At 62.9% G+C, this 53,725-nt stretch carries 55 protein-coding genes and 1 pseudogene (2 of these 56 only partly in view); 23 read left to right on the top strand and 33 right to left on the bottom strand.

Annotated elements, in window-relative coordinates; translation table 11 throughout:
- Window positions 1-448, bottom strand: partial view of a DMT family transporter gene (locus ACW4TB_RS05615; protein ID WP_012314932.1) — the 5' portion only. 422 nt of this gene lie to the left of the window's left edge; only the first 448 of its 870 coding nucleotides appear in the window; the start codon lies at window positions 446-448; its stop codon lies beyond the left edge, outside the window.
- 121 nt (window positions 449-569) lie between these two features.
- Here ACW4TB_RS05615 and ACW4TB_RS05610 point away from each other — a divergent pair, with 121 nt between their 5' ends.
- The 3 genes from ACW4TB_RS05610 (at window position 570) to ACW4TB_RS05600 (ending at window position 2,623) form a co-directional block, all read left to right on the top strand.
- The gene (locus ACW4TB_RS05610) at window positions 570-1,697 is read left to right on the top strand and encodes an aminotransferase-like domain-containing protein (protein WP_455842906.1); all 1,128 of its coding nucleotides are present in this window, start codon (window positions 570-572) and stop codon (window positions 1,695-1,697) included.
- A 38-nt stretch (window positions 1,698-1,735) separates the two neighbouring features.
- Window positions 1,736-1,951, top strand: a complete 216-nt coding sequence (locus ACW4TB_RS05605) for an aminotransferase class I/II-fold pyridoxal phosphate-dependent enzyme (RefSeq protein WP_455842905.1) — start codon at window positions 1,736-1,738, stop codon at window positions 1,949-1,951.
- A 237-nt stretch (window positions 1,952-2,188) separates the two neighbouring features.
- The gene (locus ACW4TB_RS05600; protein WP_455842904.1) at window positions 2,189-2,623 is read left to right on the top strand and encodes a ProQ/FinO family protein; all 435 of its coding nucleotides are present in this window, start codon (window positions 2,189-2,191) and stop codon (window positions 2,621-2,623) included.
- Window positions 2,624-2,728: 105 nt separating this feature from the next.
- Here ACW4TB_RS05600 and ACW4TB_RS05595 read toward each other — a convergent pair whose 3' ends face one another.
- Together ACW4TB_RS05595 and ACW4TB_RS05590 are read right to left on the bottom strand one after the other, a co-directional pair.
- On the bottom strand, window positions 2,729-3,169 hold the full coding sequence (locus tag ACW4TB_RS05595; protein WP_279932164.1) for a LysR substrate-binding domain-containing protein: 441 nt from the start codon (window positions 3,167-3,169) through the stop codon (window positions 2,729-2,731).
- Window positions 3,153-3,443 (bottom strand): pyrroline-5-carboxylate reductase dimerization domain-containing protein, encoded by a 291-nt coding sequence (locus ACW4TB_RS05590; protein WP_012314928.1) that lies wholly within the window; start codon window positions 3,441-3,443, stop codon window positions 3,153-3,155. The genes ACW4TB_RS05595 and ACW4TB_RS05590 overlap by 17 nt, the downstream gene beginning before the upstream one ends.
- Window positions 3,444-3,463: 20 nt before the next feature.
- On the opposite strand from ACW4TB_RS05590, the gene ACW4TB_RS05585 reads away from it, so the two are divergent.
- Window positions 3,464-3,661 carry a methyl-accepting chemotaxis domain-containing protein gene (locus ACW4TB_RS05585; protein WP_012314927.1) on the top strand — a complete coding sequence of 66 codons (198 nt, stop codon included), beginning with the start codon at window positions 3,464-3,466 and terminating at the stop codon, window positions 3,659-3,661.
- A gap of 119 nt (window positions 3,662-3,780) precedes the next feature.
- Here the strand turns inward: ACW4TB_RS05585 and ACW4TB_RS05580 are convergent, their stop codons facing one another.
- The 4 genes from ACW4TB_RS05580 to lpxO form a co-directional block, all read right to left on the bottom strand.
- On the bottom strand, window positions 3,781-5,484 hold the full coding sequence (locus ACW4TB_RS05580; RefSeq protein WP_012314926.1) for an amidase: 1,704 nt from the start codon (window positions 5,482-5,484) through the stop codon (window positions 3,781-3,783).
- 168 nt (window positions 5,485-5,652) lie between these two features.
- Window positions 5,653-6,492 carry a glutathione-dependent disulfide-bond oxidoreductase gene (yghU, locus tag ACW4TB_RS05575; RefSeq protein ID WP_279932169.1) on the bottom strand — a complete coding sequence of 280 codons (840 nt, stop codon included), beginning with the start codon at window positions 6,490-6,492 and terminating at the stop codon, window positions 5,653-5,655.
- A gap of 113 nt (window positions 6,493-6,605) precedes the next feature.
- Window positions 6,606-7,175, bottom strand: coding sequence for a GNAT family N-acetyltransferase (locus ACW4TB_RS05570; protein WP_012314924.1), 570 nt, complete (start codon window positions 7,173-7,175; stop codon window positions 6,606-6,608).
- Window positions 7,176-7,198: 23 nt separating this feature from the next.
- Entirely contained in the window at window positions 7,199-8,098 is a 900-nt protein-coding gene (lpxO, locus tag ACW4TB_RS05565) for a lipid A hydroxylase LpxO (RefSeq protein ID WP_012314923.1), read from the bottom strand.
- A gap of 169 nt (window positions 8,099-8,267) precedes the next feature.
- On the opposite strand from lpxO, the gene thpR reads away from it, so the two are divergent.
- The gene (thpR, locus tag ACW4TB_RS05560; RefSeq protein WP_012314922.1) at window positions 8,268-8,813 is read left to right on the top strand and encodes an RNA 2',3'-cyclic phosphodiesterase; all 546 of its coding nucleotides are present in this window, start codon (window positions 8,268-8,270) and stop codon (window positions 8,811-8,813) included.
- A gap of 7 nt (window positions 8,814-8,820) precedes the next feature.
- On the opposite strand, the gene ACW4TB_RS05555 is transcribed toward thpR, so the two are convergent.
- Window positions 8,821-9,414 carry an NAD(P)H-dependent oxidoreductase gene (locus ACW4TB_RS05555; protein WP_012314921.1) on the bottom strand — a complete coding sequence of 198 codons (594 nt, stop codon included), beginning with the start codon at window positions 9,412-9,414 and terminating at the stop codon, window positions 8,821-8,823.
- A 93-nt stretch (window positions 9,415-9,507) separates the two neighbouring features.
- Between ACW4TB_RS05555 and ACW4TB_RS05550 the strand changes: the two genes are divergently transcribed.
- The gene (locus tag ACW4TB_RS05550) at window positions 9,508-10,104 is read left to right on the top strand and encodes a TetR/AcrR family transcriptional regulator (protein ID WP_012314920.1); all 597 of its coding nucleotides are present in this window, start codon (window positions 9,508-9,510) and stop codon (window positions 10,102-10,104) included.
- Between the two features lie 35 nt (window positions 10,105-10,139).
- Here the strand turns inward: ACW4TB_RS05550 and ACW4TB_RS05545 are convergent, their stop codons facing one another.
- Complete coding sequence (locus ACW4TB_RS05545; protein ID WP_012314919.1) at window positions 10,140-11,045, bottom strand: AraC family transcriptional regulator; 906 nt, start codon at window positions 11,043-11,045, stop codon at window positions 10,140-10,142.
- A 181-nt stretch (window positions 11,046-11,226) separates the two neighbouring features.
- Here ACW4TB_RS05545 and calA point away from each other — a divergent pair, with 181 nt between their 5' ends.
- Both calA and ACW4TB_RS05535 read left to right on the top strand, forming a co-directional pair.
- On the top strand, window positions 11,227-12,279 hold the full coding sequence (gene calA / locus ACW4TB_RS05540) for a vanillin reductase (RefSeq protein ID WP_012314918.1): 1,053 nt from the start codon (window positions 11,227-11,229) through the stop codon (window positions 12,277-12,279).
- A gap of 221 nt (window positions 12,280-12,500) precedes the next feature.
- Window positions 12,501-13,700 carry a sugar transporter gene (locus tag ACW4TB_RS05535; protein WP_254465993.1) on the top strand — a complete coding sequence of 400 codons (1,200 nt, stop codon included), beginning with the start codon at window positions 12,501-12,503 and terminating at the stop codon, window positions 13,698-13,700.
- 61 nt (window positions 13,701-13,761) lie between these two features.
- On the opposite strand, the gene ACW4TB_RS05530 is transcribed toward ACW4TB_RS05535, so the two are convergent.
- The 3 genes from ACW4TB_RS05530 to ACW4TB_RS05520 form a co-directional block, all read right to left on the bottom strand.
- Window positions 13,762-14,346 carry a LysE family translocator gene (locus tag ACW4TB_RS05530; RefSeq protein ID WP_254465992.1) on the bottom strand — a complete coding sequence of 195 codons (585 nt, stop codon included), beginning with the start codon at window positions 14,344-14,346 and terminating at the stop codon, window positions 13,762-13,764.
- Window positions 14,347-14,396: 50 nt separating this feature from the next.
- Complete coding sequence (locus ACW4TB_RS05525; RefSeq protein ID WP_279932177.1) at window positions 14,397-15,227, bottom strand: AraC family transcriptional regulator; 831 nt, start codon at window positions 15,225-15,227, stop codon at window positions 14,397-14,399.
- An 82-nt stretch (window positions 15,228-15,309) separates the two neighbouring features.
- A complete protein-coding gene (locus ACW4TB_RS05520; protein ID WP_012314914.1) occupies window positions 15,310-16,200 on the bottom strand; it encodes a LysR family transcriptional regulator in 891 nt (296 codons plus the stop codon).
- Window positions 16,201-16,302: 102 nt separating this feature from the next.
- Here ACW4TB_RS05520 and ACW4TB_RS05515 point away from each other — a divergent pair, with 102 nt between their 5' ends.
- The gene (locus ACW4TB_RS05515; protein WP_012314913.1) at window positions 16,303-16,956 is read left to right on the top strand and encodes an oxygen-insensitive NAD(P)H-dependent nitroreductase NfsB; all 654 of its coding nucleotides are present in this window, start codon (window positions 16,303-16,305) and stop codon (window positions 16,954-16,956) included.
- Between the two features lie 77 nt (window positions 16,957-17,033).
- On the opposite strand, the gene ACW4TB_RS05510 is transcribed toward ACW4TB_RS05515, so the two are convergent.
- On the bottom strand, window positions 17,034-18,188 hold the full coding sequence (locus ACW4TB_RS05510) for a cysteine desulfurase family protein (protein WP_279932180.1): 1,155 nt from the start codon (window positions 18,186-18,188) through the stop codon (window positions 17,034-17,036).
- A 166-nt stretch (window positions 18,189-18,354) separates the two neighbouring features.
- Complete coding sequence (locus ACW4TB_RS05505; protein ID WP_012314911.1) at window positions 18,355-19,281, bottom strand: LysR family transcriptional regulator; 927 nt, start codon at window positions 19,279-19,281, stop codon at window positions 18,355-18,357.
- Between the two features lie 139 nt (window positions 19,282-19,420).
- Here ACW4TB_RS05505 and ACW4TB_RS05500 point away from each other — a divergent pair, with 139 nt between their 5' ends.
- Entirely contained in the window at window positions 19,421-20,650 is a 1,230-nt protein-coding gene (locus tag ACW4TB_RS05500) for an acyl-CoA dehydrogenase (RefSeq protein ID WP_012314910.1), read from the top strand.
- Window positions 20,651-20,711: 61 nt separating this feature from the next.
- Here ACW4TB_RS05500 and ACW4TB_RS05495 read toward each other — a convergent pair whose 3' ends face one another.
- The 3 genes from ACW4TB_RS05495 to mrdA all read right to left on the bottom strand — a co-directional run bounded on the left by ACW4TB_RS05495 (window position 20,712) and on the right by mrdA (window position 25,247).
- On the bottom strand, window positions 20,712-21,776 hold the full coding sequence (locus ACW4TB_RS05495) for a TerC family protein (RefSeq protein ID WP_279932184.1): 1,065 nt from the start codon (window positions 21,774-21,776) through the stop codon (window positions 20,712-20,714).
- Between the two features lie 172 nt (window positions 21,777-21,948).
- Window positions 21,949-23,256, bottom strand: a complete 1,308-nt coding sequence (locus tag ACW4TB_RS05490; protein ID WP_279932186.1) for a phosphate ABC transporter substrate-binding/OmpA family protein — start codon at window positions 23,254-23,256, stop codon at window positions 21,949-21,951.
- Between the two features lie 98 nt (window positions 23,257-23,354).
- The gene (mrdA, locus tag ACW4TB_RS05485; protein ID WP_279932188.1) at window positions 23,355-25,247 is read right to left on the bottom strand and encodes a penicillin-binding protein 2; all 1,893 of its coding nucleotides are present in this window, start codon (window positions 25,245-25,247) and stop codon (window positions 23,355-23,357) included.
- Between the two features lie 400 nt (window positions 25,248-25,647).
- On the opposite strand from mrdA, the gene nhaA reads away from it, so the two are divergent.
- The 4 genes from nhaA (at window position 25,648) to ACW4TB_RS05465 (ending at window position 29,038) form a co-directional block, all read left to right on the top strand.
- A complete protein-coding gene (gene nhaA, locus ACW4TB_RS05480; RefSeq protein WP_012314906.1) occupies window positions 25,648-27,006 on the top strand; it encodes a Na+/H+ antiporter NhaA in 1,359 nt (452 codons plus the stop codon).
- A gap of 128 nt (window positions 27,007-27,134) precedes the next feature.
- Entirely contained in the window at window positions 27,135-27,668 is a 534-nt protein-coding gene (locus ACW4TB_RS05475; protein ID WP_046785801.1) for a DUF3455 domain-containing protein, read from the top strand.
- Window positions 27,669-27,773: 105 nt separating this feature from the next.
- Window positions 27,774-28,322, top strand: coding sequence for a sigma-70 family RNA polymerase sigma factor (locus ACW4TB_RS05470; protein WP_254465979.1), 549 nt, complete (start codon window positions 27,774-27,776; stop codon window positions 28,320-28,322).
- Window positions 28,319-29,038 (top strand): anti-sigma factor, encoded by a 720-nt coding sequence (locus tag ACW4TB_RS05465; RefSeq protein ID WP_279932192.1) that lies wholly within the window; start codon window positions 28,319-28,321, stop codon window positions 29,036-29,038. Before ACW4TB_RS05470 ends, ACW4TB_RS05465 begins: the two co-directional genes overlap by 4 nt.
- A 67-nt stretch (window positions 29,039-29,105) precedes the next feature.
- Here the strand turns inward: ACW4TB_RS05465 and ACW4TB_RS05460 are convergent, their stop codons facing one another.
- A complete protein-coding gene (locus ACW4TB_RS05460) occupies window positions 29,106-30,464 on the bottom strand; it encodes an 8-oxoguanine deaminase (RefSeq protein WP_012314902.1) in 1,359 nt (452 codons plus the stop codon).
- Between the two features lie 450 nt (window positions 30,465-30,914).
- Here ACW4TB_RS05460 and ggt point away from each other — a divergent pair, with 450 nt between their 5' ends.
- Both ggt and ACW4TB_RS05450 read left to right on the top strand, forming a co-directional pair.
- Window positions 30,915-32,705 carry a gamma-glutamyltransferase gene (gene ggt, locus ACW4TB_RS05455; protein ID WP_279932194.1) on the top strand — a complete coding sequence of 597 codons (1,791 nt, stop codon included), beginning with the start codon at window positions 30,915-30,917 and terminating at the stop codon, window positions 32,703-32,705.
- A gap of 44 nt (window positions 32,706-32,749) precedes the next feature.
- Entirely contained in the window at window positions 32,750-33,631 is an 882-nt protein-coding gene (locus tag ACW4TB_RS05450; RefSeq protein ID WP_042112037.1) for a LysR substrate-binding domain-containing protein, read from the top strand.
- A gap of 49 nt (window positions 33,632-33,680) precedes the next feature.
- On the opposite strand, the gene dctM is transcribed toward ACW4TB_RS05450, so the two are convergent.
- The 8 genes from dctM to ACW4TB_RS05410 all read right to left on the bottom strand — a co-directional run bounded on the left by dctM (window position 33,681) and on the right by ACW4TB_RS05410 (window position 42,201).
- On the bottom strand, window positions 33,681-34,964 hold the full coding sequence (gene dctM / locus ACW4TB_RS05445) for a C4-dicarboxylate TRAP transporter large permease protein DctM (protein WP_012314899.1): 1,284 nt from the start codon (window positions 34,962-34,964) through the stop codon (window positions 33,681-33,683).
- Window positions 34,964-35,596: a TRAP transporter small permease gene (locus ACW4TB_RS05440; protein ID WP_012314898.1), complete on the bottom strand. Its 633-nt coding sequence runs from the start codon at window positions 35,594-35,596 to the stop codon at window positions 34,964-34,966. Before ACW4TB_RS05440 ends, dctM begins: the two co-directional genes overlap by 1 nt.
- A 68-nt stretch (window positions 35,597-35,664) precedes the next feature.
- The gene (locus ACW4TB_RS05435; RefSeq protein WP_012314897.1) at window positions 35,665-36,663 is read right to left on the bottom strand and encodes a TRAP transporter substrate-binding protein; all 999 of its coding nucleotides are present in this window, start codon (window positions 36,661-36,663) and stop codon (window positions 35,665-35,667) included.
- Between the two features lie 120 nt (window positions 36,664-36,783).
- The gene (locus ACW4TB_RS05430) at window positions 36,784-37,602 is read right to left on the bottom strand and encodes an HpcH/HpaI aldolase/citrate lyase family protein (RefSeq protein ID WP_012314896.1); all 819 of its coding nucleotides are present in this window, start codon (window positions 37,600-37,602) and stop codon (window positions 36,784-36,786) included.
- Entirely contained in the window at window positions 37,599-38,798 is a 1,200-nt protein-coding gene (locus tag ACW4TB_RS05425; RefSeq protein ID WP_279932200.1) for a CaiB/BaiF CoA transferase family protein, read from the bottom strand. Before ACW4TB_RS05425 ends, ACW4TB_RS05430 begins: the two co-directional genes overlap by 4 nt.
- A gap of 18 nt (window positions 38,799-38,816) precedes the next feature.
- Window positions 38,817-40,166, bottom strand: a complete 1,350-nt coding sequence (locus ACW4TB_RS05420) for an MmgE/PrpD family protein (protein WP_279932202.1) — start codon at window positions 40,164-40,166, stop codon at window positions 38,817-38,819.
- A 10-nt stretch (window positions 40,167-40,176) separates the two neighbouring features.
- Complete coding sequence (locus ACW4TB_RS05415) at window positions 40,177-41,340, bottom strand: acyl-CoA dehydrogenase family protein (protein WP_279932204.1); 1,164 nt, start codon at window positions 41,338-41,340, stop codon at window positions 40,177-40,179.
- Between the two features lie 21 nt (window positions 41,341-41,361).
- Window positions 41,362-42,201 carry an FAS1-like dehydratase domain-containing protein gene (locus tag ACW4TB_RS05410; protein ID WP_279932206.1) on the bottom strand — a complete coding sequence of 280 codons (840 nt, stop codon included), beginning with the start codon at window positions 42,199-42,201 and terminating at the stop codon, window positions 41,362-41,364.
- A 126-nt stretch (window positions 42,202-42,327) separates the two neighbouring features.
- Here ACW4TB_RS05410 and ACW4TB_RS05405 point away from each other — a divergent pair, with 126 nt between their 5' ends.
- On the top strand, window positions 42,328-43,248 hold the full coding sequence (locus ACW4TB_RS05405; protein ID WP_012314891.1) for a LysR family transcriptional regulator: 921 nt from the start codon (window positions 42,328-42,330) through the stop codon (window positions 43,246-43,248).
- Here ACW4TB_RS05405 and ACW4TB_RS05400 read toward each other — a convergent pair.
- Window positions 43,245-43,964, bottom strand: a complete 720-nt coding sequence (locus ACW4TB_RS05400; protein ID WP_012314890.1) for a TorF family putative porin — start codon at window positions 43,962-43,964, stop codon at window positions 43,245-43,247. The genes ACW4TB_RS05405 and ACW4TB_RS05400 overlap by 4 nt on opposite strands.
- Before the next feature lie 138 nt (window positions 43,965-44,102).
- Entirely contained in the window at window positions 44,103-44,354 is a 252-nt protein-coding gene (locus tag ACW4TB_RS05395; RefSeq protein WP_254465971.1) for a hypothetical protein, read from the bottom strand.
- Between the two features lie 177 nt (window positions 44,355-44,531).
- On the opposite strand from ACW4TB_RS05395, the pseudogene ACW4TB_RS05390 reads away from it, so the two are divergent.
- Together ACW4TB_RS05390 and ACW4TB_RS05385 are read left to right on the top strand one after the other, a co-directional pair.
- Window positions 44,532-45,865, top strand: a pseudogene (locus ACW4TB_RS05390) (DUF3300 domain-containing protein).
- Entirely contained in the window at window positions 45,862-46,767 is a 906-nt protein-coding gene (locus ACW4TB_RS05385) for a DUF2950 domain-containing protein (protein WP_279932210.1), read from the top strand. The pseudogene ACW4TB_RS05390 and the gene ACW4TB_RS05385 overlap by 4 nt, the downstream one beginning before the upstream one ends.
- 73 nt (window positions 46,768-46,840) lie before the next feature.
- Here ACW4TB_RS05385 and ACW4TB_RS05380 read toward each other — a convergent pair whose 3' ends face one another.
- Window positions 46,841-47,710, bottom strand: coding sequence for a LysR family transcriptional regulator (locus tag ACW4TB_RS05380; protein WP_279932212.1), 870 nt, complete (start codon window positions 47,708-47,710; stop codon window positions 46,841-46,843).
- 93 nt (window positions 47,711-47,803) lie between these two features.
- Here ACW4TB_RS05380 and ACW4TB_RS05375 point away from each other — a divergent pair, with 93 nt between their 5' ends.
- Window positions 47,804-48,235 carry a multidrug/biocide efflux PACE transporter gene (locus ACW4TB_RS05375; RefSeq protein WP_039604070.1) on the top strand — a complete coding sequence of 144 codons (432 nt, stop codon included), beginning with the start codon at window positions 47,804-47,806 and terminating at the stop codon, window positions 48,233-48,235.
- Window positions 48,236-48,323: 88 nt separating this feature from the next.
- Entirely contained in the window at window positions 48,324-49,217 is an 894-nt protein-coding gene (locus tag ACW4TB_RS05370; RefSeq protein ID WP_119687209.1) for a PA4780 family RIO1-like protein kinase, read from the top strand.
- Window positions 49,218-49,299: 82 nt separating this feature from the next.
- Here the strand turns inward: ACW4TB_RS05370 and ACW4TB_RS05365 are convergent, their stop codons facing one another.
- The 3 genes from ACW4TB_RS05365 to ACW4TB_RS05355 are packed head-to-tail and all read right to left on the bottom strand — an operon-like array spanning window position 49,300 to window position 51,193.
- Window positions 49,300-50,136 carry a universal stress protein gene (locus tag ACW4TB_RS05365; protein ID WP_012314884.1) on the bottom strand — a complete coding sequence of 279 codons (837 nt, stop codon included), beginning with the start codon at window positions 50,134-50,136 and terminating at the stop codon, window positions 49,300-49,302.
- Between the two features lie 57 nt (window positions 50,137-50,193).
- A complete protein-coding gene (locus tag ACW4TB_RS05360) occupies window positions 50,194-51,003 on the bottom strand; it encodes a helix-turn-helix domain-containing protein (protein WP_279932217.1) in 810 nt (269 codons plus the stop codon).
- A gap of 1 nt (window position 51,004) precedes the next feature.
- Window positions 51,005-51,193: a hypothetical protein gene (locus tag ACW4TB_RS05355; protein WP_119687206.1), complete on the bottom strand. Its 189-nt coding sequence runs from the start codon at window positions 51,191-51,193 to the stop codon at window positions 51,005-51,007.
- Window positions 51,194-51,436: 243 nt separating this feature from the next.
- On the opposite strand from ACW4TB_RS05355, the gene ACW4TB_RS05350 reads away from it, so the two are divergent.
- Window positions 51,437-52,363: a universal stress protein gene (locus tag ACW4TB_RS05350; protein ID WP_279932220.1), complete on the top strand. Its 927-nt coding sequence runs from the start codon at window positions 51,437-51,439 to the stop codon at window positions 52,361-52,363.
- Between the two features lie 27 nt (window positions 52,364-52,390).
- On the opposite strand, the gene ACW4TB_RS05345 is transcribed toward ACW4TB_RS05350, so the two are convergent.
- Window positions 52,391-52,939 carry a GNAT family N-acetyltransferase gene (locus tag ACW4TB_RS05345; RefSeq protein ID WP_254465965.1) on the bottom strand — a complete coding sequence of 183 codons (549 nt, stop codon included), beginning with the start codon at window positions 52,937-52,939 and terminating at the stop codon, window positions 52,391-52,393.
- Window positions 52,940-53,123: 184 nt separating this feature from the next.
- Between ACW4TB_RS05345 and ACW4TB_RS05340 the strand changes: the two genes are divergently transcribed.
- Window positions 53,124-53,725 carry the 5' portion of a universal stress protein gene (locus ACW4TB_RS05340; RefSeq protein WP_279932222.1) on the top strand. It continues 325 nt past the right edge of the window, so only the first 602 of its 927 coding nucleotides appear in the window; it begins with the start codon at window positions 53,124-53,126; its stop codon lies off the right edge, out of view.

The raw sequence follows: 53,725 nt of genomic DNA, 5'->3' as shown, positions 1-53,725 counted from the left end.
CTCCTATCGCCGACGCATCTCCGCCATTCATCAACGCATAACCAGCGACCAGCCCAGCACCGATCAACGAGAACAACCAGAACAGTGGCCCAGGTCGCTCGCCGCCGCGCAGAACGGCGAACCCTGCGGTACACAGTGGCAGCAGCCCGACAAAAACGATGGAATGAGCAGAAGTGACGTGCTGGAGCGCCAGTGCCGTCAGCAGCGGAAAACCGATAACGACGCCAAGCGCTGTTACAGCCAATGACGACAGGTCACCGCGCTTGGGTCGCGGCTGGCGTAGCACGATCAAGAACAGCGCACCCAACAGGGCGGCAATGGTTGCCCTGGCACATGTCAGAAACGTAGGCTCGAAGGCCGTCACTGCCACGCGGGTTGCCGGCAACGAGCCGGCAAAGATGGCGACGCCTATGAAGCCGTTTATCCATCCGCTTGTTGTTTTTTCCATCGGTGCGTCCTCGACAAGTCAGGGCTCAGTACATCACTGACGGGCTCACCAAGGCCATGTACACTCCACTACAATTCAACCGAACTGTTATGCATATGAATCCAGCACAGTTGAGGGTGCGATGAAACGGGACGGAACGCGAATCCGAGCTGTGATGGGGGAGGTCCAGGCCAGGATAGCCTCTCGAAGCTACACACCAGGTGCGAGAATTCCTTCAGTTCGCGCAATGGCTCAGAGCATGCAGGTATCGGTTTCTACCGTCCTGGAGGCCTATGAACGGTTAACCGCAGAAGGTGTACTTAGTGCTCGCCCTGGCTCCGGTTTTTACGTGGCTGGCCCAGTTGCGCCATTGGCACTGACCGAGCTCGGCCCCAAACTTGATCGTGATGTCGACCCGCTGTGGATCTCGCGCCAGTCTCTGGAAACTTCCAGTGATGCGTTGAAACCAGGATGCGGGTGGCTGCCCGCATCCTGGCTGTACGAAGCAGGCTTGCGTAAAGCTCTTCGAATGGTTGCGCGTTCTGACACGTCGAAATTGACTGAGTACGCTTCGCCGCTTGGGCATCCGCCTCTCAGGCAGTTCTTGTCGCGACGACTGGCAGGCGTCGGTATCGAAGCCCCTCTGGAACAGATCATGCTCACTGAGTCCGGCACTCACGCCATCGACCTGATCTGCCGTTTTCTGCTGCAACCGGGTGACACTGTCCTGGTCGACGATCCCTGTTATTTCAATTTTCACGCATTACTCAAAGCACATAGGGTGAACATCGTCGGAGTTCCCTACACCGCAACTGGCCCAGACATCGAGGCGTTCGGCGCTGCCCTGCGCGAGCACGCGCCGCGGTTGTACATAACGAATTCCGGGATCCACAACCCGACCGGGGCCACCTTGTCACCAGTCACAGCACACAGGCTGCTAAAGCTGGCCGACACCTCCAGCCTGGTAATTGTCGAGGACGACATCTTCGGCGATTTCGAGAATACCCCCGCGCCACGACTGTCTGCCTTCGATGGCCTCGCTCGTGTGATCCAGATAGGCAGTTTTTCCAAGACTATCTCCGCTTCGATCAGATGCGGCTACATCGCTTCGCGCAGGGAGTGGATCGAGAGCCTGGTCGACCTCAAGATTGCGACCACATTCGGGGGTGGGCGCATGGCTGCGGACATCGTTCATCAAGCCATTACCGATAGCGGGTACCGAAAGCACATGGAAGGTGTCCGCTTCAGGTTAGCCGAGGAAATGGGCTAACAGTAGCGAGGCTTCAGGCGATTGGTATCAAGCCCTGGATGGTTCCCCAGGCAGGCATGTACGTATGGTGTCAACTCCCTCAGGGTAAGGATGCAGCGACGCTGGCCAGAGCTTGCTTGAAGGAAGGAGTGGTGCTCGCGCCCGGAAATGCCTTCAGCCAGTCCATGACTGCGGGAGATTTCCTGCGTTTCAACGTCGCTCAATCGGGTGACAGCAAGATCTACGAAGTGTTGAAACGGGCTTTGAATGCTTAGTCGCGGGACCGATCCAGCGGCGGCTCATCCTGTTCTAGCTGCTTTCAAGGCGTGCATGGCATATCCTTACGCCACGCAATCAACTTCGAAGCAGTGAATTGAACGATGGGTTTTGAACAACTAGCAGAGCTACGTGACCGCCTCAGGTCGGAAAAAGAGCAGGTAAAGGCTGAAGGTGGGAAACACCCCAAGCGCAAGTCTTCCCCGCAGGCGAAGCCTCGTGACCTGGATCCGGCAGTGCAAGCGATCTGGCCCTTGCAGAAGCATTTTCCATTGGCCTTCCCCGTCAATCCGGCGCCCAAGGTGCCGCTCAAGGAGGGCATTTTCAAGGATGCCGAGCAGCACCTCGAACTGCTCGGCTTGACCCGCGAACAGCTCAAGCTGGGCATTTCTACCTGGTGCAAGGGAGCTCGATACTGGGCAGCCATGGTGGAGAATGCACCGCGCCTGGACTTGAATGGGCAACCGTCTGGCATTGTGACCGCCGCTCAGGCGCTGCATGCCAAGCAACAAGCTTCGCGGCAACGCAGCCAGGGCCGACGCAAGCGTGTGAAGTCAGAAGCGAGTGCCCCGGCCTCTACCGCCGATAACACAGCGGAGCAGATTACCGACAGAGACCGGTCGGGCTCTGCCCTGTGCTTTCCCGGCAAACTACGCTGGGGGAGGATCTAGTGTCACTTCGTGGGTATGCGCTGTAGCTGTGGGAGCTGGCTTGCCGGCGATGGGCCGCAAAGCGGCCCCAATCGCTTGACTGCCCGGCATCAAGGCATACCCCCGTCAACAGTAATCATCGTTGTACTTAGGTGCCCGAGGGTTGATGAACACATACTCGAGCTCATCAGCAAGCAGCCTGGCTTCTCGCGTGAGCAGTTCCTGGTTTCGATAAACCAGTGAGATATTGAGCGCGGGCACTTGCTCCTCAAGGTTCAGTATCTCCAACCCCTCGTCGGTGCGGTTGACGTAGTCGAGCATGCGAAGCGGCCAGTAGCTGATCACATCAGTGGCGCGCGCCAGTTCGCAGAAGATGATCCCGGCGGAGCACTCAAGGATGTTTTCAGGTGGCGCAAGCCGATACTGCTCGAACATCATGCCGATCTGAGAACTTTCCAGCGGCTCCTGCAACAGCCAGCGTTGTTCGCGTAGGCTTCCTGAAAGTTGCCGCTCTCGCAGATGGTGACCAACACTTTCAGTTGATGGAGCTTCATAGGCTATGCACATCGGTTAGGTGGAGCAGCTTTGGTGTCCTGCCGGCCGCCCGCTGCCCAGGGCTTTCAGGGCTCGCGTGAGAGTGCTTGTGAACGGGAATGTGCGGCCTGGCCAGGGTCCTTGCCAGTTCCGGGCTCAGGCCCAACGCTACACCTGCGGCGGAGAGGGCTTCGCTGAACAGTTGGTAGTAGGCAGGGCCGCTGCCAGACAACGCCGTCACGGTATCCAGCAGGCCCTCGTGCTCCACCCAACTGGTGCTGCCGACGGCTTCGAACAGCCGAGTCACCCGCTCGCGCAGGTTTTGACATGAACCAGTCCGTTGCTGCCGCCACGGATCAGCAACGTGCGGTGGTCGAGTCAATCAGTCGGGAAGTGGGCGAAATCGTCACGCTCAATCAGCATGTGCAGGCGGGCCAACAGCAGACGTTGGGAGTGTGCGAAAAGCTGGATGGGCGTTCGGGGGAGCTGCGTCGATTAGTGGCGAGCTTCTGTATCGAGAAATAGTCCAGAGGCTTGTGTGGTCGTAGGCGGGCTGACCCGCGGCTTGCGGTGCTGCGCAAATCGAGCGCCGGTGCGGCGCTCGATTTCAAGGGTGCGCAAGACAACAGCCTTTCAGCCGACCATCACCCCAGCGCCGGTGTACGCGGCGGGATCATGCGGCGTGAGCCGGTCGCTTCAAAGGCTGCCGCAAAGCTCAACAGTGCATTGTCGCTGTAGGCACGCCCGGCGAACGTCAGCCCCACCGGCATGCCGATGTCAGCCATCACGCCCATTGGCACGGTGACGGTCGGTACGCCCAGGTGGCGGATGGCGAGGTTGCCGTTGGCTACCCAGATACCGTTGCTCCATGCGATGTCCGCCGAGGCCGGGTTCACGTCGGCATCGGCCGGGCCAACGTCGGCCACGGTCGGGAACAGCACCGCATCAAGGCCTTGGGCGTCCATCCAGTCTTCCAGGTCCAGCTTGCGGGTTTTTTCCAGCCCGCGCAGGCCGTCGGGCAGGGTTTCGATCTGGTCCCAGCGCTTCAGGCCGCGTTTGGCCATGTTGACGTACTCATCCATGCCGGCAGCCAGATCGTCCTCACGGTTGGGCAGGGTGCCTGGGTCGTGGGGGAAGATCTGCGGGCCGTCGACATCGGCCAGGCGGTTGAGCTTGGGGTCGTTGTTGGCGCGCAGGAAATCGTCGAAGCCCCAGCCTGACAGTTCCCACAGCTCGTCATGCAGGAACTCCTTGCTGACAATACCGCGGTTGTAAACGGTCGGTGCGCCGGGGCGATCGCCTTCGCAGTTGGAGACCAGTGGGAAGTCCACTTCAACCACTTCAGCGCCCGCTGCTTCCAAGGCCTGGCGTGCCTGTTGCCACAGGTCGATGACCGTGGCACGGGTGTTGATGCGCTGGCCGGTCGGGCCACCGATGCCAGGTTTTTCGGACGTACCGGCTTCGGGGTCGGCGTTGATGTACATGCGCGGTACGCCGAAACGCTTGCCCTTGAGCGCGCTGGCGTCAACCGCCAGGTCCAGGTAGGACGCCGGGCGTACCGAAGAGGCGGCCGGGATTGGCACCCAAGGTTGCAGGCGCCAGAGGTCGCCACGCTTGTCGGCATCGTCGGCAACTACCACATCCAGCACTTCCAGCAGGTCGGCCATGGTGCGGGCGTAGGGCACTACCACGTCCATGGTCGGTGTCAGCGGCCAGTTGCCGCGTACCGAAATGACCCCGCGCGAAGGGGTGTAGGCGCACAGGCCGTTGTTAGAGGCCGGGCCACGGCCACTGGACCAGGTTTCCTCGGCCAGGCCGAAGGCGCTGAAGCTGGCAGCGGTGGCGGTGCCGGCACCGTTGGATGAGCCGGAGGCGAACGGTGCGGTCAGGTAGTTGGCGTTGTACGGGCTTTCGGCACGGCCGTAGACGCCGCGCTGCATGCCACCGTTGGCCATGGGCGGCATGTTGGTCTTGCCCAGGCAGATGGCGCCGCCGGCGCGCAGGCGCTCGACGGTGAACGCGTCGCGCTGGGCTACCAGGTCTTTGAATGCCGGGCTGCCGGATGCCGCGGTCAGGCCCTTGACCAGGTAGCTGTCCTTGGCGGTGTAAGGGATGCCATCCAGCGGGCCGAGCAGTTCGCCACGGGCGCGGCGTGCGTCTGAGGCCTCGGCCTCCTTGAGCGCCTCTGGATTGCGCACTACCACGGCGTTCAGCGCGGTGGGGGTATCGGCTCCATCGTAGGCATCGATGCGCGCCAGGTAGGCCTTGACCAGCTCGACCGCCGTCGTGCGGCCCTTTTCGAGCGCGTCGCGCAGCTCGGCAATGGAAACCTCGGTTACCTCGATCATGCTTTCACCAAAATTTTGTGCAGGTGGGGGCTTTTGCGAGGAGTGTACAAGAAGGGCTGGGCGGAAGCAGGTTTGCGCGGGGGCAAATGGATTTTTGCAGCGGGGCATTGTCTGGCCCTGCGGCTGCCGGCTTGCTGGGCAAAGGGCCGCCTGGCGGCCCATACGCGCTTAATCCAGATCCGCCGCCGAATGGCGCTCGGGCACCTGGCTGGCTTCATCTCCCCAGGTGCGGTTGACCCGGGTGCCCCGCTGCACGGCCGGCCGCTGCGCGATTTCTTCGGCCCAGCGCTGCACCTGCGGGTATTCATGCACGGCAAGGAACTCTGCTGCGTCATACAGGTTACCGCGCACCAATTGGCCATACCACGGCCATACGGCGATATCGGCAATGCTGTACTCATCGCCACCCAGGTAGCGGCTTTGCGCAAGGCGCCGCTCAAGCACATCCAGCTGGCGCTTGGCTTCCATGGTGAAACGGTTGATAGCGTATTCGAACTTTTCCGGGGCATACGCGTAAAAGTGGCCAAAGCCCCCACCCAGATAAGGCGCCGAACCCATCTGCCAGAACAGCCAGTTCAGGCTTTCGGTGCGCGCAGGCAGATCCTTGGGCAGGAATGCTGCGAATTTCTCGGCCAGGTACAGCAGGATCGAACCCGATTCGAACACCCGTACCGCTGGCTCAACGCTGCGGTCGAGCAGGGCGGGGATCTTCGAGTTGGGGTTGACTTCAACGAACCCGCTGGAGAACTGGTCGCCTTCCCCGATGCGGATCAACCAGGCGTCGTACTCGGCGCCGCTATGGCCCAGGGCCAGCAGTTCTTCAAGAAGGATGGTGACTTTCACGCCGTTGGGGGTTGCCAGCGAGTACAGCTGCAACGGGTGCTTGCCGACAGGCAGCACCTTGTCGTGGGTAGGGCCGGCGATCGGGCGGTTGATACTGGCAAACTGGCCACCAGAGGCTGACTCGTTACGCCAGACCTTGGGCGGGACGTAGGGGGACTTGCTCATGCAGGGGCTCCTTGAGTGGCGCAAACGGTCACATACAGGCGTTGACCCGCATCTATGCCATGGGTTCGCATAAAAGTGCAAATGCAGTGGCGCTGACCAAGGTAGCAACGCGCCTAGCGGCCACGCCGCCGCGACACGCGCGCCTCGATGTTCTTGCGGCCAATCAGCAGCGGCGGTTTTTCCACTACCGGCTCGTCGGCCAGCCATTTGTACATCACCAGGCAGTCCACCAAACCCAGGCGGGCGTGGCGGTAAGCCTTGGGCAAGCGGCCGACGGTCTCGAAGCCCAGTTTGTGCCATAGCGCCACGGCCGCTTCATTGCTGGCCACCACCGAATTGAACTGCAGCGCCAGGAAGCCTTCCTGGCGCGCCAGTTTCTGTGAGTGTTCGCACATCAGCCTGGCCACGCCACGACCACGGGCGGCTTCGTCGACCATGTAGCCGCAATTGCCCACATGGGCACCGGGGCCGGCGGCATTGGCCTTGAGGTAGTACGCCCCCAGCAACTCACCGTCCTGCTCGGCCACCAGCGTGTGCAAAGGCAACTCCAGCCATAGCTGGCGTGCCTGTTCTAAGCTCAGGGCTGGGTCGTAGGCGTAGGTTTCGCGGGCCTGGACAACGGCCTGGAAGGTGGGCCAGAAACGCTCGAAGTCCTCGGGGGTCATGGGGCGGATGTGGATCATGCGGCAAAAGGCTCCCGGCCTGCTCAGATATAGACGAACACCAGAACCAGGGCCGCCACCACCAGCCACTTCTCCAGGTAATAGCGCATGCGGTTGCGTTTTTTCAGTGCCTTGCCCCGTTCGCGGATCTTGTAGATCCGGGTGAACAGGCGGTTGATACCGCCAGTCTTGTCATTGGCATTATTCGGCGCTGCCGCGGCAGCCATGACATTGCGGCTGAACCAGCGGTTGAACGCAGTCGCCCAGCGGTATTTCAGCGGGCGCTCGATGTCGCAGAACAGAATGATCCGGTTGTGCTCGGTGGTATTGGCGGCGTAGTGGATGTAGGTCTCGTCGAACACCACGGCTTCGCCGTCACGCCAGGAATACTTCTCGCCATCCACGTCGATGTAGCAGCCATCGTCGTTCGGCGTATCCAGGCCCAGGTGGTAGCGATAGGAGCCGGCATACGGGTCGCGGTGGCGCACCAGCTTGGCGCCCGGCGGCAGGGTAGCGAACATGGCTGCCTTGACCGTGCCGATGCCCTGCAGCAACTCGGTGGTGCGCGGGCACAGGTTCATCGCAGACGGGTGGCTTTCGCCGTACCATTTCAGGTAAAAGCGCTTCCAGCCGGTCTTGAAGAAGGAGTTGAAGCCAACGTCGTCGTAATTATCGGACTTCTTGATCTCGCCCACATGCAGCAACTGTTGGGCCTCCTGGCGGATTTCCTGCCAGTGATCCTTAAGTGGCTGCAGCTCGGGGAACGCTTCTACCGGCAGGTAGGGTTTGGCCGGGTGCCTGGAGAACAGGTAAAGGAAGCTGTTGACCGGGGCCAGGAAACTGGAGTGGTCACCCAATTGGCGGGTGAGCTTGTGGCGTACCCGACCGCGCAGATGAACATAGGCGATCGAGAGGGCAAAGATCAGTACGAGTGCAATTTTCATGGACGATTACTTGTCGAAAAATGGCCATGCGCCATGGCATAAGCCCGCCAGCATAAACAATCATGGGGGGAGTTTGTACAGATAGTTTGTACCGAGGCTGGCGAGATTTGCGGCCGACCAAGGTGTAATGGCCCCGGTTTGCGCAAACGTTTAAGGTAAAGGAGCACGCATGGTTCAGGACTCGCGCCTCAGTGGCGCCCCCTTCAAACGGCTGTTTTTCGCCCTGCCGGTAACCGACGCCCAGCAGCGTGCGATAGCCCAGTGGCGGCGTGGCCTCCAGCTGCGTAGTGGCAAACCGGTGCCCAGTGCGAACTTCCACCTGACCCTGATGTTTCTAGGCGATGTGGATGCAGCGCAGGTACCGGCGATTTGCGCTGCGGTAGACAACCTGGCGCGCCCTGACGCCCCCCTGCGCCTGCTGCTCGATCAGCTCAAGGTCTGGCCGCGGGCAAACGTGCTGGTGCTCGAGCCGCAGCAGGCACCGGCTGCACTGCGCCAACTTGCTTATGGGCTGCAGCAGGCACTGCTGCCCATGGGCGTTGCCGAGCAGGCCCGTGAGTACCGGCCGCACCTGACCCTGTCACGGGACTTTCGCGGCCAGGCGCCCGAGGCCAGCGTGGCGCCCGACTTCTTTATCGCCGCCCGGTACTTCGCGCTTTACGAGTCGCGCAAAGGCCAGTACCTGCCGCTGGCGCAGTGGCCGTTGACGCCGTGAGCCCGGTTCACAGCGCCCGGGTACCTCCGAACAGTTGCTCACCCAAGTGTCGGGCACTGGCCAGAAGCAATGCCGCAGCCGGGCCCTCGCTGTCGTCCAGCAAAGTCGAACTGAGCACGTTGGCGCCGCAGTAATCGAAAATGCCATGCTCGATTTGTACGCGCATCGCGTCGCCATAGCCGTGACGCTCGAAAGTGCCGGCATCGGCCCCGGCAACACCGACCAGGTGCACGTTCATGCCGCGCAGTTTCTTGATGACCGTGCCGCCCTCGTATTCGAATGCCCAGCCATGGCTGAACACTCGCTCTACCCAGCCTTTGAGCAGGGCTGGCAGTGACCACCAGTAGATCGGGTACACCAGCACCAGCGCATCGGCGCGTTCGATGCGTGCCTGTTCGCGTAGCACATCGTCTGGTGCTGGGGCGAGCCGACGGTGCACGGCATGGTCGGCCATGCTGAAGCGTGGGTCGAAACCTTCACTGGCAAGGTCGGCGAATTCGCAGCGGTGCCCGGCGCTGGCCAAGCCTTCGGCGATTTGCCCGGCGAGGGCGTGGGTAAGGGAATGCGGGTCGTGATGGCCGATGACGATCAAGGCTTGCATGAAGCTTCTCCTGAACAAGATGTGCGCAGAGGCCTTGAGCGCTATATACTCAAGGTAAGTTACGATTGGTAAGTTACTTTTGGTAGGTATGCTATGTCAAGTGATGATCAGGAACGGCCGCGTAAGCGCCTGTCCCGCGACCAACGGCGCCGTCAACTGCTCGACAAGGCGTGGCAACTGGTGCGCGAAGAAGGGACCGAGGCGTTAAGCCTCGGCCGCCTGGCCGAGCAGGCCGGTGTGACCAAGCCGGTGGTGTATGACCATTTCGAGACGCGCACCGGGCTGCTGGCTGCGCTGTATCAGGATTACGATGCGCGCCAATCGATGATGCTCGATCAGGCTTTATCGCGTTGTGCTGCGACCTTGAGCGACCGGGCCGGGGTAATTGCCGAAGCTTACGTGGACTGTGTCATGAGCCAGGGGAGGGAGATGCCAGGGGTATCGGCTGCGCTCGCTGGGTCACCAGAACTGGAGGCGCTCAAGCGGGCTTACGAGCAGCCATTTCTCGACAAGTGTCGGGCTGCTCTGGGCGAATTTACGTCGCACGGTGATATCGGTGCTGCCGGGATGCGCTTGCTGGTGGGGGCGGCCGATGCATTGTCGCAGGCAGCGGCGGCGGGGGAGTTGCAGGTTGGGCAGGCAAAGGATGAGCTACAGGCAGCCATCGTTGCCATGGTCCAGCGTCAGTGACCGGGGCTGCGTTGCCGGGGAGCGGCTCCGGGTGATCAAGCAGGCAAACTCTGATAGGCCTGCTCATCCCCCGGGCTACGGGCAAACTGGCGTTTGTACTCGCGGCTGAACTGCGAGGTGCTCTGGTAGCCCACCCGGTGCGCCGCCTGAGCCACGCCAAGGCCTTCGCCGATCAGCATCTGTTGCGCCTTGAGCAGCCGCAGGCGCTTGAGGTACTGCATCGGCGCCATGTCGGTACAGCGTTTGAAGTGCTCGTGGAAGGTCGACACGCTCATATTAGCCCGCGCAGCCAATGCCTCGACGCTCAGCGGCTCAGTGTAATGTTCACGCAGGTGAGCAAGGGCGGCGCCGATTCGGGCGAAGTGCCCCTGCTGCTCTACCAGCGCCCGCAATACCCCGGCCTGCGGCCCACGCAGTGCGGTGTACAGAACCTCGCGCACCCGCGCCGGCCCCAGCACCTTGGCGTCTACCGGATCCTGCAGGCAGCGTAACAGCCGCTCGACGCAGTCGCGCATGGGCGCATCCAGCGCTGCCGAGGTCATCGACTGCGGTGTCTGCGCCTGCACTGCTGGGTCAGGCGCCAGCGCCATGCTCTGTACCAGTTCACCCAGCACGCCGCGGTCGATGTCCACCGCCACGCCCAGTAACGGCGCGTCGGCGGTGGCGAAGGTTTCGCACATGAACGGCACCGACAGCGCCTGCACGAGGTAATGCCCGGCGCCATACTCCAGGGTGCGTGGGCCAAGGCGCGCCAGCTTGCTGCCCTGGGCCAGGATCATCAGGCTAGGCTCGTAGATCTGCGGGCTGCTGGCCACGTAATGGTCCCAGCTCAAAACCTGGACCTGTGGCAGATGAGTGGGCACGAAGCCTGGGCGTGTGGCCAGGCTGCGTATCAGGGCGCACAGCGTGGCGTTGGCGTCGACGTGGCGGGTCAGTTGCATGATGGACCATGGGCAGAGAATCAGACACTTGCATCATCTCAGATTTGAGGCTCGGCGCCAGGTGGTTCAGGCCAGGTTCGGAGAATCAGGCATTCACCTCGGAGGATCTGCTGTGGCTGTGGAGGGCGAGGATGCGGAAAATGTATCGCCTGAATCGTTTCACTTGCATCTGAGGTCTTGTATGTACACTGCTATCGGTTACGCCGCCCAAACCCCGACCAGCCCCTTGGCACCCATGACCTTCGAGCGTCGCAGCCCGCGCCCGGACGATGTCGCCATCGAGATCCTCTACTGTGGCGTTTGCCACTCCGACATCCATCAGGCCCGTAATGAGTGGGGCATTGCCGTGTACCCGCTGATGCCCGGCCACGAGATCATCGGCCGCGTCACGGCGGTGGGCGAGAAGGTATCGGCGCACAAGGTCGGTGACCTGGTCGGCGTCGGTTGCATGGTCGATTCCTGCCGCCACTGCGAGGCCTGTGCCAAGGACCTGGAGCAATACTGCCTGGAAGGCCCGACCATGACCTACGCCACCCCGGACCGGGTCGATGGCAGTAACACCATGGGCGGTTACTCCAGCAGCATCGTGGTCAGCGAGCACTTTGTGGTGCGCATACCGGCCGGGATGGACCTGCCCAGCGCGGCGCCGATTCTCTGCGCCGGTATCACCACCTATTCGCCGCTCAAGCATCATGGCGTCGGCCCTGGCCACAAGGTCGGCATCCTCGGCATGGGCGGCCTGGGGCACATGGGTATCAAGCTGGCCAAGGCTTTGGGCGCTGAGGTAACCCTGTTCACCCGCTCGCAGGCCAAGGCCGAGGAAGCCCGTCGCCAGGGCGCCGACCATGTGATCGTGTCCACCGATGCCGAGCAGATGCGCGCCGCTGCCGGCCGCTTTGACTTCCTGCTCGACACCATTCCGGTGCAGCACGATCTGAACCCGTACCTGGAGACCCTGAAGTTCGATGGCGTGCATATCCTGGTGGGCCTGATCGAGCCGATCGACCCGGCGCTGCACGCGGCCAACCTGGTGATGAAGCGCCGCGTGCTGGCAGGCTCGCTGATTGGCGGTATCGCCCAGACCCAGGAAGTGCTGGATTTCTGTGCCGAGCACGATATCCGTTGCGATATCGAGATGCTGGATATCCGCAATATCAACCAGGCTTATGAGCGCATGATCGCCGGTGATGTGAAGTACCGTTTCGTGATCGACATGGCGACGCTGCAGGGCTGACCCTTCCCAGCCGGGCGTTGCCTCCAGACCATACGGGCGATCTGGTCTGGGGGGCGGCGCCCATTTCCCTGTGTGCGTCTGCGCGTCTGGTTGTGAGGCGCGCTGTTGACGCGTACCATGCCGGCATTCCCTCCAATAACAAACCCGTGCCTCAGCGCGGCCGATACTTGGCCCCTGACGCGCGTCCTTTCGCCTTGCCTGCGGAGAATAGAATTCGCCCCATGAACGGACCTGTCCCCACCAACCTTGCGCCAACCACCGGTGGCGGCAGCTGGCTGAGTGTGATCGCCCTGGCCCTCGCGGCCTTCATCTTCAACACCACTGAGTTCGTCCCGGTGGCGCTGCTCAGCGACATCGGCCGCAGTTTCGACATGAGCACCGCTCAGGTCGGCCTGATGCTGACCATCTATGCCTGGGTGGTTGCCTTGGCCTCGCTGCCGATGATGCTGCTCACGCGCAACATCGAGCGTCGGCGCCTGCTGTTGTTCGTGTTCCTGGTGTTCGTGGTCAGCCACCTGCTGTCGTGGCTGTCGCAAAGTTTTGCCATGCTGCTGCTGAGCCGCATCGGCATCGCCCTGGCGCATGCCGTGTTCTGGTCCATCACCGCCTCGCTGGCGGTGCGTGTGGCGCCGCCAGGCCAGCAGGCCAAGGCGTTGGGCTTGCTGGCTACCGGTACGACCCTGGCAATGGTCCTGGGCATCCCGCTGGGGCGCGTGGTGGGCGAGGCGCTGGGCTGGCGGGTCACCTTCCTCAGCATTGCCGGGGTGGCGCTGGCCACCATGCTTTGCCTGATGAAATCGCTGCCGCTGCTGCCCAGCCAGAACTCCGGTTCGCTGCGCAGCTTGCCGATCCTGTTCAAACGCCCTGCACTGGTGATCACGTATGTGCTGGTGACCCTGGTGATCACTGCGCAATTCACGGCGTACAGCTACATTGAGCCGTTTGCCCTGCAGGTGGCACAGATCAGTGGTGAGCGCATCACGTTGTTGCTGCTGCTGTTCGGCGGTGCAGGGGTGTTTGGCTCGGTGCTGTTCAGTCGCTACAGTGACCGCTTTCCGCATGGCCTGCTGGTAGGCTCGATCGGCTTGCTGGCGGCTTGCCTGCTGCTGCTGTTGCCGCTGGCGGGCAACTTCTATCTGTTTGCCGGGCTGAGCATGTTCTGGGGCATTGCGATCCTGAGCTTCAGCCTGTCGCTGCAGTCCAAGACCCTGAAGCTGGCGTCCGATGCCACGGACGTGGCGATGGCTCTGTTTTCTGGCATCTATAACATCGGCATTGGCGGTGGGGCGCTGCTGGGCAGTATCGTCAGCAGCCAGCTGGGGGTGGCCTCTATCGGATGGGCCGGCGGCAGTGTGGCGGTGGTCGGCTTGCTGCTGGCCATGGCCAGTACCCGGCGCTTTCGCGAGGCCCTGAGTCATTGATCGACGTTACCGGCCCCATCGTCGGCTAATGCCGACAGGGCCGGTACAGCCCACCTTCAACTCAGCCAAGCAGCGCAGCCCAGGCTGACACCAGCAACATGCCCGCCAACCCGCGGTTGAACCATAGCAACCGCCCCGGCGCCTGCAGCCAGCGCGCACTGCCTACCCCCAACAGTGCCCAGGCCGTCATGCACGGCAGGGCGATCAATAAAAACACCAGTGCCAATTGCCACACCGGCAACGACGGCGCGGCAAACACGCCGATCACCGCCACTGCCATCATCCACACTTTCGGGTTCACCACTTGCAGCGCCGCTGCGCTGAGGGCGTCGAAAGGCTTGGCTGCGCTGACATCCAAAGGCTGCCCCGCGCTTCGCAAAATGCGCCATGCCAGCCAGCTCAACCACAGCACTCCGGTCCAGCCCATCACCTGCTGGGCCAGCGGGTGACGCACCAGCAAGTCACCAAGCCCCAGCCCGACCAGCAACACGACCGCCGCCGCCGCACCGCAGCCCGCCAGGATCGGCGCCACGCTGGCGCGCAGGCCCTGCCGTGCGCCATGGGCGAGGATCAGCAGGTTGGTAGGCCCCGGACTGATGCTGGCGACCAGGGCGAATAGCATGAACGGCAATAACGAATGCGACATGGTGAACGGCTCCTGTTGAACAGGGCACCATGCTCGGCGATTGCTGCGTGTCAGTCTGGAAGGTTTGAGCAGCGGCGCCGGTAGTCCGCTGGGGTGAGCCGATAGGCACGGCGGAACCAGCGCCCCAGGTGGCTCTGGTCAGCAAAGCCGAGCGCCATGGCCACTTCGCTCGGTGTCTGACCTTGGGCAAGCAAACGCCGGGCACGGGCCAGGCGCAGCTGGATCAGATAGGCGTGCGGCGCCAGGCCGAAGGCGGCCTTGAACGCACGGGTCAGGCGGAAGCGGTCCACGCCGCAGGCCTGTGCCATGTCGTCGAGGCCGATGTCCTGGTCGAGGTGGGCATGCAGGTAGTCGCGCGCCCGCTGCGCAGTCAGCGGCAGGCGCGGATCGGGGTTCAGGCGTTTGCGCCAGTGTAGGTGGGCGGTGAGGCAACTGAGCAGGTCATCGGTGGCGGTTTGCCGCACGATGCGCATTTCCCGACCGTGCACCGCCTGAAAGGCGAGGGTGGTGGCGCGGGCAAGCTGGCGATCATCGCACAGCGTATCGGCGAAGCTTGGCAGGCTGTCATTGGGCGCTTGCTCGAACAGCACGCGCAGCTCGGCCTCCAGCCATGTCGGCTCCAGGTACAGGGTCGAATAGGTAAAGCCTTCCGCCGTTGGCGCATCGCCGTCGTGAATGTCGCCAGGCTCGAGCAGGAACACCTGCCCGGGTGTGCTGTGATGGCGTGTACGGCGGCAATTGAACTGCTGCACACCCTGCTCGGTGACCCCGACCAGAAAGCTCTCATGCCAGTGCGGGTCGTAGGCGTGGCCAACGAAATGCGCACGCACCGACTCGATGCCAGTGTCGGCGTCTTGCTTGAGGTCGATCCAGTCGGGCATGGCGGCGAGGCTGCAGAGGGTAGGGCAGTTCACCTTAACGCAGAACCCTGCCTGGGTTTAGAACAATTGTGCACAGCCGGCTTCAGTGCGGCTGCTGTGCCGCGAAACGCTCCCGCAGCCACAAGTGCAACTGCGATACCGCAGGAGACAGCTGTTTGCGGTGTGGGCATACCAAGGTTACCGGGCTCAGCTCGCCCGGGTGTTCCGGCAGCAGCACTTCCAGCTCGCCAGTCGCCACATTTGCGCTGACATCCAGCCACGACTTGTAGGCAATGCCCTCGCCGAGCACCGCCCAGCGCCGCACCACATCGGCATCGTCGCTGAACAGCGGGCCACTCACCTGCACGGTGCGGTTGCCCAGCCGCCACTTGTCGTAGGTGCGCCCCTGTTGCAGGTAAAGCAGGCATGCGTGCTGCTGCAAGTCATCCAGCGCCTGCGGCCGCCCATGACGCGCCAGGTAGGCCGGCGAGGCCACCAGCACGCGACGATTCCAGGGGGCCAGGGGCAGGGCGATGTAGTTGGCTTCTTCGTTCAGGCCATAGCGTATGGCCACGTCTACCGGGTCGCGGAACAGGTCGGCAACGTGGTCGGACAGGTGCAACCGCAGGGTCAACTCAGGATGTTCGCGGCGGAAATCACTCAACCACGGCAGCAGGATGTTGCGGCCAAGGTCAGAGGGCGCCGACACCTGCAGCACACCACGCAGGGTGCTGTGGGCGCCGTGCAGGTTATCGCGGCCCTGGCGCAGGCTCTGCAGCACGCTGAGCGCGGTGGGCAGGTACAGCTCACCCTCGGCGGTCAGGCGCAGGCTGCGGGTGGTACGTGCGAACAGACGCACGTCGAGGTCGCGCTCCAGGCGTTTGATGGCGGCTGCGACCTGGCCGGGCAGCAGGTCTGCCTCGTGGGCCGCGGCGGTGAAACTGCCCAGTGCGCTGCTGCGCACGAACAGTTCGAGGTCGGTGATGCGGAGCATTTTCACTCCTTGGGTGAAAGTGTTGCTGCATTTTGCTGCTTTCTCTGGTTTGCAGGAAAGATAATATGCGCCACACGTTTGTTCCGCTTAAGGAGTTGCAACATGGATACCGTTTCTCTGGCCAAGCGCCGCTACACCACCAAGGCGTATGATGCTGCCCGCAAGATCCCTCAGGCCACCATCGACGCCTTGCTCGAGCAGCTGCGCCACAGCCCATCCTCGGTCAATTCGCAGCCATGGCACTTCATCGTGGCCGACAGCGCAGAGGGCAAGGCACGTCTGGCCAAGAGCACGCTGGACGGTTTTGCCTACAACACGCCGAAGATCCTCGATGCTTCCCATGTGATCGTGTTCTGCACCCGCACCGACATGACTGAAGCACACCTGGACGCCGTGCTCGACCAGGAGGCGGCTGACGGACGTTTTCGCGATGATCAGGCCCGTGCTGGCCAGAACCAGAGCCGTCGCCATTATGTGAACCTGCACCGCTACGATCAGAAAGACCTGCAGCACTGGATGGAGAAACAGACCTACCTGGCCCTGGGCACTGCATTGCTCGGCGCTGCCGCCCATGGCCTGGACGCGACGCCGATCGAAGGTTTCGACAGCAAGATCATGGATGCCGAACTGGGCCTGCGTGAGCAGGGTTACACCAGCGTGGTGGTGCTGAGCCTGGGTTACCGTAGCGAGTCGGACTTCAATGCCGGGCTGAACAAGTCGCGCTTGCCGGTTTCGAAGGTATTTACCTTCCTTTGAGGCAGGCGTTGTCGACCCCGTCCTCTTCGCGAACAAACCCGCGAAGAGGGCGGTTCAGCAAACGGTAAAGCCCAGGTTCACCACAAGGCCAGCGAAGCCCCCGCAACTGTGCGTTCGAACACCTCAATCGCTTTGTCTACCTCGGCTTCGCTGGTAAACCGCCCGACGCTCAGGCGCACGCTTTTGCGCGCCTGCGCCTCATCCAGCCCCAACGCCAGCAGCACATGCGACGGCGCGGGGCTCGCCGAATTGCACGCCGAGGTGGTCGACAGCGCCAGCTCACTGGCCAGCGCCATGCTGTTGAAGCCCGGGGCCTCGATACACAGGTTCAAGGTATGCGCTATGCGCTGGCTGGCGCAGCCGTTGAGACTGACCCCTGGCAGCGCCAGTAGCCCGTCGCGCAGCCGCCTGGCGAGGTGCCCGATGCGCTGATGCTCGCTGTCGCCAGGTTGGCCGGCCAGGGCGAAGGCGCTGCCCATGCCAACGATCTGATGGGTAGGCAGGGTGCCTGAGCGCAGCCCGCGCTCATGCCCACCACCGTGAACTTGCGCACGCATCAAGGCGCGTGCGCGAGCCCCGACATACAACGCGCCGATGCCTTTTGGTCCATAGACTTTGTGGGCAGAAAACGACATCAGGTCTACCGCCATCGCCCGCAAATCGATGGCCAGCTTGCCCACCGCCTGGGCCGCATCCACGTGCAGCAGGGCGCCATGGGCACGCACGCGCTCGCCAATGGCAGCGAAATCGGTGACGGTGCCCAGTTCGTTGTTGACTGCCATCAGCGAGACCAGGCGGGTATCTTCGCGCAGGGCCGCTTGTACGTCATAGGGCTGAATCAGGCCTGCAGCGTCTGGTGCCAGGCGGGTGACTGCCCAGCCCTGGCGCTCCAGTTCGCTGACGGTATCGAGCACGGCCTTGTGCTCAAGCTGGCTGGTAATCAGGTGGCCCGGCTGCCCGATGCCCTGCGCGGTGCCTTTGAGCGCAAGGTTGTTGGACTCGGTGGCGCCCGATGTCCAGACCAGGTCTTCAGCGCTCGCCCCGACACAGTCGGCCACTTGCTGGCGAGCCTGTTCCACGGCTTCGCGGGCGCTCTGGCCGTATGCGTGACCGGAGGAGGCGGGGTTGCCGAAGTTCACCTGGCGGCCGAGGCAGGTGAGCATGGTTTCGATGACGCGCTCGTCTACCGGTGTGGTGGCGGCATAGTCGAAATAGAGTGGGGCGCTGGGCATGGCGGTAGGTCCGTAGCTGTCGCCGCGGGTTCGGCGATCCTGACAGCAAGCGTACCCTCGGCGATGCGAAAAATTTTGCCCTTGATTCCATGATTTGCCAGTTTTTGTAGAAAAAAATTCTCCAAATACGGTTTATCGTAGGATCTTTAAAATTTAGAACTGAGGGTTACACGGGTTCCAGCGCCCGTTCTTCTTCCGCCACCACCCGTTGGCACAACTCGATGATCTGCTCGCGCATCCAGCGGTTGGCCGGATCCTGATCGGTGCTTTCGTGCCAGTACAGGTGCGTCTCAAGCGCAGGCACTTCCACCGGCAGAGGCTGGTAGCGCAATTGATGGCGACGAGCAAAACGTTCTGGCACTGTCATCGCCATGTCGGTCTGTTGCAGTACTTGCGAAGCCATCAGGTAGTGCTGCGAGCGCAGGGCGACTTTGCGCTGCACGCCCATCTTGCCCAGCGCCAGGTCGACATAGCCCAGGCCGTTTCGACGGCTGGAAATATGGATATGGGTCATGCTCAGGTAGCTGTCGAGGGTGAGTCTGGCGTCGGCCAGCGGATGACCCTGGCGCAGGGCGCAGACATAGCGGTCCTGCATCAGCTTGACGTGGCGCACTTGCGGGTCGGTATTGAGCGGCGCATCGACGGCAAAGTCCAGGCGCCCGGCGGCCAGTTCCTTGGTTGTTTCGCGACGCTTGCACAGGAAACTCTCGATCAGCACCGCAGGCGCCAGGCGGCGCAGGCGCTGGAACAGCGGGGGCAGGATCACCGCTTCGGTAAGGTCGGTCATGCTGATGCGGAAGGTCTTGTTGGCCTGCTGCGGGTTGAAGATGCGGCTTTCCTGCACCGAGGTACGCAGCAGCGCCAAGGCGTTGCGCACCGGGCCGATGATGTTCTGCGCCATGGGGGTGGGCACCATGCCCTGGGCGGTGCGCACGAAAAGCGGGTCGTTGAAGGTTTCGCGCAGGCGCGATAGCGCGTTTGACACCGCAGGCTGGGTAATACCGACGATCTGCCCGGCGCGGGTCAGGTTGGCTTCGGTATAAATGGCATCGAAGACGATGAACAGGTTCAGGTCGACCTTGCTGAGGTTCATGGGCGCCGCTCTTTGTTGGAATTATCGGCCGATCATATATCGGTTATGAATGTTTATACACGCAGAAAATAGACTAGGTGGATTGAGGCGTGCTGCTCTAGGCTCTGCCCATGTACTTCGAACCGTGAAGGTAGCCCCGATGGATTTCGCCTATTCACCCAAGGTCCAGGCACTGCGCGAGCGCGTCACCGCGTTCATGGATACTCATGTCTATCCCGCCGAGCCAGTGTTCGAGCGCCAGGTTGCCGAGGGTGACCGCTGGCAACCCACCGCAATCATGGAGGAACTCAAGGCCAAGGCCCGCGCCGAGGGCCTGTGGAACCTGTTCTTGCCTGAGTCGCAGTACGGTGCCGGCCTGAGCAACCTGGAATACGCGCCCCTGGCCGAGATCATGGGCCGCTCGCTGCTGGGGCCGGAGCCCTTCAACTGCTCGGCGCCGGACACCGGCAACATGGAAGTGTTGGTGCGCTATGGCAGCGAGGCGCAGAAGCGCCAATGGCTGGAGCCTCTGCTGCGGGGCGAGATTCGCTCGGCTTTTGCCATGACCGAACCGGACGTGGCCTCCTCGGACGCCACCAACATGGCCGCCACTGCCGTGCGTGACGGTGATGAGTGGGTGATCAACGGCCGCAAGTGGTGGACCTCCGGGGCCTGCGACCCGCGCTGCAAGGTGATGATCTTCATGGGCCTGTCCAACCCTGATGGCCCGCGCCACCAGCAGCACTCGATGGTGCTGGTGCCGACTGATGCACCGGGGGTGAAGATCGTTCGGCCGTTGCCCGTGTTCGGCTACGACGACGCCCCCCACGGCCACGCCGAGGTGCTGTTCGAGAACGTGCGTGTGCCCTATGACAGCGTCATCCTTGGTGAGGGCCGCGGCTTCGAGATCGCCCAGGGGCGCCTGGGCCCTGGCCGCATCCACCACTGCATGCGGTCGGTCGGCATGGCCGAGCGGGCGCTGGAGCTGATGTGCAGGCGCTCCGTCGAGCGCACAGCGTTCGGCCGGCCGCTGGCACGGCTGGGCGGCAACGTCGACAAGATCGCCGACTCACGCATGGAAATCGACATGGCGCGGCTATTGACCCTGAAGGCGGCGTACATGATGGACACGGTCGGCAACAAGGTGGCGCGAAGCGAGATCGCACAGATCAAGGTGGTAGCGCCGAATGTCGCATTGAAAGTGATCGACCGTGCGATTCAGCTCCATGGTGGGGCAGGGGTGAGCGGGGATTTCCCGCTGGCGTACATGTACGCGATGCAGCGTACCTTGCGCCTGGCTGACGGGCCCGATGAGGTGCACCGGGCGGCGATTGGCAAGTATGAGATCGGCAAGTATGTGCCGGTGGATATGTTGCGTAGCGGGCGGTGAGGGCGCGCTCGACGAACTGTTTTTGAGTACTTTGTCAGCAAAACTTCAGGTAGAGGGAAGGTCAGACCCGCAATTGCGGGTCTTCTTCCTTTTTGGCGCTCTTGGTCTGCGCGGATGGGGGCTGTTCCACTTGGGCTTCACCTACGACCGCTTTCTCCCCACGCGTCTTGATCAGCGACACCACCACCCCACCGAGCAACAACCCGAACGTCACGCCCAGCGACAGCAGTGCTGGCACCTTGCCCACCATGCCGTGGTAGAAGATCTTGCAGCCGATGAAAATCAGCACCAGCGCCAACGCGTACTTGAGGTAAACGAAGCGGTGCATCAATGCCGACAAGGCAAAGTACAGTGAACGCAAACCGAGAATGGCAAAGATGTTCGAGGTGTAAACAATGAATGGATCCTGCGTGATGGCGAAGATTGCAGGCACGCTGTCGACGGCAAACACCAGGTCGGCCAGTTCGATCAGCACCAGCGCCAGGAACAGCGGTGTGGCATAGCGCAATGCCTTGTTTTCGCCTGGCGGGGTGAGGCGCACGAAGAAGTGTGAACCATGAATCTGGTCAGTCACGCGCATGTGCCGCCTGACGAACTTGAGCACCGGGTTGTTGGCCAGGTCGGGGTGGCTGTCTTCTTTCGAAAACGCCATTTTTACCCCGGTAAACAGCAGGAATGCCCCGAAGATGTACAGCACCCATTCAAAGTTCTGTACCAGTGTTGCGCCCACGCCGATCATGATCGCACGCAGGAACACCACCCCCAGGATGCCCCAGAACAGCACCCGATGCTGGTAGCGACGGGGGATGGCGAAGAAACCGAAAATCATCGCCATGACGAATACGTTGTCCATCGACAAGGACTGTTCGACCAAAAAGCCGGTGTAGAACTCAAGCGCCGACTGCGCGCCCAGTTGGTACCAGACCCACGCGCCGAACAGCACGCCCACGCTGAAATAGCCCGAGTACAGCAGCAGGCTTTCGCGCATTTCGATTTCGCGTTCTTTGCGGTGCAGCACGCCCAGGTCGAGTACCAGCAGGCCGATGACGATGGCCATGAACACCAGCCACAACCATGTGCTGGTACCGAGGAATGGCGTTGTGAGGAATGTGTGTAGAGCTGTCATGAGCCCCTCCTTGATTGTCGACGTTGCATGGCAACAGTGATCCGACATGGCGGCGCGGTAGCCGTCAGAGGGGCCCGGTATCACATGGTTTTGAGCCTAGACCCATTTCCCCGTGATGCCGAATGGCGCGCTGTTACAAATTTTTGCCTGAGCCTGTGCGCGGCTGCCTGCCTCAGTACACCCAAACCTCCACCCGGCGGTTACGCAAGCGCCCCTGTTCCAGCTCGTTACCCGCAACCGGCAACTCGTCGCCCATGCCGGTAACCTCCAGCACTTCGACGCCATCGCGCGCCAGTTCACGGCGTACCGCCTGCGCGCGCAAGCGCGAGAGCAGGGCGGCGCGGCCCGGTGTTTCTTTGGGGTCGCCAAAGCCGACCAGCACCGCCTTGTTTTGCAGCTTGCCGGCCTGGCGCAGGTAGTCGGCGACGCGCTGTATATCACGCAGAGCCTTGTTGTCGAGGCTGGCACTGCCTTCCTGGAAGCGGAAGTTGACGCTCAGGCGCTGTGCATTTTGTGCCAGATTGCGATAGCGCGGCGGCATGTCGACCTGCGCCGGTACGGCCAGGGACTTGATCTGCTGTGAGACGAAACCTTGCTCGGCGACGATGGCCTGGCCGGCAGGGCTTTGGGCGAATTCTGCCAAGGCCCTGGCCTGGGGTTTGGCGTTGGCGGGCAAATAGAAGTACAGCCGGCGTGATAGGGGGTAATCCTCGCTCGCCACCAGCGGGCGGTCCGGCAGCATGGCTGGCGCATCGCCTTCGGCGATCGCCAGCACCTTGGCTCCGTGCACCGCTGCCAGGCTGCTGAACCCGATGGCCCGGCGATCTGCACGTACCCGATCGGCCAACTCATCACTGGATTCGAAACGCTGCGCCTGTCGGGCCAGTTCACTCCGGTGCGGTTCCAGCACCAGTGCCTTGAAGGTCTCGAAGGTACCGGAGCGGTCGTCGCGTGCATAGAGGTGTATCGGGCCGCCTGCCAAGCCCAGTTGCTCCCAATACTGGATCCGCCCCGAGAAGATGTGTGCCAATTGTTCGGTGGTGAGCTGTGGCAGGGGATTGTCGGGGTGGACGAACACTGCAACACCATCCAGACCGATCACTTGCTCGGCACCGGCTGCACGCAAGTCACCCAGCGCCTTGAGCTGGCGCACCTCGGTATCGTTGATGGGACGAGACGCTGCGGCCAGGTCGGCCTCGCCATGGCCAAGCGCGATAAAGCCGGTACTCGAGCCGTGCGCCGCGATGTCGATGCGCAGAGGCTGGCCCTGGGCATCAACGGCGGTTATCACGGTCTCGTTGGCCACAGCGCCTGGCCGTTGCTCGATCGCCGTTGCCTGTTGCGCCCACAGATGCCCCTGCACCAGCGCAGGCAGCAGGGCCGCGCCGATGGTGTTGGAACCTTGTACGCGCAGGTGCACAGGCTCGGCCACGGCCGTCAGGGGGAGCAGGGGAAGCAGCAAGAGCAACAGACGGAGCATGCCGGGCGACCTTTGGCACAGAGTTGCCCGGCAGATTACGACGGTAGGGTGACCGAAATGTGACTATGCGCGTGCCAGCGATGAGCTGCCGGGCAGCCTCAGGTGTGCGGGACCTGCTTGGAGACTGCACCACCGGCATACTGCGGTTTCAGGTGCCCTTGTTCATCCAGCAGGTACGCATCCATCACCTCGCGCACCACCGGCCCGGCCACCCGGCCACCGGCCTCGCCATTCTCGATCATCACAGCCACCACCACACTCGGGTGCTCGGCAGGTGCAAAGCCGACGAACAGGGCGTTGTCACGGTGGCGCTCGAGGGTCTTGTTGCGGTTGTAGCGCTCACCCTGCTTGATCGCCACAACTTGCGCCGTGCCGCTCTTGCCGGCGATGCGGTACTGGGCGCCGGCGGCGGCGGCGCGGGCAATGCCGCGCGGGTCGTGCATGACCATCTGCATGCCCTGGCTGACCTGGTCCCAGGCGTGCCGGTCGTGCAGCACGATATCGGGCATCGGGTTCGGGTCGACCGGTGTTTCGCCACCCACGGTCAAGGCCAGGTGCGGGCGGTGCCATACGCCCTTGCTGGCCAGAAGGCTGGTGGCCTGGGCCAGTTGTAGCGGGGTGACCTGCATGTAGCCCTGGCCGATGCCCAGGATCAGCGTTTCGCCGGGGTACCAGGCCTGGCGGCGGGTGGCGCGTTTCCATTGGGCAGACGGCATCAACCCCGAAGCCTCTTCGTTCATGTCCAGCGAGACCTTCTGGCCAAGGCCGAACTCGGCCATGTAGTCGTGCAGGCGGTCGATGCCGAGCTTGTGCGCCAGGTCGTAGAAGTAGGTGTCGTTGGAGCGCATGATGGCGGTGTACATGTCCACCCAGCCATCGCCGCTGCGGTTCCAGTTCCTGTACTTGTGCTCGTAGTTGGGCAGCTCGTAGTACCCGGGGTCGAAAACCCGGCTGCCGGGGGTGATCACGCCACTGTCGAGGCCGGCGATGGCCACTTCCGGCTTGACCGTCGACCCCGGTGCATACAGCCCGCGCAGCACGCGGTTGAACAGCGGCCGGTCGATGGAATCGCGCAGGGCAGCGTACTGTTTGAAGCTGATGCCCTTGACGAACAGGTTGGGATCGAAACTGGGATTGCTGACCATCGCCAGCACGTCGCCGTTGGCCGGGTCGAGCACCACCACCGCCCCACGGCGGTCGCCCAAGGCTTTTTCTGCAGCCACTTGCAGGTGGGCGTCGAGGCTCAGCACAATGTCTTCGCCCGGGGTAGGGGCCTGATGCTTGAGCACGCGCATCACCCGGCCCTGGGCATTGGTCTCGACCTCCTCGTAGCCGACGTGGCCGTGCAGCCGGCTTTCGTAGAAGTGTTCGATACCGGTCTTGCCGATCGATTGGGTGCCGCGATACTCGGTGCTGTCGAGGGTCTTGGCTTCCTTTTCGTTGATCCGCCCGACATAGCCGACCGAATGGGCGAAGTGCTCGGCAAGCGGGTATTCACGGATGAACTGCGGTTCTACATCCAGGCCCGGCAGGCGGAACTGGTTGACCGCTACCACGGCGATCTGCTCCTCGGTCAGGCCAACCATCAGGGTGACCGGTTCAAACGGCTTGCGTCCACGGCGCAGGTCCTTGTCGAACTGCTTGCGGTCCTCCTCGCCCAAACCCAGAACCTGGGTCAGGGTATCGAGCACCTTGGCCGAGTCGCCGGCGCGCTCACGGGTCATGGTCAGGTCGAAACTAGGCTTGTTGTCGGCCAGCACCACGCCGTTGCGGTCGTAGATCAGCCCGCGCTCGGGGGCGATGGGCAGGACGTGTACGCGGTTGTTTTCCGATACCGCGCTTTGCTGGTCGTGTTGCAGCACTTGCAGCACGTAGAGACGGCCGATCAGCACGGCGACCAGGCAGAAGACCAGGGCAGCGCAAGCCAGGAGCCGGCGGTTGACCAGGTGTTTTTCCTTTTCGTGGTCCTTGAGAGGGATCGGTTGGGGCATGGGCGGTGATGTATCGGCTGAGCGCGAACCTGTGGGAGCCGGCCTGCCGGCGACTACGCCAGGCCAGCCAACATGGATGTAGACGAGTGCCATGCACTCGAATCGCCGGCAAGCCGGCTCCCACAAGGATGCGGGGCGGCGATGCTACGCGTGCCCGGGCCGCACCTCAAGGCAGGCGCGTTGCGTAAAACCGGGCATCCGGTGTTTCATCCCGTCATCAGGGCGCTGAAAGCCTGTATGAAGATTTGTTCATTCACCTGCCTTGGCCGGCTTGAGACCGTGAATGGATGACTGGGGCAGGCCATTTGGTTAGAATGCACGCGGGTGCTAGCTGCATGACGCAGTGAAGCAGGTTAAATAACTACGCAGGTCGGGCCGCCGTGCGGGAGTTCTTGTGCCCATGCAAAAACACGTAATGCCCCGTGCCCAGCAAATTGCCCAACGCGCATTCGCCAACTTCGAGCGCTTTCTGCATATCGAGGCCGTGAGCGGCGTCGTACTGTTGATCGCCGCCGTTGCAGCACTGATCTGGGCGAATTCGCCCGCTGCCGAAAGCTATGACGCCCTCTGGCACACGCCGATAAGCTTTGGTATCGGCTCCCTGGTCTATTCCCAGTCACTGCATTTCTGGATCAACGACGGCCTGATGACCATCTTCTTCCTGGTCGTCGGTATGGAGATCCGTCGCGAAATCCATGAAGGCGCGCTGTCCAGCCTGCGCCAAGCCACGCTGCCGATGGCGGCAGCTGTCGGTGGTGTGGTGGTACCCGCACTCATCTACCTGGCGTTCAATCATTCGCCTCCCGCGCAAGAGGGTTGGGCTGTGCCCACCGCCACCGACATCGCCTTTGCAGTGGGTGTATTGGCGTTGCTGGGTAAGTCGATCCCTTCCAATGTGCGGGTGTTCCTGCTCGCCCTGGCGATCATCGACGACATCATCGCGGTGCTGATCATTGCCTTCTTCTACTCCGGTGGCCTGGATTACAGCGGTTTCGGCGTCGCCGCCATCGGCCTGCTGCTGGTGCTCGGCCTGCAAAAGATCGGTGTCGGTTCGGCCTATGCCTACATCATCCCCGGGTTCATCACCTGGCTGGGCATGTTGATGACCGGTGCCCACCCCACCTTGGCGGGCGTGGTGCTTGGCCTGATGACGCCAGTCAGGGCCATGCCCTTGGGCGAGCGCCCGCTGGAGGCTGTTACCCGCTTCACCGACGACCTGCTCGGTCGCGCCAAGGCACCGCAGATCGATGACAGCGAACTGATGAGCCCGTTGAAAAACCTGCGTGTGGCACAGCGTGAACTGGTAGCCCCCGTGCTGCGCGTGCAAGGCCATCTGCACCCTTGGGTGGCGTTCGCGATCATGCCGCTGTTCGCCCTGGCCAACGCCGGTGTCGGGTTGTCTGGTGTAGACCTGTCTGCCGATGGCCCTCACTGGGTGATGACTGGTGTGGCTGTGGCGCTGGTCTTGGGCAAGCCGTTGGGTATCGTGACGATCAGCTGGCTGATGGTACGTTTGGGCTGGTGTGCGCTGCCGGCGGGCGTTACCTGGCACGGCATCACGCTGATCGGGCTGTTGGCGGGCATCGGCTTTACCATGTCGATCTTCATTGCCAACCTGGCGTTCTCTGACCCTGGCGTCCTGGGCGCGGCGAAGCTTGGCGTACTGTCGGGCTCGGTCATTGCTGCTGTGATCGGCCTGACTTGGGGTGTGTGGAGCCTGCGCAAGGCAGCCAAGGCTGCACCGGCCCAAGTTGGCTGATAGGCCAGCCGGGTAACGGGCAGGTGGGTGCACATTTTTTTTTCAGAGGTGCATCCAATCTGCATCCTGGCGGGTATTACAGGTAGCGCGACTTCGCGCTGTCGATTACTCGCCAGGAGATTTGCACCATGAACAGCCCAGTTACCATGCTGATGCTCACAGGCGGCTTAGTCCTGATCGTGGCCAGCCAGGCCGCTCACGCTCAATCCGCCTTGCCCGACGCGGTCAAGGTTCCGGATGGCCACGCCGTCATGCTGGAAACCGTCGGTGTGGGCCAGGTCACCTACGAATGCCGCGACAAAGCCAATGCACCCGGCCAGACCGAGTGGACATTCGTCGGCCCCAAAGCGGTACTCAAGGACAGGTCTGGCAAGGCGGTGGGTGACTATTTCGGGCCGCCCGCCACCTGGCAGGCCAAAGACGGCTCGAAGGTCACCGGCACCCAGTTGGCCGTGGCGCCAGCGGCCAAGGGCGACCTGCCTTACCAGCTGGTTCAGGCCAGCCCGGCCGAAGGTAAAGGGGCCATGACCGGTGTGAGCTATATCCAGCGCGTGGCCACCCGCGGCGGTGTTGCGCCGGCAACTGCCTGCTCGATGCAAAACAAAGGTGAGCGCAAAATCGTTGATTACCAGGCTGACTATATCTTCTGGGCGGCAAAATGATGGCAGTGCGCATAGGCAGGTAAGCCACTGGCGTCTACGCTGATCGACAGCCCCCCGGCCCGATGGCTGGGGGAACCGTCCAGGGACTATAGGGCTGACCTTGCAGTGAACTCACCTTTGCCCCCTTTCGACTTTCAGCGTTGCCTTGAAGCCTGCGCACGGGGAGACCGCCGAGCGCTGCATGCACTCTACGAGGAGGAGGGCGCACGCCTGCTAGGTGTGGTGCGCCGTATCGCGCGCGACCACGCTACAGCAGAAGACATCCTGCACGATGCCTTCATTCGGATATGGTCCGGGGCTGCCAGCTTCGACCCTGCACGCGGCTCTGCGCGGGGCTGGATCTATAGCGTGACCCGGCACCTGGCGCTCAACTACATACGCGACTCCCGGCGCGAAGTCGTGCTGGATGAAGGGGCGTTTGACAGTGCACAAGTACCGCTGCCCTATGCGAGTGATATCGATCTCATGGCGGACTCGGCCAAGGTTCACCGTTGCCTCGAGCAACTGGAACCCTCACGCAAGCTGTGCATCCTGCACGCGTATGTCGACGGTTGCAGCCATGCCGAAATCGCCGGGTTGCTGAACACGCCGTTGGGTACCGTCAAAGCCTGGATCAAACGCAGCCTGAAGGCGTTGCGGGAGTGCATGGGATGAAGAAGCCACAAGGCGAGACTGCCGACGCACTTGATGAATTGGCCGGGGAGTACGTGTTGGGTACCTTGTCGGCCGAACAACATGAGGCCGTGCGCCAGCGCCTGACGGAGGATCAGCAGTTGCGTGGTGCCGTGGATGCCTGGGAGCAGCGGCTATTGGCGTTGAATGCGCTCGCTGAGCCTTTGCCACCCAGCCCACGTTTGTGGGGGCGGATCAGCCGCAGCGTCGATGCACAGCCACAGCCACAGCGTATTGCGCCACCAACGCAGTCAGGGCGTTGGTGGCATCGCCTGGTGCTATGGCAGGGCCTGGCTGGTGCAGGCCTGGTTGCCAGCCTGCTGTTAGCCTTCACTCTGCTTACCGCCAAGGCGCCGGAGCCTTCTTACCTCGTGGTGCTGGTTGCGCCGGCAGACAGTGCCCCCGGGTGGGTAGTGCAGGCTAGCGATACCCGTAGCATTCAACTGATTCCCTTGGGGCAGTTCGCGGTGCCGAGCGACAAGGTGCTGCAGTTCTGGACCAAGGGCGAACAGTGGCAGGCGCCACTGTCGCTGGGCCTGGTCAAACCTGGCGAGCAATATCGGGTGCCCGCGCATGACCTGCCTCCCCTGGAGCCCAACCAACTGTTCGAATTGACCCTGGAAAGAGCGGGCGGCTCGCCGACCGGGCGCCCAACCGGGCCTGTGCAGTTCATCGGTCGGGCGGTGAAGGTGCTTTGACAGTGCCTTGTGCAAGGGCAGCAAAAAGCGGCGCCTGCGCGCCGCTCTACAGGCTTGCATCCCGCTATCAATCGCCGGTCACCAGCTGACGGGCCAGCTGATTGTGGCGCTCCAGCACCAGCGGCAGGTCGACTGTGGTGATGCGGCCGTCCTTTACCACTACGCGGCCGTTTATCACGCTGGTGTCGACCTGGGTCGGGGTGCAGAACACCAAGGCCGCAAGCGGGTCGTGGTGGGCGCCTGCGTAGGCGACATGGCCGAGGTCGAAGGCGACGAAGTCGGCGACCATGCCCGGCGCCAAGGCGCCGATGTCATTACGGTTGAGCACCTTGGCACCGCCGAGGGTGGCGATTTCCAGCGCTTCGCGTGCGGTCATCGCGTCGGGGCCGAAGCCGACACGCTGCAGCAGCAGCGCCTGGCGCACTTCACCGATCATGCTGGCGCCATCGTTGGAGGCCGAGCCATCGACGCCCAGGCCCACGGGCACCCCGTGGTCGCGCATCTTGCGGATCGGTGCAATACCCGAGGCCAGGCGCATGTTCGAGCACGGGCAGTGGGCCACACCGGTGCCGGTACGGGCAAACAGCTCGATGCCGTGCTGGTCGAGTTGCACGCAGTGCGCGTGCCACACATCGTGGCCGACCCAGCCCAGGTCCTCGGCGTATTCGGCAGGTGTCATGCCGAACTTTTCGCGGCTGTAAGCGATATCGTTGACGTTTTCAGCCAAATGGGTGTGCAGCGAAACCCCGTAGTTGCGCGCCAGCACCGCCGCTTCGCGCATCAGGTCGCGGCTGACCGAGAAAGGTGAGCAGGGCGCCACGACCACACGCAGCATCGAGCCATGGCTGGCGTCGTGGTAGTCCTCGATCAGGCGCTGCGACTCCTTGAGGATGTCGCTTTCCTTTTCCACCACCGAGTCTGGCGGCAGCCCGCCTTGGCTGCGCCCTACGCTCATGCTGCCGCGTGCGGCATGGAAACGCATGCCGATTTCCCCGGCGGCGTGGATGCTGTCGTCGAGCTTGCAGCCATTGGGGTAGATGTACAGATGGTCGCTGGAGGTGGTGCAGCCGGAGAGAATCAGTTCGGCCATCGCGGTCTGGGTCGATACCGCGATCATTTCGGGCGTCAACCGTGCCCAGATCGGGTAAAGGTTGGTCAGCCAGTTGAACAGCTCACCGTCCTGGGCCGCCGGGACCACGCGGGTGAGGCTTTGATACATGTGATGGTGGGTGTTGACCAGCCCCGGGATGACCACCTTGCCGGTCATGTCCAGAATCTCGTCGGCGTGCTGGGGCAGCTCGTCGCTGGGGCCAACCTGCTTGATCAGGTTGTCTTCTATGAACAGGCCGCCGCGTCTGATCTCGCGGCGCTCGCCGTCCATCGTCACCAGCAGTTCGGCGTTCTTTATCAGCAAAGTCTTGGGCATAGGTATTCCTTCCCGCGAAGGGCGGGGTGCAATTCGTCAGTGCAGACACCTGGTTTTTTTCGAGGGCAACCAGGCTCGGTGTGGAAAACACGGCGTGGGCAGCAGGGCCAGTCAGCGCAGCCGCGCACGCGCCGACACCGCTGAGTCACAAAGACCAGGCGCGAGACGGCGGATGGGTGCAAAGGGCAACGGGTGAACGGCGAATGCGTCGATTCGCAGAGGGCGCTCGAAGGGAATGAGCAGATAGGGGTAATGCATGGCTTTAGCCTGTCGCAATACGCAGCGGCGATTACCGCTGTCGTAGGCGCGGGTTGATGTAACCAGAAATGTTCATTTTTGTATACGAAAAATTCTGCATTGAATGTCCAGGTGGTGCCACGGCGCTTTGCGCAGTACATGGCCTGGTTTATGTTGGGCGCCCAAGGCATGCACTTCGACAGGACGCCACCAATGCCATCGCCAACACAATTGATCAGCACCCTGTGCCTTGTCCTGGCCAGCCAATGGGCTTGGGCCGACCAGCCGCTGCCCGCGCCCCCGGAGCTAGGGTCAGGTTACCGCTCCGGCCTGCAACCGGTTCACGCCAACCGGCACATGGTGGCGGCTGCCAATCCGCTGGCCAGCGAAGCCGGGCGGGCGATGCTGCGCGCCGGCGGCAGCGCCATCGATGCGGCAAATGCCATGCAGATGGTACTCACCTTGGTCGAGCCGCAGTCCAGCGGCATTGGCGGTGGGGCGTTCATCCTGTACTGGGACGGCAAACGGGTACAGGCATTCGACGGCCGCGAGACCGCGCCGGCCGCAGTGACGCCAACGCTGTTCCTGCAACCGGACGGCACCCCGATGCCGTTCCGCGCAGCGCAGATCGGCGGGCGCTCGGTAGGCGTACCAGGGGTGCTGCGTGCCTTGAAAATGGCGCACGAGCAACATGGCAAGCTACCGTGGCGTCAACTGTTCGCGCCGGCTATTGCCTTGGCACGCAGTGGGTTCCCTGTGTCCGAGCGCCTGCACGCGTTGCTGGCGGGTGACCCTTTCATCGCCGGTTCACCCACCATGGCCCGCTATTTCCTGGATGAGCATGGCCAGCCGCTGGCGGTGGGAACGCTGCTACGCAACCCCGAACTTGCCCATACCTTCGAACGCATCGCGCAACAGGGCATTGATGCGTTCTATACCGGTGAAATTGCCGAAGCGATCGTCGCCCAGGTACAGGGGCATGCCAATGCCGGGCTCCTGTCACTGGAGGATTTGCGCCAGTACCAGGCCAAGGAGCGCACGCCGTTATGCGGCCCTTACAAGGCCTGGCAGATCTGCGGCATGCCGCCGCCATCTTCAGGTGCAGTGACCGTGCTGCAGACCTTGGGCATCCTCGAGGCGCTGCAGCACGCCATGCCACAACGCGACCTTGCGAAGCTACCGCCCAGCGTCAGTGCTTCGCCGGCAGGCCTTGAGCCTGCGCCGCTGGCCGTTCACCTGATTGCCGAGGCCGAACGGCTGGCCTACGCCGATCGTGCCCAGTACCTGGCCGACAGCGACTATGTGCCGATACCGCTCAAGGCATTGACCGCCCCGGCGTACCTGGCCGGGCGGGCCGAGCTGATCGGCGACTTCAGCATGAAACATGCGCGACCGGGCAAGCCGCAGGGCGCGGACCTGGCCTTGGCCCCGGACCGTTCGCCGTTGCGCATTTCCACCTCGCACCTTTCGGCGGTGGATGACAGCGGTCAGGCGCTGGCCATGACCACTTCGGTAGAGGCGGCATTCGGTTCGCATCTGATGGTCAAGGGCTTCCTGCTGAACAATCAGTTGACCGACTTTTCCTTCATCCCACAGGAGAAGGGCAAGCCCGTTGCCAATCGGGTTGAACCGGGCAAGCGGCCGTTGTCGGCGATGGCCCCGACCCTGGTGTTTTCGCAGGCGTCCGGGGAACTGGTGGCCAGCCTCGGATCACCCGGTGGCTCGCAGATCATCGGCTACGTTAACAAGGCCCTGGTGGGTTTGCTGGACTGGCGGCTCGACCCGCAACAGGCTAGCAACCTGCCCAACTTCGGCAGCCGCAACGCCGGTACCGAAGTGGAAGCCGGGCTGATCAGCCCGGCGCTGGTCCGGCAATTGACGGCCTGGGGCCATGAGGTAACGCCCATGACCATGACCAGCGGCATGCAGATCATCCAGCGTACCGGCGCAGGCTGGGCGGGGGGAGCCGACCCGCGGCGCGAAGGCGTGGCGCTTGGCGATTAGCCATGGTAGAAGACAACCTTACCATTCAAATGTTGAATACCAGGATGTCTATCAGCGTTAAATCGAATAGGGCTCTGTTCGACCTCGACCTGCTGCGTGCCATCGTCGTCGTGGCCGATTGCGGCAGCTTCACCACCGCTGCCGCACGCCTGCATTCGACGCAATCGACCATCAGCCAGAAAGTCCGCCGGCTCGAGGACATGGTCGGCCACCGCCTGCTGGTGCGCGGGAACCGTGACGTGTTGCCGACCGACGCCGGCCAGACCTTGCTCGGCTACGCCCGGCACATGCTGGCATTGAACGACCAGATGCTCGAGGCTTTGGCCGGTGCCATGGTCGGCGTCACCGTACGTTTGGGCGTTCCCGAAGATTTCGTCGGCGGGCGCACCACCAACGCGCTGTCGGCATTCAGCCGGCTGCACCCGCAGGTCAAGCTGGAGGTCACCAGCGGCCTGTGCCGCGACCTCAGCCAGGCCTATGACAACGGCGAACTTGACCTGGTATTGCTCAAGCAGCGACGCAACAGCCGCGAAGGCGTGGCGTGCTGGCCCGAGCGCCTGCAGTGGATCGACAGCGCACGCATGCCGTCCTTCGAGCTCGACCCGATCCCGCTGGTGACCTTTCCGCCACGCGGCTTGTACCGCGATGACATGATCACCGCCATCGAAGGCATGGGCCGGCGCTGGCGCATCAGTTTCACCAGCTCCAGCCTCAGTGGCATCCAGGCAGCGGTGGCCGACGGCATGGGCATCAGCCTGTTGCCACCACGGGCGGCGACCCCTGAGCATCGGGTGCTTGGCAGGCAACACGGTTTGCCGGAGGTGGACAGCTACGAAATCGTCATCGTCCACCGGCCGACGGCGGATGTGATGGTCACGGCATTGGCCAAGGTAATGTCGCAGGTGCTGGAGGGGGGAGGGATCTGATGCCTGCACTGGCCCCATCGCCGGCGATGGGGCCCGGAAGATCAGTGCATTACGGCATGCCCAACCACTGCGGCAGTGCCAGCGAAATGAACGGCACGTAAGTCACCAGCACCAGGAACAGCAGCAGGATCGACAGCCACGGCAGCGCGGCGCGAATCGTCTGCCCCAGCGTCAGGCCCGTCACCGCTGAAGTCACGAACAGGTTCAGCCCCACCGGTGGATGCACCAGGCCGATCTCCATGTTCACCACCATGACGATCCCCAGATGAATCGGGTCGATCCCAAGCTTCATGGCGATCGGGAAGAAGATCGGCGCGAGAATCAGGATGATCGCCGACGGCTCCATGAAGCTGCCCGCCACCAGCAGTACCACGTTGACCATGATCAGGAAGCCGATCGGCGTCAGGCCCTCGGACAGCACCCACTGGGTGATCTGCTGGGGGATCTGCTCGGTGGTCAGCACATGGGCGAACAACATGGCGTTGGCGATGATGAACAGCAGCATGATGGTCAGCCGGCCCGACTCCAGCAATACCTTCGGGCAGTCGCGCAGGCGCATGTCCTTGTACACGAACAGCGCGATGAACGCTGAGTACACCGCTGCCACGGCGGCCGCCTCGGTGGGGGTGAACATGCCGCTGTAGATGCCGCCCAGGATGATCACCAACAGCAACAGCCCCCAGAACGCGCGCCTGGCGGTGCTCAACCATTCGGCAAAACTGGCACGAGGTTGTGCGGGCAGTTTCTTGATCCGGGCGACGATGTAGATCGTTACCATCAGCGCCAGGCCCAGCAGGATGCCTGGCACCACACCGGCCATGAACAGCTTGCCTACCGAGGTCTCGGTCGCCGCCGAGTACACCACCATGACGATCGATGGCGGAATCAGGATGCCCAGGGTGCCGGCGTTGCAGATGATCCCCGCGCCGAACTCGCGGGGGTAACCGGAGCGCACCATGCCGGCAACGGCAATCGAACCCACCGCCGCGACCGTTGCCGGCGACGAGCCCGACAACGCCGCGAACAGCATGCATGCCAGCACTGCGGCAATGGCCAGGCCGCCACGGATGTGCCCGACGCAGGCGTTGGCGAAGTCGATCAGCCGCTGGGCCACGCCACCGGTGGTCATGAACGCGCCCGACAGCAGGAAGAACGGGATGGCCAGGAAGGTGTAACTGTCGGAGGTCTCGAACAGCTTGATCGCCAGCGAGCTGAGGGAGTCCTGGCTGAACATCAGGATTGAAAGTGCGCCCGACAAGCCCAGCGAAATCGCGATCGGCACTCCCAGGAACATGAACACGAACAACAACAGGAACAGGCAGATAACCGTCATCAGTGATGCTCCTCACCCGGGTTGGCCAGCTTGCTCGCCTCTGCAGCCTCGTCGGCCAGGCCCAGGCCATACTGGCGATGGGTGAACAGGCGATAGAGGATCTCCAGGTAGCGGACAATGACCAAGGCGAAACCGAAGGGCACGATCAGCGCGATATGGCCGACCTTGATGCCATAGCGGTCCAGGTCTTCGGCGCCGATGCCGGCCACAAGCACAGCGCTTACCCATTTGATGCTCGCCACCAGGAACAGCCCGGCATACGCCAGGCAACAGGCACAGGCGATCATCGCCAGTACCCGTTGCACTGGCTTGCGGGTGCGCCGCACCAGTACGTCGACACCCAAGTGGCCAGCGGTGCGCACGCCATAGGAGATCCCGAAAAAGATCAGCCAACCGAATAGCGCCTTGGTCAGGGCGATGCTCCAGGTCATTTCCTGGGCGTAACCCATCAGGTGGTCGCCGATGCCCAGCAGCAGGTCACTGGCAAAAGCCCAGTGGTCACTGAGCGTGTAGAACACGGTATAGAGGTTGTTCAGTGCTACGTAGACGAAGGTCACCAAGGTCATGGCCGCCAGGAGAAAGGCGATCATGCCCTCCTCGAAGTGCTCCCAGACACGCCTGAGCGATTGCATAGGAATTCTCCAGACAGAGAGAGGGCTGGCCACCTGTGCGCAGGTGGCCGGGGCAGGGCGTGCGGCTGTCAGGAAGCCTTGTTGGCGGCCTCGGCTGCCTTGATCAAGTCAGCGCCGATCTGACCGGAGAACTTGTCCCACACCGGGCGCATGGCCTCACGCCATTGCTGGCGCTGCTCGGCAGTCAGGGCATCGATCTCGCTGGTCTTGGCATCGATGATTTTCTGCCTGGAGGTCTGGTTGAGGGCTTCGGCCTGTTTGTTCACCTCGACGGTGACCTGGTCCATGAGCGTTTGCAGCTCGCCACGCACGTCCTCAGGCAGGCCGTTCCAGAACTTGGCGTTGGTGATCACCATGTAGTCGATCAGGCCGTGGTTGGTCTCGGTGAAGAACGGCTGCACCTCGTTGACCTTCTGGCTTTCATAGTTCGACCAGGTGTTTTCGGTGCCATTGACCGTTCCGGTCTGCAGGCCCTGATAAACCTCGGCAAAGCTCATCTTGCGCGGGTTGGCGCGGATCGCCTTGAACTGCTCTTCGAGCACGCTGGAGGCTTGCACGCGGAATTTCAGGCCGCGGGCATCTTTGGGCAGGATCACTTTCTTGTTGGCCGACAGCTGCTTGAGGCCGTTGTGCCAGTAGGCCAGGCCGTGGATGCCTTTGTCGTCCATCGACGTCAGCAGTGCCTTGCCCTGCGGGCCTTGCTGGAAGCGGTCGACGGCCGCCAGGTCGTCGAACAGGAACGGCAGGTCGAAGATTTGCACCTGCTTGTTGTAGTGCTCGAACTTGGCCAGCGAAGGCGCCAGCATCTGCACATCCCCCAGCAGCAACGCTTCCATCTCCTTGCCGTCGCCGAACAGTGACGAATTGGGGTAGACCTCGACTTTGACCTTGTCCTTGAGCTGCGGGTCCGCCGCCACCAGCTTCTGGAACATCAGCGCACCCTGGCCTTTGGGCGTGCTGTCGGCCACGACGTGGGCGAACTTGATGATGATCGGGTCGGCAGCCTGTGCAAGGCCGGCCATGGACACTGCGGCGGCGCAAAACAGCGCCTGGGTCAGCTTGAACATCGATGTCACCTCTGATTTATTTTTGTAGGAGGATGGATGTAACGATGGACCAATGGCTTGCGTGTGGTGAATTAGCATTTGTGTAAGGCGGCATTCGGTTTAGCCGAACGCCGGCTCAGTTCAACCGGACGCCTGTGCCAACAACCGTCGCGCCCGCAACACCACCGGCGCATCCACCATTTGCCCGTCCAGCTGAAACGCACCGGCCCCGTTAGCTGCGGCGCTCGCCGCCAGCACCCGTCGGGCCCAGGCCAGCGCTTCGGCGTCGGGCGCGAGTGCCGCGTGAATCACCGGCACTTGCCTGGGGTGAATGCACAACGCCCCGCCATACCCCAAGTCGCAGGCATGCCGTACCGCCTGGTGCAAACCTTCGGTGTCGCCAATGGCAGGAAACACGCCATCGAGCGGCGGCAGCAGGTCGGCACCCCGCGAGTGTAGCTGCACGGCCATGCGCGCCTGGTCAAGAAACTGCCGGGCAGCATCGCTGTCGGTGTTCAGATGAAGGTCCAGCGCCAAGTCGAGGCTGCCGAACGACAACCGCTCGACCCCCTCGGCATGGGCGATCTGCTCGAGCGCCAGCAGGCCTTTGGCGCTTTCGATGATGGGCCAGACCGGTTTGCCGATGTGCCGGGCAACGGCCACTTGGGCGGCGTTTTCCACCTTGGGCAGCAGCACGCCGGCGATACCAGGCTGCTGCGCGCAGAAAGCCAGGTCTGCAGCATGCTCGGCGTGCTGCGGCGCGTTCACACGGACCCACACCGACGCCAGTGGCGTGGCCTGCAGGAAAGCCCCCAGGTTGTCCCGGGCCTGGCGCTTGAGAGGTTCCTCCACGGCATCCTCGAAATCGACGATGACGGCATCGGCCCCCGCTGCCAGCGCCTTGGCGAAACGCTCAGGCCGGCTGCCGGGTACGAACAGTGCAGAGCGGACGCTGTTCATACCACACCACCCGCGGCCAGGCTGGCCTGCTCTGCCGGGCTGAAGCCCAGCTCGCCGAGGATACCCTGGGTGTGTTGGCCAAGCGCCGGCACGGCGTCCATGCGTGGGGCAAAGGCCGCGTTGCGCCCTGGTGGCAGCAGCGAGGGCAGCTTGCCGACCGGGCTGTCCACTTCACGCCAGCAGCCGCGGGCCTGCAACTGCGGGTGTTGCCACACCCCGCGCATGTCGTTTACCCGCGCGTTAGCGATTTGCGCATCTTCAAGGCGTGCCACTACCTCGTCCAGCGACAGGCTGGCGAAGCCATCGATGATGATCTGCCGCAGCACCTCACGGTTATCCGAGCGCTTGAAGTTGGCATTGAAGCGGTCATCAGTGGCCAGCGCCGGGTCAAGCAGCACCTTTTCGCAGAACAGCGCCCATTCCCGTTCATTCTGAAGGCCAAGCATGATGGTGCCGCCACCACCGGTGGGGAACGGCCCATACGGGTAAATGGTGGAGTGCGAAGCGCCGGCGCGCGGCGGTGGCGGCGCGCCGTCGTAGGCGTAGTACATCGGGTAGCCCATCCACTCCACCAGGCTTTCCAGCATCGACACGTCGATGCGGCTGCCGACGCCGGTCTTGTCACGCAGCAGCAACGCCGAGAGCACGCCGGTATAGGCGTACATACCGGCGGCGATATCGGCGATTGAGCAGCCGGCCTTGGCCATGTCGTTTTCGCCAGGGCCACCGGTTACCGATAGAAAGCCGCCTTCGCTCTGGATCAGCAGGTCGTAGGCCTTTTTCTTTTCATAGGGGCCGCCTTCGCCATACCCGGAGATATCGCACACGATAAGCCGTGGGAAGCGCGCGTGCAGGGCGTCGAACGACAGGCCCATGCGCGCTGCCGCGCCCGGTGCGAGGTTTTGCACCAGCACATCCGCCTTGGCCAGCAGGGCCCCGAGAATACCGTCGGCGGCGCCCTGCTTGAGGTCCAGGGTGAGGCTTTCCTTGGAGCGGTTGGTCCAGACGAAGTGCGAGGCCAGGCCATCGACACGCTGATCGTAGCCGCGGGCGAAGTCGCCGCTGCCAGGGCGCTCGACCTTGATCACGCGGGCGCCGAGGTCGGCCAATTGGCGCGTGCAGAAGGGGGCCGCGATAGCGTGCTCCAGGCTGATCACGGTGATGCCGTCCAGCGGGCGTGGCGTTGTTTGAGTCATAGGGTCACCTGTTGGTGTTCAGTGCAGATCAGCCAGCGAGCGGGCGTCGCGCAGTTGCCAGACCCGCTCGATCAATGCCTGGCCCTGGGCCGGGCTGCGCGCGCCGGAATACGCCAGCAGGCGCTGAAACTTGGCCGCAAGCTCCGGGCGCGACAGGGTGTTGCCGGGGTCGCCTTTAGGTTCGTCGATGGCGGCGCTGAAGCTGCGGCCGTCGGTGCAGGTGACGTCCACGCGGCCCAGCCAGCGCTTGGGGTAGGCGGCGTCCACTTCGGCGTCCAGTTGCATCTCGACGTGCTCGCGAAAGTGCGCGACCTGCGGGTCGGTCAGCGCCAGGTCACGGAAGTCGATGAGTTGCGCACTGCCATGCACTGCAATCAGGCCGAGTACGGTACCCATGGAGAACTTGGCCTGGTGCACGGTGGCAGGTGTGGTGACGCGGCCAAGCACATCGATTGCGCCCTGATGCACGCGGGTGACGACCCTGGCGATCTGTTCATGGCCCAGGCCTTCGCGCTGCATCAACAGCAGCAAGGCATCGGCGGCGGGGTGGGTATGGCGACACGAAGCGTGGTACTTGAACGAGGTTTCCACAAGGGCCCAGCGCGTGCCCAGGCGGTCGCTCAGGCGCACCGGGTCGGCATCGCTGGACATGCCGGCGGCCATGCCCTGTTCGCCTTCGAGGATATTGCGTGCACCGCTCAGGCCATCGGCGGTGAGATAGGCGGCCAGCAAGCCGTCGGCGGCGGCCTTGGCGGTATGTAACTGTTTGGAGTCGGCGGCGTCGCGCAGGAACTCCCAGAGCCCGGCGGCCTGGGTGCCGGCGCTCCCGAGCAGGTTGATGAACTGCGTCTGGTTGAAGCCCAGCAGTTTGCCCACCCCGACTGCTGCGGCCAGGGTGCCGACGGTGGCGGTGGTATGGAAGATGCGGTAATGCGAGCGACCGAGGAATTCACCGATACGGATGCCGGCTTCATAGCCGGCGACTGCGGCCAGCAACAGGTCCTGGCCAGACTTGCCAAGGTCCTGCGCCGCCGCCAGTACGGCAGAAAACACCACGGTCGCCGGGTGCAGCACCGAGCTGTTGTGCAGGTCGTCCTGCTCGACCAGGTGCGAGGCAGCACCATTGACCAGGGCGGCAAAGTAGGGGGACGAGGTACGCCCGCTGGTCAATACCCGCGCGTTGCCCTGCGCAGGCCCCATGCGTTCGGCATAGCGCTCGAACAGCGGGATCGGGTGCGCGCCTTGGCTGGCGAGGGCCGAGCCAAGCCAGTCCAGGAACAGGTCTTCGGTGCGGTCCAGCACGTGGCCGGGCAGGTGCGTGTAGCGCAGGTCGGCGAGAAAGCCGGCCAGGGCGTGGGTATGTTGCATGCTCAGGCCCTCAGAAGCTGCGCGGCAGTTCGAGCAGGTGCTCGGCCACGTAGGACAGGATCAGGTTGGTGGAAATCGGCGCCACCTGGTACAGGCGGGTCTCGCGGAACTTGCGCTCGACGTCGTATTCGCAGGCGAAGCCGAAGCCGCCATGGGTTTGCAGGCACGCATTGGCGGCTTCCCACGAGGCCTTCGCCGCCAGGTACTTGGCCATGTTGGCGCTGGCCCCGGCATTCTGCCCGCTGTCGTATTCGGCGCAGGCGCGCCAGCGCATCAGGTCGGCGGCTTCGATTTCGATGTGCGCTTCGGCGATGGGGAACTGCACGCCCTGGTTCTGCCCGATTGGCCGGCCGAAGACCACGCGGTCACGGGCATAGGCGCTGGCTTTTTCGACGAACCAGCGGCCGTCACCGATGCACTCGGCGGCAATCAAGGTACGTTCGGCGTTGAGGCCGTCGAGGATGTACCTGAAGCCTTTGCCTTCTTCGCCGATCAGGCTGCTGGCCGGCAGTTCCAGGTTGTCGAAGAACAGCTCGTTGGTCTCGTGGTTGACCATGTTGGCGATCGGCTGCACGCTCAGGCCATTGCCAATGGCGTCGCGCAGGTCGACCAGGAAGATCGACATGCCCTCGGACTTTTTCTTCACCTCAGGCAAAGGCGTGGTGCGGGCCAGCAGGATCATCAGGTCGGAGTGCTGAACCCGCGAGATCCACACTTTTTGCCCGTTGATCACGTACTTGTCGCCTTGGCGCACCGCAGTGGTCTTGATCTTGGTGGTGTCGGTACCGGTGGTGGGCTCGGTCACGCCCATCGACTGCAGGCGCAGCTCGCCACTGGCCAGTTTGGGCAGGTAGTGGCGCTTCTGTTCCTCGCTGCCATGGCGCAGCAGGGTGAACATGTTGTACATCTGCCCATGCACCGTGCCGGAGTTGCCACCGCAGGCATTAACTTCTTCGAGGATCACCGAGGCTTCGGCCAGGCCCAGGCCCGATCCGCCGTACTGCTCCGGAATCATCGCCGACAGCCACCCGGCGTCGGTCATGGCTTTTACAAAGGCTTCAGGGAAGCCTTTTTCTTCATCGATTTTGCGCCAGTAGCTGGCATCGAATTCGGCGCACAAGGCGCGCACGCCTTCGCGGATGGCATTGAGGTCATCACTGTCGTACGTATGCATGCGGGGTTCCCTGTCCAGTTCTCAGTCGAAAAGCACGTCGGCGCTCTGCGCCACGCCGTCGGCATTGCCGGCCCACAGTTGCGCCTGGCCCTGTGCGCCAATGCGCCCGGCCACTTCGAATGGCGTGGGCACGGTCAGTGGACGTACGCCGCGATAGGCGAATTGGCGCAGGCGCTTGCCAGGGTTGGCGCGCAGGAAGGCGCGCAGGGTGAGGGTGGCAATCAACGGGCCGTGCACGACCAGGCCGGCGTAGCCTTCGGCGCTGGTGACATAGGGGTGGTCATAGTGGATGCGGTGGCCGTTGAAGGTGACGGCGGAGTAACGGAACAGCAGAGTCGGGGAGGGCGTGACGGCCTCGCTCCAGTCGCCTGGGGCGGTTGGCGCGGCGCTGCTCAGTTTGGGCGGGTTCGGTTCGCGGTAGACGATATCCTGCTCTTCACGTACGCACAGTTCGCCCTGCTGTGAGTACTCGTGGCGCACCGTGACGAACAGCAAGGCGCCCGTGCGGCCGTGCTTCTCTTCGATATGCACGATGGTCGACAGGCGATGGGCCTCGGCGCCGACCTTGAGCGGGGTAAAGAATTCGACGCGCCCCCCGGCCCACATGCGGTTGCGATTGTCGGCGGGCGGCAGGAAGCCGCCGCGCGCCGGGTGACCATCGCTGCCCAGTTGCGATTCGGCCACCGGCTCCTGGAAAAAGCACCACATCCACAGCGGCGGCAGGGGCTGACCCACGGCGGGGGCGGCTTCGCCGAAGGTGGCGGCGATACGTTTGATCAGGTTGCGGCTGAGCTCATCGACGGCCTCTTCCGTGCGGCCGATCCAGGCGCTGTAATCCGTGGGCGGGTGCGTAGCAGTCATAACCATTGGCCTCTGCATTTGTTGTTATGCAGCGATCATGCGAGGGACTTGGCATTCTGTGAATTTGCATTTATGTAAGGCAGCGTTCATGTATGCTGAACGCCTGCTCCACATTCGGATAGGCCCATGCATTTTGATCTGGCAGACCTGAGGCTGTTCATTCATATCGGCGAGTCACCGAGCCTGACCCAAGGCGCGCGGCGCGCATTCCTCTCACCGGCAGCTGCAAGTGCGCGCGTCAAGGCCCTGGAGGCGCAGCTCGACACGCGTCTGCTGTACCGCGACAGCCGGGGTGTCGAACTGACCCCGGCCGGGCAAAAACTGCTCATGCATGCGCGGTTGATCATGCGCCAAGTGGACTACCTGAAAGCCGAGTTCGCCCAGTTCGGCACCGATTCGGCCGGGCATATCCGCATCTTTGCCAACACCACCGCAGTGACTGAGTTTCTGCCCGAAGTGCTGGCGGGCTTTCTCGCCAAACGTCCCGGCGTGACCGTGGACCTGCAGGAGCGCCTGTCGCGGGATATCGTGCGTGGTGTGCTCGATGGCAGCAGCGACATGGGCATCATTGCCGGCCCCGTGGAAGCCAGCGGTTTGCAGGTGCTGCACTTCAGTACCGACCGGCTGGTGCTGATCGTGCCTGCAGGGCATGAGCTGGCTGCCAGCAGGCAGGTCACGCTGAAGCAGACGCTGGCGTTTCAGCATATCGGCCTGCACGACGGCAGCACCTTGCTCAGCTTCCTGCGCGACCATGTCGAACGCATGGGCCTGAATCTGTCGCTGCGTATCCAGCTGTCGAGCTTCGAGGCCATATGCCGGCTGGTGGAGGCGGGCGTGGGGATTGGCATCATCCCCGAGTCAGCGGCTGTCCGGCACAGCCAGACCATGAACCTGGTCACCATCGAACTGGATGAAGCGTGGGCCGTGCGCGAGCGGAGCATTCTGGTGCGCGAGCTGGATGCGTTACCAGGTACGGTGAGGGCGTTGATCGCCACCTTGATGCCTGAGGGGGCAGACAGGGCACTGCAGCCGCCCCTGGGCCCCTAGAAGAAACTGCGCTGAGCCTTGAACGTCAGCATGCTCTCGCAATACGTGTTGATACCGGCATAGGCACCGCAGCCCCCGCCGTTGAGGTCGGAGTTGCTGTAGATCAGGTTCAGGTCGATGCCCAGCCAGGGGCGCGACAGCTCCAGCGACCAGTCGGAGAACGCATTCACCTGGCTGCCGTCGCCAATGGTGAAGGGCGTGCCGAGGCGGTGATGGGCGAGTTTGACCGTGAGGTCGATGTCGAACAGCGGCAGCTGGCCAAAGTCGGCGAACAGGGTGCCGGTGCGATTGTCCGGGTTGTCACGCCAGGCCCCGCCGATTCGGCTGCCCATGACCGAAATGCCGCCATACAACGCATAGCTGTCCGGCCCTGCGATGTTCGGCTGGCTGTAGTGGATCAGGCCTACTTCGTAACCCAGTGTGCTGTCGAAGTGGTGCTTGTAGCCCAGGTAGCTGTCTAGGCGCAGTGTGGAATCAGGTGTCACGCCCATGCTCGGCGCATACTGGCCCACGTACCAACCGCTGGGGTGGCTGAGGTCCAGGCCACCGTGAAAGGCGCCGCTGGCGCTGGGCGAGATCAGCCCCTGGGCCATGCTGCGTGAAGGCGTGGTGCCAAGTTTGAAGTCGAAATCGCCCAGTTGGCGTTGGATCTGCTGCGCTTGCAGCACCGGGCTGAACAGCAGGGCCGCACTGAGCAACAGAAGGGGCCTGGTCATGGTCACCGTCCTGGAAGGCTTGCGCTTGAGCGGCACAGGATACCCGTGTTGGCTGGCGGGGAAAACAGCGTGGCGTTCTTCAAACGGGTGGAGAGGTCGATCAGGGGCCGGGCGTAAGCGTATAGCCTGGCTTTCAATTCAACCTTTTATCGCCCCGGCCGGCTCGGCCACCTCGGTCACCACCTGTTCGCTGGCGGCGCGCAGGATCACGCGTTTGCGCAGCTCGTACTCATCCAGGGAGAGTGCCTGGCGCTGAATGGCTTCGAGCTGAAGCTGGCGGGTTTCTTCTGCGGTGTAGGGGCGCAGTTCGGGGTGGGTGGCGCAACCGCTGAGCACGGCAATTGTAGCGGCTGACAGGGTGGCGAACAGCAGGCGGGCCGTGGTGTTCATCGGCAAGCTCCAGGATTCGGGAGATGGGTGGGTGACGAATCGATGGAGCAAGATTATTGAGCCGACGCGATCATTAGAAATTGCCATTCTCGATAGTGACTATCGATAGCACCGTGTGAGAACGGCAGCCTTTGCTAACCTTAAGCTCCACGCGGTAAGGGCCAGAGGGATACTGTGATGCGCATGCCATTGTTATGTGCCGTGGCGCTGCTGCTTTGCCTGGGTGGTGAACCAGGCCTGGTCCAGGCGCAAGAGCCTGCGCCGGCCGCCGAGGCGGCACCCGCCAAGCAGGCGGTATTCAACCCCGAGCAACTGGACCAGATGCTCGCGCCGATTGCGCTGTATCCCGACGCGCTGCTGGCACAGGTACTGATGGCCGCCACCTATCCCGGTGAAGTGGCCGAAGCAGTGACGTGGTCCAAGGCCAATCCCAAGGCTCAGGGGGATGAGGCTGTCAAACAAGTGGCGACGCAGGCCTGGGACCCGAGTGTCCAGGCATTGGTGGCGTTCCCGCAGGTACTGGTGGTTCTCGGGCAGGACCCGGTGTGGGTGCAACGCCTGGGGGATGCGTTTCTGGCCCAGCCTGATGATGTGATGGGCGCCGTGCAGCGTCTGCGCCAGCAGGCCAAGGCCGCAGGCAACCTGCAGAGCAACCAGTACCAGAACGTCACGGTGCAGGCTGCCCCGGCAGCCGCGCCCAGCTCGCAAGCGGCACCGGCCAGCAGTTCCTCTTCCAACACCATCATCATCCAGCCGGCCGACCCGCAGGTGGTGTACGTGCCACCTACAACCCGACCACCGCTTACGGAACCTGGGCCTACCCCGCATCACCACCGGTGTATTACCCGCCATCGCCGCTGTACTACGCCGGCAGCGCGCTGTTGGCAGGGCTGGCGTTCGGCACTGGCGTTGCGATCGTCAACTCGCTGTGGGGCGATTGCGACTGGGGGCGCAACGACATCGATATCGACGTCAATCGTTACAACAACATCAACGTCAACAACCGCATCGCCAACAACCAGAACACCTGGCAGCACAATGCCGTGCATCGCGATGGGGTGCCCTACCGTGATAACCGCAGCCGGCAGCAATTTGGCCGCCAGCTCGACGGTGCCAGCCAGCGTGCGGCTTACCGTGGCGACGATGCCCAGCGTGCCCAGGCACGCGATCGCGCCCGTGCTTCGATGGACCGGGCGGGTATCGAACGCCCGGCCACCAGCAATCGTGAAGCGCGGGACCGGGCACGCGAAGCCCAGGCCAGCAGGCCCCGTGCTGCGGAGCACCGGCAGGCAAACGGCCAGGCACTGCACAACAAAACGGGCAATAGCGCTGGGAGGGCGAAGAACAATGCGTTCGACGGCGTGCGATCCCCCTCACGCTCTGCGGCGCAGGCCAACCGTGGCCGCACCAGCCAGGCGCTCGCCAAGCGGCCGAATGTATCGCGTGCGGCGGGCCATACCATCTCCCGGCCCAGCGCGGCCATGCACCGTGGTGGAGGGGGGCGTCGATGAACATGAGCCAAAGCAAGTCGTCGCTGGGCCTGTGGCTGTTTGCCGTCGGCGCCGCATGGTCATGCCTGGCCACCGCGCAGCAGGCATTCCCCACACCGCAGAAGGCCGCCGCAGCCTTCGTCGAGGCGCTGGGGGTGGAGCAGGCAGACCAGGCGCGCCTGACGCAGTTGCTCGGTGACGACTGGCGCACCTATATCCCCCGCGAAGGCGTGCAGCGCAGCGACGTTGATGCGTTCGTGCAGCAGTACCGCCAGCAGCACCAGATCCAGATGCGCGGTGACCGGCAGGCCATTCTGGCAGTGGGCAGCGAGCACTGGACCTTGCCCATTCCGCTCGCGCTAACTGCCAGTGGCTGGCGCTTTGACCTCAAGGCCGGCAGTGCCGAGATTCGTGCCCGGCGCATTGGCCGCGACGAGTTGGCCGCTGTGCAGTCGCTGCTTGCCTATCACGATGCGCAGATGGACTACGCCACGCAGGACCATAACGGTGATGGCGCACTGGAATACGCCCGGCAGGTTTTCAGCACACCCGGCAAGCGCGACGGCTTGTACTGGGCGGACGAAACGGGCGGGCAGGTCAGCCCGCTGGGCCCGCTGTTCGGCCAGAATGCACCCGGGGATGACTGGTACGGCTACCACTTCCGCATCCTTGAGGCCCAAGGCCCTTCTGCGCCGGGCGGTGCGTACAGTTACCTGATCGGCAAGCATATGAGCCGCGGCTTCGCCATGGTCGCCTGGCCGGCCAGGTACAACGACACCGGGGTGATGAGCTTCATGGTCAGCCATGACGGGCAGGTGTTCGAGAAGGACCTGGGGCCCGAGGGCGAAGCGTTGGCCAAGGGCATGAAACGTTTCGATCCGGATGACAGTTGGCAGGTTGTTGAAGCAGGCCACGATCAATAGACGCGCTACCCCGGCGTTTGATTGGCCTGCCAGTCTCGCGCACTGGCTGCCATAAAGAGGCTCGTATTTGACGTCACTGGGGCGTGAAACCGCCCACCAGCAATTGCTGCACCAACCATTGCCCGGCGGGGCCCAAGGCTCGTCGGCGCGACCAGGCAACATCCATCGCGACTCTGCGTGGGTAGCCGGCCACGGGCAATTCCACCAGGCCACTACCGAAGCGCGCTACCAGCGCCCTGGGCAGCTCCGCCCAGCCATAGCCGCGCACCGCGAACTCCAGCAGGGTCAGGTAGTCCGGCGCCGACCAGGCCTGGCCGCGCCCGTGGTGCAGGCTCGGCGCATAGGTCCTGATGTATAGCTGACGCTCGTTTTCCAGGTGCTGTGGCTGCACGCCAGGCTGTTTTGCCAAGGCATGTCCGGTGCTGACGTAAACGGCGAATTCCGCATGTTCCGGCAGACGTGCCACGGCGATGTCGGCCGGGTAGCGCTGCTGCGCTGCAAGGATGCCGATCTGCGCCATGCCCTGTTGGATCAGGTCGATAACGTCGGCGTCTTCCGAAGGCCCGCAGCGCAGTTCGGTGTGCGGATAGTTGGCAGCGAAGCCACCTATCACCGCGCCTTGAAAGGTCACGCTGTAACTGTCGGACATCACCACCGACACCAGCGGCTCTACCTGTTCGGCCAGCCTCACCGCCAGCGCATCGAGCCGGGCGCTGGCATCGAGGATCGCCTCGACGTGGGTCAAGACCTGGCGGCCGGCCTCATTCAGGGTGGGGTGGCGGCCTGCACGGTCGAACAATTCGCAACCTATGTCAGCCTCGAAGTTGGCGATTGCGATGCTGATGGTCGACTGGCTCTTACGCAGTTTGCGCGCTGCGGCGGAAAACGAGCCAAGGGCTGCGGCTTCGACAAAGGCAACGAGGGCTTCAGGTGAGTAGCGCACAGGTATTGATAAAACCGATAGGAGCTATATCGCGAGTATCAGTTCCATCAAAGAAAATGTGAAGCACAAGTTCACAACTGGATAAAAAATGCCATGAAAAAAGTTTCTTTCACCGAGCGCCTGGTCCATGCCATCGGCTATGAAGTGTTTGCCGTGTTGCTGTGCGCGCCGCTTTTGTCCTGGGTGATGGACAAGTCGCTGGCCACGGCGGGTGGCCTTGCGGTCACCCTGTCGCTGATCGCGATGGTGTGGAACATGCTCTACAACGCGCTGGTCGACCGTTGGGTGCGCACCGCACGCATCCACTGGAAGGCCGCAGCACGCTTTGCCCACGGCCTGGGTTTCGAGTTGGGGCTGGTGGTGTGGTGCTTGCCGGTAGCGGCCTGGATGCTGGATATCTCGCTTTGGCAGGCGCTCATGGTTGAGCTGGGCTTCTTCGTGATCATTCTGCCCTACACCGTGGTGTACAACTGGGCATTCGACCAGGTTCGGCACTGGATAACGCAGCGCTGGGCCGCCGCCTGAGCAGACAAACGAGCAAGACGCATCAGGCTGTGAGAGGATGTTCGCCAACCAAGCCATAAGGCCAGACAGGACCCCGAACACAAGCCTGATGAAGACGCCAAAACGAATCGAACCGCTGATTGAAGACGGACTGGTCGACGAAGTACTGCGACCCTTGATGAGCGGCAAGGAAGCAGCCGTCTACGTGGTGCGTTGCGGCGCCCAGGTACGGTGCGCCAAGGTCTACAAAGAGGCCAACAAACGCAGTTTCCGCCAGGCCGCCGAGTACCAGGAAGGCCGCAAGGTACGCAACAGCCGCCAGGCCCGGGCGATGGCCAAGGGCAGCAAGTACGGCCGCAAGGAAGCCGAGGATGCCTGGCAGAACGCTGAAGTGGCGGCGTTGTTCCGCCTGGCCAATGCCGGTGTGCGGGTGCCCAAACCCTATGACTTCCAGGATGGCGTACTGCTGATGGAGCTGGTGACCGACGCCGATGGCGATGCGGCCCCGCGCCTTAACGACGTACACCTGGAGGCTGATGAGGCGCGTGAGTACCACGCCTTCGTCATTCGCCAGATCGTGCTGATGCTGTGTGCCGGCCTGGTGCATGGCGACCTGTCCGAATTCAATGTGCTGCTGGGCCCCGATGGCCCGGTGATCATCGACCTGCCGCAGGCGGTGGATGCGGCGGGTAACAACCACGCGTTCAGCATGCTGCAGCGTGATGTGGAGAACATGGCCCACTATTTCGGGCGCTTTGCACCGGAGTTGAAGGACACCCGCTTTGCCCAGGAAATGTGGGCACTGTACGAGGCAGGTGAGCTGCGTGCGGACAGCCCGTTGACAGGCGAATTCGAGGATGATGAGCATGTCGCGGACGTGGGAGGCGTGATGCGCGAAATCGACGCTGCCCGCCTGGATGATGTCCGCCGCCGAGCTGCGCGGGCAGAAGCCGAGCATGGGCCGGTCAAGGGCGAAGAACCGCCGCCGCCCTGGCTGCAGTAATCTCGCATGGGGGCTGGCCCTATCGCCGGCTTGCCGGCGATAGGGCCAGCCAAGTGGTGATGAAGATGCTGATCGCAGCGGCTCAGTGTGACAGCAGTACGGGCATTTGAAGGGCTTGCAGAACCCCGTGGGTAGCGCCACCCAGGATGAATTCTTTCAAGCGCGAATGACCAAAGCCGCCCATGACCAACAGATCGGCGCCGGCGCTGAGTGCTTCTTGCTGCAGGCACTCAGCGATTGATCGCCCGGCCAGCTTCACGCTCAGCGGCCGAGCGTTCAGGCCTCTGTGTTGTAAGGCATGTGCCATGTCCTGCGCGATGTTGCCGTGCTCGAGTGGCTTTTCCCCCTGCACGGTCAGGACCGTGATCAGCATGTCTGAGGTCATCAGGTGTGACGCGTCGGCGAGCGCTCGGGCCGCGACGCGGCTGCCGTCCCAGGCCAACGCCATGTGCCTGACGGGCTTGATGGGCAAAGACGGAACGAGTACGCATGGCTTGCCAGCGCCGAAAATTACCGACTCTGCCAGCTCCTGGATGACTGGCTTGTCGACTGCCCATGGCAGGATGGCCAGGTCGAAATACCTTGACGCCTCTGCCGCCGCAGTACCCGTCAGCCCTGGCACCACTTCTCTGGTGGAGAATTCCACACTGCTCTGGCCGTGTTCAAGGCCGCTCACCATGGCCTGCAGCGCTTTGCACTGGGTTCGGCTGTTGCTTTCGGTTGTTCGAATCATCTCGGGGATATTCAGGAGTGTGCTGCCAACTGATGGCGAAAGGTAGGGGATCCTTACCGAAAAGGTCATGACATGCAGGTCGTAACCCAGCGCGATGGCCAGTTGTACACCGGCTGCCACAGCGTCCTCGGGGAGTACATCCGGATAGGTGACCAACGGCATGTAAGCCAGATGAAAATTCGACATGTCCGACACCTTCAGCTGTTGCGAGGCGATGCGCGTTAAGCCAGGCGTCTAAGTCACTCAAGCGACTGGCAGTTCAGTGAGGCGAGGGCTGCCCGGGTAACCCAGTTCCAGGGCCATCAGCGCAGGCATGTCCAGAATCTCCACCAGCCGGCCATGCAGGTTGACGATACCCAGGGCGCGCAAGTGGGCGACCGAGCGGCAGATGGTTTCCAGGCGCAGCCCCAGGTAGGACGCCATGTCCTCGCGCGACATGCGCAGCATGAAGCCATGGGATGAATAGCCGCGGCTGACAAACCGTCGGGACAAACTCAGCAGAAAACTGGCCAGCCGCTGCTCGGCAGAGAGGTTGCACAGCATCAGCACGCGCTCATGCTCGCGGATGATTTCCCTGCTCATCAGGCGGTTCAAGCTTTGCTGCAGCGTGGGGAAATCACGCGCCAGGGCCTGCAGCCGATGGTATGGAACGGGGCATACTTCGCTGTCCTCCAGGGCAATCGCATCACAGACATGGTGCTCGGTGGCGATGGCATCGAGCCCCAGCACGTCACCCGGCATCCAGAAGTTGATGATCACACCCTGGCCTTCGGCATTGTTCAGGTTGGTCTTGAAACTGCCTGAATGCACCGCATACAAGGCACTCAAGGGCACATTGGCATTGAACAGCGCAGCCCCCTTCCTGATGCGGATGCGCTGGCCGATCAATGTGCCCAGGCTAGTGTTGTCGCGCAGGGACAAACCCGTGGGCAAGCACAAGCCGTTGACCCGGCACTCATTGCAGCGCGATGCCAGTGGCTTCAAATGAATGGGCGGGGGCGTGCGCGCCTTTACAGGCTGGCTGAGCAGCTGAACGTCGATGAGGCCCGACATTTCAGGCCTCCTTCGCAGGTCTGAGAGCGACGGTGGCGATCTTGTTCAGTGAATGAGGCGCATTGAGGCGGGCAGTCAGCACGCCCAAAAACTGTTCGGCTTCTTTGGGTGTTTTGAAACTCACCCGCCACTCGTCCATGTGGACCCACCAGCGGTTGTCATTCGCGCTTTTCTCGACGTAGACGTTCATCGGAACCTCCAGTGCCTGCATGAGCAAGCAATAGCTATTGATTCGAGGAGCAATGGCGTCCTTGTCGGCAGCGAGGCTAGGTACAGCGTGCGCCCAAAAAGCCGATAAGTCTTGATCCGTGTCAATTGCCCGGTAAGCGGTAACAGCCGCTTGTCGGCTCGCTTGCACTGTTGACAAACATCAAACCGGGCAGCCCCCGGCGGCAGATCATCGAGGTACTCATCGACCCCGCAGAGGTGTGCCATGACCAACCCGCAAAGACTTCTTCTCATCGCATCGCCCCTGATGCGCCGCACACCGGTCTATGACCGTGCGGCAGCGCTGGCCAAAGCCAAGGGCATGCCACTGCACATCGTCGCCTTTGACTACCTTGAGGGCCTGGCCACTGCCGGCCTGGTCAACGACCAGGCCTTGGCGGTCATGCGCGAGGGTTATGTGCAACAACATCGTCAATGGCTGGAAACCCAGGCATTGTCGATGCGCCGCAATGGCGTGACGGTGACCACCGAGGTGTTGTGGGTACAGCACCCGCTGGACGAGATTGAGGTGCATCTGCGTGAGCAGCCGTTCGCCATGCTGATCAAGGGGCTCGAGCATGAGCCGTGGTGGATGCGAGCCATGTTCACCTCGCTCGACGTGCAGTTGCTGCGTGACACCCGGATTCCGCTGCACCTGGTACACAACGCCAGCAATGCCCTGCCGCGCCGCATACTTGCAGCGGTTGACCTTTCACGCCCGGAGGATCAGTTCGAAGGCTTCAACGACCATATCATCAGCGAAGCGCTCAAGCTGGCGTTGCAATGCAACGCCCAGATCGAACTGCTGTATGCCTACGATATGGGCTCGATGTACCTGGACGCCGAAGGCAGCCGGGAACATTCGTTCCTGTTCGATTCGAACCTGTCACGGACACTTCATGAGGCTCAGGCCGATGCCTTCCAGGAACTGGCCGAACGCAACGGCATTCCCTTCGAGCACCGGCACATGCGGGTGGGGGACCCGACCAAGGTGCTGGCGCTGTTCATGGACAACAACGACATCGATGTGCTGGTGATGGGGAGCTACCACCATCACGGCATCGGCTGGTTCATCGGCAGTACGGCTGAGCGGATCCTGCATCGGCTCAGCACCAGTGTGCTGGTGTTATCACCCGAGCATTCGCAAGGTTAGAAGTGAAAGGCCCGCAAGGGCCTTGTTTCAGGCGCGCAGATCAAGCTCATGGAGGATTTCGCTGACATCGCCGCCCAGGTAGCGCGAGGTGAAGCCCAGCGCCTTGGTCAGCCGGTGCATGGCGTAGTTGTTCGAGAGGTCCCTGGACACCATGCACTGGTAACCGTTGCGCCGTGCCGCTTCGATCAGGTGCTGCAGCAACAGCTTGCCCAGCCCCTTGCGCTGCCATTGCTCGCCGACAGCGACGGCACATTCGCAATTGTGGCTACCCGGGATTGCGGCATAGCGGCTTACACCAAGCTGATGCAGCTGGCCATTGTCATGGGCCAGCGCTACGTAGGCCATGCGCTGGTGACCGTCGACCGGCATCGACTGCGCGTCCAGGGCGGGCAAGCCACCGCTGAGTCCGGCGAGAAAACGAAAGCGCCGGGCCTCATGGCTGATCGTACTCACAAAGCGACTGTCGCGTTCGTGATCATCATCGCGCAGCGGGCGAATCAGCACGGCTGTGCCGTCGGCAAGGGTGTCTACCCAGTGCTCGCTGGTGTCTTCGGGTTCCAGCAACTGCTTGTTCATAGGGCCTCCAGAGGGCTTGATCAACGTGGGCTTTACTGGTTGTACCGTGAGACGGCGTTCTGGTTCTGACTTTGATCAAGTCGGTGCGCCAGTGGTGACTTTCTGATCTGCATCAAACGCGCAACGGCAGGGGGCTCGAAGATCGATGCTACTTGCCATCGCCGCGTGCGGCCGGAGGTTTCCCATGGGTCAGTATCGACAACTGCTGGTGCTGCTTACCGACATCGACCCGCACTCGGCGGCTTTGCGCCGGGCGCTTGCCCTGGCGCATGTCAGCGGCGCAGCGGTGCATGTCGTTGGGCTGTTCGAGCCATACGAGGCGCATTCGTTACGCCAGGAACGGCTGGACGAAGCCGAGATGCAGCGCCAATACGGGCTCTATCGCAAGCAGCTTGAGGAACTGGTCGAACGTCACCGGGCCAGTAACGCCGATCTGACGCTCGATACCGTCAAGGCAGAAGACCTGCGCGACCAGGCCGCCGATTACATCCGCGAGCTCAAGCCCGATATGGTCATCAAGGATTCCGAAACGACACCGGCTCTGGCCCGGTTTTTCGGCACGCCGCTGGACTGTGCGCTGATGCGAGCGTGCCAAGGCTTGATGCATTTCGTGCCCCGGACGGCCGCGTCATTGCCAAAACGCATACTGGTAGCTGTGGACACCGCCTTGCGCGATGAGCCCGATGCCCAGATGCTATTCAACCGCGCCCTCATCCGGTCAGCCGATGCCCTGGCGCTGCAATGCGATGCGCAGTTGCACCTGCTCTCGGCCTATGACCTGGCGGG

This window comes from Lelliottia jeotgali, assembly GCF_977070485.1.
The sequence above is the reverse complement of the archived record's forward strand: the minus strand, read 5'-3'. Positions and strand labels throughout refer to the sequence as shown.

What these genes read in the sequence shown, in the direction of transcription:
- ACW4TB_RS05465 (WP_279932192.1), top strand. Translation starts at nt 28,319, where the DNA reads ATGAAGAAGCCACAAGGCGAGACTGCCGACGCACTTGATGAATTGGCC.
- ACW4TB_RS05435 (WP_012314897.1), bottom strand. Translation starts at nt 36,663, where the DNA reads ATGTTCAAGCTGACCCAGGCGCTGTTTTGCGCCGCCGCAGTGTCCATG.
- ggt (WP_279932194.1), top strand. Translation starts at nt 30,915, where the DNA reads ATGCCATCGCCAACACAATTGATCAGCACCCTGTGCCTTGTCCTGGCC.
- ACW4TB_RS05405 (WP_012314891.1), top strand. Translation starts at nt 42,328, where the DNA reads ATGCATTTTGATCTGGCAGACCTGAGGCTGTTCATTCATATCGGCGAG.
- ACW4TB_RS05420 (WP_279932202.1), bottom strand. Translation starts at nt 40,166, where the DNA reads ATGCAACATACCCACGCCCTGGCCGGCTTTCTCGCCGACCTGCGCTAC.
- ACW4TB_RS05515 (WP_012314913.1), top strand. Translation starts at nt 16,303, where the DNA reads ATGGATACCGTTTCTCTGGCCAAGCGCCGCTACACCACCAAGGCGTAT.
- ACW4TB_RS05450 (WP_042112037.1), top strand. Translation starts at nt 32,750, where the DNA reads ATGTCTATCAGCGTTAAATCGAATAGGGCTCTGTTCGACCTCGACCTG.
- ACW4TB_RS05410 (WP_279932206.1), bottom strand. Translation starts at nt 42,201, where the DNA reads ATGACTGCTACGCACCCGCCCACGGATTACAGCGCCTGGATCGGCCGC.
- thpR (WP_012314922.1), top strand. Translation starts at nt 8,268, where the DNA reads ATGGTTCAGGACTCGCGCCTCAGTGGCGCCCCCTTCAAACGGCTGTTT.
- ACW4TB_RS05520 (WP_012314914.1), bottom strand. Translation starts at nt 16,200, where the DNA reads ATGCTCCGCATCACCGACCTCGAACTGTTCGTGCGCAGCAGCGCACTG.
- ACW4TB_RS05375 (WP_039604070.1), top strand. Translation starts at nt 47,804, where the DNA reads ATGAAAAAAGTTTCTTTCACCGAGCGCCTGGTCCATGCCATCGGCTAT.
- ACW4TB_RS05605 (WP_455842905.1), top strand. Translation starts at nt 1,736, where the DNA reads ATGGTTCCCCAGGCAGGCATGTACGTATGGTGTCAACTCCCTCAGGGT.
- ACW4TB_RS05580 (WP_012314926.1), bottom strand. Translation starts at nt 5,484, where the DNA reads ATGATCGAGGTAACCGAGGTTTCCATTGCCGAGCTGCGCGACGCGCTC.
- ACW4TB_RS05545 (WP_012314919.1), bottom strand. Translation starts at nt 11,045, where the DNA reads ATGCAACTGACCCGCCACGTCGACGCCAACGCCACGCTGTGCGCCCTG.
- ACW4TB_RS05495 (WP_279932184.1), bottom strand. Translation starts at nt 21,776, where the DNA reads ATGACAGCTCTACACACATTCCTCACAACGCCATTCCTCGGTACCAGC.
- ACW4TB_RS05510 (WP_279932180.1), bottom strand. Translation starts at nt 18,188, where the DNA reads ATGCCCAGCGCCCCACTCTATTTCGACTATGCCGCCACCACACCGGTA.
- ACW4TB_RS05370 (WP_119687209.1), top strand. Translation starts at nt 48,324, where the DNA reads ATGAAGACGCCAAAACGAATCGAACCGCTGATTGAAGACGGACTGGTC.
- dctM (WP_012314899.1), bottom strand. Translation starts at nt 34,964, where the DNA reads ATGACGGTTATCTGCCTGTTCCTGTTGTTGTTCGTGTTCATGTTCCTG.
- ACW4TB_RS05395 (WP_254465971.1), bottom strand. Translation starts at nt 44,354, where the DNA reads ATGAACACCACGGCCCGCCTGCTGTTCGCCACCCTGTCAGCCGCTACA.
- ACW4TB_RS05555 (WP_012314921.1), bottom strand. Translation starts at nt 9,414, where the DNA reads ATGCAAGCCTTGATCGTCATCGGCCATCACGACCCGCATTCCCTTACC.
- ACW4TB_RS05585 (WP_012314927.1), top strand. Translation starts at nt 3,464, where the DNA reads ATGAACCAGTCCGTTGCTGCCGCCACGGATCAGCAACGTGCGGTGGTC.
- ACW4TB_RS05345 (WP_254465965.1), bottom strand. Translation starts at nt 52,939, where the DNA reads ATGAACAAGCAGTTGCTGGAACCCGAAGACACCAGCGAGCACTGGGTA.
- ACW4TB_RS05385 (WP_279932210.1), top strand. Translation starts at nt 45,862, where the DNA reads ATGAACATGAGCCAAAGCAAGTCGTCGCTGGGCCTGTGGCTGTTTGCC.
- ACW4TB_RS05505 (WP_012314911.1), bottom strand. Translation starts at nt 19,281, where the DNA reads ATGAACCTCAGCAAGGTCGACCTGAACCTGTTCATCGTCTTCGATGCC.
- ACW4TB_RS05500 (WP_012314910.1), top strand. Translation starts at nt 19,421, where the DNA reads ATGGATTTCGCCTATTCACCCAAGGTCCAGGCACTGCGCGAGCGCGTC.
- ACW4TB_RS05355 (WP_119687206.1), bottom strand. Translation starts at nt 51,193, where the DNA reads ATGAACGTCTACGTCGAGAAAAGCGCGAATGACAACCGCTGGTGGGTC.
- ACW4TB_RS05360 (WP_279932217.1), bottom strand. Translation starts at nt 51,003, where the DNA reads ATGTCGGGCCTCATCGACGTTCAGCTGCTCAGCCAGCCTGTAAAGGCG.
- ACW4TB_RS05610 (WP_455842906.1), top strand. Translation starts at nt 570, where the DNA reads ATGAAACGGGACGGAACGCGAATCCGAGCTGTGATGGGGGAGGTCCAG.
- ACW4TB_RS05430 (WP_012314896.1), bottom strand. Translation starts at nt 37,602, where the DNA reads ATGAACAGCGTCCGCTCTGCACTGTTCGTACCCGGCAGCCGGCCTGAG.
- mrdA (WP_279932188.1), bottom strand. Translation starts at nt 25,247, where the DNA reads ATGCCCCAACCGATCCCTCTCAAGGACCACGAAAAGGAAAAACACCTG.
- ACW4TB_RS05475 (WP_046785801.1), top strand. Translation starts at nt 27,135, where the DNA reads ATGAACAGCCCAGTTACCATGCTGATGCTCACAGGCGGCTTAGTCCTG.
- ACW4TB_RS05440 (WP_012314898.1), bottom strand. Translation starts at nt 35,596, where the DNA reads ATGCAATCGCTCAGGCGTGTCTGGGAGCACTTCGAGGAGGGCATGATC.
- lpxO (WP_012314923.1), bottom strand. Translation starts at nt 8,098, where the DNA reads ATGAAAATTGCACTCGTACTGATCTTTGCCCTCTCGATCGCCTATGTT.
- ACW4TB_RS05570 (WP_012314924.1), bottom strand. Translation starts at nt 7,175, where the DNA reads ATGATCCACATCCGCCCCATGACCCCCGAGGACTTCGAGCGTTTCTGG.
- ACW4TB_RS05400 (WP_012314890.1), bottom strand. Translation starts at nt 43,964, where the DNA reads ATGACCAGGCCCCTTCTGTTGCTCAGTGCGGCCCTGCTGTTCAGCCCG.
- ACW4TB_RS05425 (WP_279932200.1), bottom strand. Translation starts at nt 38,798, where the DNA reads ATGACTCAAACAACGCCACGCCCGCTGGACGGCATCACCGTGATCAGC.
- ACW4TB_RS05490 (WP_279932186.1), bottom strand. Translation starts at nt 23,256, where the DNA reads ATGCTCCGTCTGTTGCTCTTGCTGCTTCCCCTGCTCCCCCTGACGGCC.
- yghU (WP_279932169.1), bottom strand. Translation starts at nt 6,492, where the DNA reads ATGAGCAAGTCCCCCTACGTCCCGCCCAAGGTCTGGCGTAACGAGTCA.
- ACW4TB_RS05460 (WP_012314902.1), bottom strand. Translation starts at nt 30,464, where the DNA reads ATGCCCAAGACTTTGCTGATAAAGAACGCCGAACTGCTGGTGACGATG.
- ACW4TB_RS05550 (WP_012314920.1), top strand. Translation starts at nt 9,508, where the DNA reads ATGTCAAGTGATGATCAGGAACGGCCGCGTAAGCGCCTGTCCCGCGAC.
- ACW4TB_RS05525 (WP_279932177.1), bottom strand. Translation starts at nt 15,227, where the DNA reads ATGCCCGACTGGATCGACCTCAAGCAAGACGCCGACACTGGCATCGAG.
- calA (WP_012314918.1), top strand. Translation starts at nt 11,227, where the DNA reads ATGTACACTGCTATCGGTTACGCCGCCCAAACCCCGACCAGCCCCTTG.
- ACW4TB_RS05535 (WP_254465993.1), top strand. Translation starts at nt 12,501, where the DNA reads ATGAACGGACCTGTCCCCACCAACCTTGCGCCAACCACCGGTGGCGGC.
- ACW4TB_RS05595 (WP_279932164.1), bottom strand. Translation starts at nt 3,169, where the DNA reads ATGTGCATAGCCTATGAAGCTCCATCAACTGAAAGTGTTGGTCACCAT.
- ACW4TB_RS05365 (WP_012314884.1), bottom strand. Translation starts at nt 50,136, where the DNA reads ATGTCGAATTTTCATCTGGCTTACATGCCGTTGGTCACCTATCCGGAT.
- ACW4TB_RS05350 (WP_279932220.1), top strand. Translation starts at nt 51,437, where the DNA reads ATGACCAACCCGCAAAGACTTCTTCTCATCGCATCGCCCCTGATGCGC.
- nhaA (WP_012314906.1), top strand. Translation starts at nt 25,648, where the DNA reads ATGCAAAAACACGTAATGCCCCGTGCCCAGCAAATTGCCCAACGCGCA.
- ACW4TB_RS05530 (WP_254465992.1), bottom strand. Translation starts at nt 14,346, where the DNA reads ATGTCGCATTCGTTATTGCCGTTCATGCTATTCGCCCTGGTCGCCAGC.
- ACW4TB_RS05415 (WP_279932204.1), bottom strand. Translation starts at nt 41,340, where the DNA reads ATGCATACGTACGACAGTGATGACCTCAATGCCATCCGCGAAGGCGTG.